General features: G+C 66.2%; 67 protein-coding genes, 1 tRNA gene and 1 pseudogene. 18 read left to right on the forward strand and 51 right to left on the reverse strand.

Going from position 1 to position 48,708, the window contains the following annotated elements; genetic code table 11:
• Positions 1-50: 50 nt before the first annotated feature.
• The 5 genes from DSD19_RS22340 to DSD19_RS11380 all read right to left on the reverse strand — a co-directional run bounded on the left by DSD19_RS22340 (position 51) and on the right by DSD19_RS11380 (position 3,013).
• On the reverse strand, positions 51-266 hold the full coding sequence (locus tag DSD19_RS22340; RefSeq protein ID WP_256359766.1) for a terminase large subunit domain-containing protein: 216 nt from the start codon (positions 264-266) through the stop codon (positions 51-53).
• Positions 267-308: 42 nt separating this feature from the next.
• Positions 309-2,033: a terminase large subunit gene (locus tag DSD19_RS11365; protein ID WP_113669668.1), complete on the reverse strand. Its 1,725-nt coding sequence runs from the start codon at positions 2,031-2,033 to the stop codon at positions 309-311.
• Entirely contained in the window at positions 2,002-2,379 is a 378-nt protein-coding gene (locus DSD19_RS11370; protein ID WP_108028614.1) for a hypothetical protein, read from the reverse strand. Before DSD19_RS11370 ends, DSD19_RS11365 begins: the two co-directional genes overlap by 32 nt.
• Before the next feature lie 95 nt (positions 2,380-2,474).
• The gene (locus tag DSD19_RS11375; RefSeq protein ID WP_113669669.1) at positions 2,475-2,792 is read right to left on the reverse strand and encodes an HNH endonuclease; all 318 of its coding nucleotides are present in this window, start codon (positions 2,790-2,792) and stop codon (positions 2,475-2,477) included.
• A 32-nt stretch (positions 2,793-2,824) separates the two neighbouring features.
• Positions 2,825-3,013 (reverse strand): hypothetical protein, encoded by a 189-nt coding sequence (locus tag DSD19_RS11380; RefSeq protein ID WP_113669670.1) that lies wholly within the window; start codon positions 3,011-3,013, stop codon positions 2,825-2,827.
• 134 nt (positions 3,014-3,147) lie between these two features.
• On the opposite strand from DSD19_RS11380, the gene DSD19_RS11385 reads away from it, so the two are divergent.
• The 7 genes and pseudogenes from DSD19_RS11385 to DSD19_RS11410 all read left to right on the forward strand — a co-directional run bounded on the left by DSD19_RS11385 (position 3,148) and on the right by DSD19_RS11410 (position 8,238).
• Positions 3,148-3,396 (forward strand): type II toxin-antitoxin system RelE/ParE family toxin, encoded by a 249-nt coding sequence (locus DSD19_RS11385; RefSeq protein ID WP_113669692.1) that lies wholly within the window; start codon positions 3,148-3,150, stop codon positions 3,394-3,396.
• A gap of 13 nt (positions 3,397-3,409) precedes the next feature.
• Positions 3,410-3,739, forward strand: a complete 330-nt coding sequence (locus tag DSD19_RS11390; RefSeq protein WP_113669671.1) for a helix-turn-helix transcriptional regulator — start codon at positions 3,410-3,412, stop codon at positions 3,737-3,739.
• Positions 3,740-4,149: 410 nt separating this feature from the next.
• Positions 4,150-6,330, forward strand: a complete 2,181-nt coding sequence (locus DSD19_RS11395) for an ATP-binding protein (protein ID WP_133260409.1) — start codon at positions 4,150-4,152, stop codon at positions 6,328-6,330.
• 105 nt (positions 6,331-6,435) lie between these two features.
• Positions 6,436-6,726, forward strand: a pseudogene (locus DSD19_RS11400) (hypothetical protein); the annotation flags it as partial.
• The gene (locus DSD19_RS21445; protein WP_133260410.1) at positions 6,726-6,968 is read left to right on the forward strand and encodes a hypothetical protein; all 243 of its coding nucleotides are present in this window, start codon (positions 6,726-6,728) and stop codon (positions 6,966-6,968) included. The pseudogene DSD19_RS11400 and the gene DSD19_RS21445, both read left to right, overlap by 1 nt.
• Positions 6,968-7,159 carry a hypothetical protein gene (locus tag DSD19_RS11405; RefSeq protein ID WP_042456697.1) on the forward strand — a complete coding sequence of 64 codons (192 nt, stop codon included), beginning with the start codon at positions 6,968-6,970 and terminating at the stop codon, positions 7,157-7,159. The genes DSD19_RS21445 and DSD19_RS11405 overlap by 1 nt, the downstream gene beginning before the upstream one ends.
• Before the next feature lie 185 nt (positions 7,160-7,344).
• Positions 7,345-8,238 (forward strand): tyrosine-type recombinase/integrase, encoded by an 894-nt coding sequence (locus tag DSD19_RS11410; protein WP_243627912.1) that lies wholly within the window; start codon positions 7,345-7,347, stop codon positions 8,236-8,238.
• 24 nt (positions 8,239-8,262) lie between these two features.
• Here DSD19_RS11410 and DSD19_RS11415 read toward each other — a convergent pair.
• From DSD19_RS11415 to DSD19_RS11430, 4 genes are all read right to left on the reverse strand, one after another.
• Positions 8,263-8,339: transfer RNA gene (locus DSD19_RS11415), tRNA-Arg, on the reverse strand.
• A 92-nt stretch (positions 8,340-8,431) separates the two neighbouring features.
• Positions 8,432-9,847 carry a sensor histidine kinase gene (locus tag DSD19_RS11420; RefSeq protein ID WP_075784708.1) on the reverse strand — a complete coding sequence of 472 codons (1,416 nt, stop codon included), beginning with the start codon at positions 9,845-9,847 and terminating at the stop codon, positions 8,432-8,434.
• Between the two features lie 27 nt (positions 9,848-9,874).
• A complete protein-coding gene (locus DSD19_RS11425; protein ID WP_113669674.1) occupies positions 9,875-11,287 on the reverse strand; it encodes an NAD(P)/FAD-dependent oxidoreductase in 1,413 nt (470 codons plus the stop codon).
• A 4-nt stretch (positions 11,288-11,291) separates the two neighbouring features.
• Positions 11,292-12,023 carry a TVP38/TMEM64 family protein gene (locus DSD19_RS11430; protein WP_113669675.1) on the reverse strand — a complete coding sequence of 244 codons (732 nt, stop codon included), beginning with the start codon at positions 12,021-12,023 and terminating at the stop codon, positions 11,292-11,294.
• Positions 12,024-12,309: 286 nt separating this feature from the next.
• Here DSD19_RS11430 and rpmH point away from each other — a divergent pair, with 286 nt between their 5' ends.
• From rpmH to yihA, 7 genes are all read left to right on the forward strand, one after another.
• Positions 12,310-12,444 carry a 50S ribosomal protein L34 gene (gene rpmH / locus DSD19_RS11435; protein WP_075784705.1) on the forward strand — a complete coding sequence of 45 codons (135 nt, stop codon included), beginning with the start codon at positions 12,310-12,312 and terminating at the stop codon, positions 12,442-12,444.
• A gap of 25 nt (positions 12,445-12,469) precedes the next feature.
• The gene (gene rnpA, locus DSD19_RS11440) at positions 12,470-12,886 is read left to right on the forward strand and encodes a ribonuclease P protein component (RefSeq protein WP_113669676.1); all 417 of its coding nucleotides are present in this window, start codon (positions 12,470-12,472) and stop codon (positions 12,884-12,886) included.
• The gene (yidD, locus tag DSD19_RS11445; protein WP_075784703.1) at positions 12,883-13,131 is read left to right on the forward strand and encodes a membrane protein insertion efficiency factor YidD; all 249 of its coding nucleotides are present in this window, start codon (positions 12,883-12,885) and stop codon (positions 13,129-13,131) included. The genes rnpA and yidD overlap by 4 nt, the downstream gene beginning before the upstream one ends.
• Positions 13,132-13,201: 70 nt before the next feature.
• A complete protein-coding gene (ttcA, locus tag DSD19_RS11450; protein WP_075784702.1) occupies positions 13,202-14,071 on the forward strand; it encodes a tRNA 2-thiocytidine(32) synthetase TtcA in 870 nt (289 codons plus the stop codon).
• 242 nt (positions 14,072-14,313) lie between these two features.
• Positions 14,314-16,164, forward strand: a complete 1,851-nt coding sequence (gene yidC / locus DSD19_RS11455; protein WP_113669677.1) for a membrane protein insertase YidC — start codon at positions 14,314-14,316, stop codon at positions 16,162-16,164.
• A complete protein-coding gene (locus DSD19_RS11460; protein WP_113669678.1) occupies positions 16,161-16,907 on the forward strand; it encodes an MOSC domain-containing protein in 747 nt (248 codons plus the stop codon). The genes yidC and DSD19_RS11460 overlap by 4 nt, the downstream gene beginning before the upstream one ends.
• Positions 16,904-17,557, forward strand: a complete 654-nt coding sequence (yihA, locus tag DSD19_RS11465; protein ID WP_113669679.1) for a ribosome biogenesis GTP-binding protein YihA/YsxC — start codon at positions 16,904-16,906, stop codon at positions 17,555-17,557. The genes DSD19_RS11460 and yihA overlap by 4 nt, the downstream gene beginning before the upstream one ends.
• A gap of 66 nt (positions 17,558-17,623) precedes the next feature.
• On the opposite strand, the gene DSD19_RS11470 is transcribed toward yihA, so the two are convergent.
• Complete coding sequence (locus tag DSD19_RS11470; RefSeq protein ID WP_113669680.1) at positions 17,624-18,355, reverse strand: SDR family oxidoreductase; 732 nt, start codon at positions 18,353-18,355, stop codon at positions 17,624-17,626.
• Positions 18,356-18,470: 115 nt separating this feature from the next.
• Between DSD19_RS11470 and argB the strand changes: the two genes are divergently transcribed.
• Positions 18,471-19,343 carry an acetylglutamate kinase gene (argB, locus tag DSD19_RS11475; protein ID WP_243627915.1) on the forward strand — a complete coding sequence of 291 codons (873 nt, stop codon included), beginning with the start codon at positions 18,471-18,473 and terminating at the stop codon, positions 19,341-19,343.
• Between the two features lie 75 nt (positions 19,344-19,418).
• The gene (locus DSD19_RS11480; protein ID WP_075787481.1) at positions 19,419-19,925 is read left to right on the forward strand and encodes a histidine phosphatase family protein; all 507 of its coding nucleotides are present in this window, start codon (positions 19,419-19,421) and stop codon (positions 19,923-19,925) included.
• Between the two features lie 42 nt (positions 19,926-19,967).
• Here the strand turns inward: DSD19_RS11480 and DSD19_RS11485 are convergent, their stop codons facing one another.
• The 13 genes from DSD19_RS11485 to DSD19_RS11545 all read right to left on the reverse strand — a co-directional run bounded on the left by DSD19_RS11485 (position 19,968) and on the right by DSD19_RS11545 (position 32,303).
• Positions 19,968-20,339 carry a 2Fe-2S iron-sulfur cluster binding domain-containing protein gene (locus DSD19_RS11485; protein ID WP_075784696.1) on the reverse strand — a complete coding sequence of 124 codons (372 nt, stop codon included), beginning with the start codon at positions 20,337-20,339 and terminating at the stop codon, positions 19,968-19,970.
• A gap of 241 nt (positions 20,340-20,580) precedes the next feature.
• Complete coding sequence (locus DSD19_RS11490) at positions 20,581-21,360, reverse strand: amino acid ABC transporter ATP-binding protein (protein ID WP_113669682.1); 780 nt, start codon at positions 21,358-21,360, stop codon at positions 20,581-20,583.
• Positions 21,361-21,372: 12 nt separating this feature from the next.
• Positions 21,373-22,689 carry an amino acid ABC transporter permease gene (locus DSD19_RS11495; protein ID WP_113669683.1) on the reverse strand — a complete coding sequence of 439 codons (1,317 nt, stop codon included), beginning with the start codon at positions 22,687-22,689 and terminating at the stop codon, positions 21,373-21,375.
• A gap of 1 nt (position 22,690) precedes the next feature.
• Positions 22,691-23,947, reverse strand: a complete 1,257-nt coding sequence (locus DSD19_RS11500) for an amino acid ABC transporter permease (protein ID WP_113669684.1) — start codon at positions 23,945-23,947, stop codon at positions 22,691-22,693.
• A 140-nt stretch (positions 23,948-24,087) separates the two neighbouring features.
• A complete protein-coding gene (locus tag DSD19_RS11505) occupies positions 24,088-25,107 on the reverse strand; it encodes an amino acid ABC transporter substrate-binding protein (RefSeq protein ID WP_075784692.1) in 1,020 nt (339 codons plus the stop codon).
• Positions 25,108-25,331: 224 nt separating this feature from the next.
• Positions 25,332-26,048 carry an ATP12 family chaperone protein gene (locus tag DSD19_RS11510; protein WP_075784691.1) on the reverse strand — a complete coding sequence of 239 codons (717 nt, stop codon included), beginning with the start codon at positions 26,046-26,048 and terminating at the stop codon, positions 25,332-25,334.
• Complete coding sequence (locus DSD19_RS11515; protein WP_075784690.1) at positions 26,045-26,716, reverse strand: HAD-IA family hydrolase; 672 nt, start codon at positions 26,714-26,716, stop codon at positions 26,045-26,047. Before DSD19_RS11515 ends, DSD19_RS11510 begins: the two co-directional genes overlap by 4 nt.
• Positions 26,713-27,756, reverse strand: coding sequence for an RluA family pseudouridine synthase (locus DSD19_RS11520; protein WP_113669685.1), 1,044 nt, complete (start codon positions 27,754-27,756; stop codon positions 26,713-26,715). Before DSD19_RS11520 ends, DSD19_RS11515 begins: the two co-directional genes overlap by 4 nt.
• Positions 27,753-28,133: a fluoride efflux transporter CrcB gene (crcB, locus tag DSD19_RS11525; RefSeq protein WP_075784688.1), complete on the reverse strand. Its 381-nt coding sequence runs from the start codon at positions 28,131-28,133 to the stop codon at positions 27,753-27,755. Before crcB ends, DSD19_RS11520 begins: the two co-directional genes overlap by 4 nt.
• A 31-nt stretch (positions 28,134-28,164) precedes the next feature.
• Positions 28,165-29,487, reverse strand: coding sequence for a replication-associated recombination protein A (locus tag DSD19_RS11530; RefSeq protein WP_113669686.1), 1,323 nt, complete (start codon positions 29,485-29,487; stop codon positions 28,165-28,167).
• A 23-nt stretch (positions 29,488-29,510) separates the two neighbouring features.
• A complete protein-coding gene (locus DSD19_RS11535) occupies positions 29,511-30,899 on the reverse strand; it encodes a trypsin-like peptidase domain-containing protein (RefSeq protein ID WP_113669687.1) in 1,389 nt (462 codons plus the stop codon).
• A gap of 147 nt (positions 30,900-31,046) precedes the next feature.
• Complete coding sequence (locus DSD19_RS11540; protein ID WP_075784685.1) at positions 31,047-31,637, reverse strand: acyl-homoserine-lactone synthase; 591 nt, start codon at positions 31,635-31,637, stop codon at positions 31,047-31,049.
• 54 nt (positions 31,638-31,691) lie between these two features.
• Positions 31,692-32,303 carry an autoinducer binding domain-containing protein gene (locus DSD19_RS11545; RefSeq protein ID WP_075784684.1) on the reverse strand — a complete coding sequence of 204 codons (612 nt, stop codon included), beginning with the start codon at positions 32,301-32,303 and terminating at the stop codon, positions 31,692-31,694.
• A gap of 130 nt (positions 32,304-32,433) precedes the next feature.
• On the opposite strand from DSD19_RS11545, the gene DSD19_RS21800 reads away from it, so the two are divergent.
• Positions 32,434-32,601 (forward strand): hypothetical protein, encoded by a 168-nt coding sequence (locus DSD19_RS21800; RefSeq protein ID WP_165828114.1) that lies wholly within the window; start codon positions 32,434-32,436, stop codon positions 32,599-32,601.
• Positions 32,602-32,818: 217 nt separating this feature from the next.
• On the opposite strand, the gene rplQ is transcribed toward DSD19_RS21800, so the two are convergent.
• From rplQ to rpsM, 4 genes are all read right to left on the reverse strand, one after another.
• Positions 32,819-33,238 (reverse strand): 50S ribosomal protein L17, encoded by a 420-nt coding sequence (gene rplQ / locus DSD19_RS11550; RefSeq protein WP_113669688.1) that lies wholly within the window; start codon positions 33,236-33,238, stop codon positions 32,819-32,821.
• A 121-nt stretch (positions 33,239-33,359) separates the two neighbouring features.
• A complete protein-coding gene (locus DSD19_RS11555) occupies positions 33,360-34,376 on the reverse strand; it encodes a DNA-directed RNA polymerase subunit alpha (RefSeq protein ID WP_075784682.1) in 1,017 nt (338 codons plus the stop codon).
• 116 nt (positions 34,377-34,492) lie between these two features.
• Positions 34,493-34,882 carry a 30S ribosomal protein S11 gene (gene rpsK, locus DSD19_RS11560; RefSeq protein WP_075784681.1) on the reverse strand — a complete coding sequence of 130 codons (390 nt, stop codon included), beginning with the start codon at positions 34,880-34,882 and terminating at the stop codon, positions 34,493-34,495.
• A 15-nt stretch (positions 34,883-34,897) separates the two neighbouring features.
• Positions 34,898-35,266 (reverse strand): 30S ribosomal protein S13, encoded by a 369-nt coding sequence (gene rpsM, locus DSD19_RS11565; RefSeq protein WP_075784680.1) that lies wholly within the window; start codon positions 35,264-35,266, stop codon positions 34,898-34,900.
• 396 nt (positions 35,267-35,662) lie between these two features.
• On the opposite strand from rpsM, the gene DSD19_RS11570 reads away from it, so the two are divergent.
• Positions 35,663-36,556 carry a hypothetical protein gene (locus DSD19_RS11570; protein WP_133260411.1) on the forward strand — a complete coding sequence of 298 codons (894 nt, stop codon included), beginning with the start codon at positions 35,663-35,665 and terminating at the stop codon, positions 36,554-36,556.
• A 34-nt stretch (positions 36,557-36,590) separates the two neighbouring features.
• On the opposite strand, the gene DSD19_RS11575 is transcribed toward DSD19_RS11570, so the two are convergent.
• From DSD19_RS11575 to DSD19_RS22765, 24 genes are all read right to left on the reverse strand, one after another.
• A complete protein-coding gene (locus DSD19_RS11575) occupies positions 36,591-37,235 on the reverse strand; it encodes an adenylate kinase (protein WP_113669690.1) in 645 nt (214 codons plus the stop codon).
• Positions 37,232-38,590 carry a preprotein translocase subunit SecY gene (gene secY, locus DSD19_RS11580; RefSeq protein ID WP_075784677.1) on the reverse strand — a complete coding sequence of 453 codons (1,359 nt, stop codon included), beginning with the start codon at positions 38,588-38,590 and terminating at the stop codon, positions 37,232-37,234. Before secY ends, DSD19_RS11575 begins: the two co-directional genes overlap by 4 nt.
• A 118-nt stretch (positions 38,591-38,708) precedes the next feature.
• The gene (rplO, locus tag DSD19_RS11585; protein ID WP_075784676.1) at positions 38,709-39,185 is read right to left on the reverse strand and encodes a 50S ribosomal protein L15; all 477 of its coding nucleotides are present in this window, start codon (positions 39,183-39,185) and stop codon (positions 38,709-38,711) included.
• 254 nt (positions 39,186-39,439) lie between these two features.
• Positions 39,440-39,628 (reverse strand): 50S ribosomal protein L30, encoded by a 189-nt coding sequence (rpmD, locus tag DSD19_RS11590; RefSeq protein ID WP_075784675.1) that lies wholly within the window; start codon positions 39,626-39,628, stop codon positions 39,440-39,442.
• A 12-nt stretch (positions 39,629-39,640) separates the two neighbouring features.
• Positions 39,641-40,204 carry a 30S ribosomal protein S5 gene (gene rpsE / locus DSD19_RS11595; protein WP_075784674.1) on the reverse strand — a complete coding sequence of 188 codons (564 nt, stop codon included), beginning with the start codon at positions 40,202-40,204 and terminating at the stop codon, positions 39,641-39,643.
• Between the two features lie 11 nt (positions 40,205-40,215).
• Positions 40,216-40,575, reverse strand: a complete 360-nt coding sequence (rplR, locus tag DSD19_RS11600) for a 50S ribosomal protein L18 (protein ID WP_075784673.1) — start codon at positions 40,573-40,575, stop codon at positions 40,216-40,218.
• Positions 40,576-40,586: 11 nt separating this feature from the next.
• Entirely contained in the window at positions 40,587-41,120 is a 534-nt protein-coding gene (gene rplF / locus DSD19_RS11605; protein ID WP_113669691.1) for a 50S ribosomal protein L6, read from the reverse strand.
• An 11-nt stretch (positions 41,121-41,131) separates the two neighbouring features.
• A complete protein-coding gene (gene rpsH / locus DSD19_RS11610; RefSeq protein WP_108028827.1) occupies positions 41,132-41,530 on the reverse strand; it encodes a 30S ribosomal protein S8 in 399 nt (132 codons plus the stop codon).
• Between the two features lie 12 nt (positions 41,531-41,542).
• The gene (rpsN, locus tag DSD19_RS11615; RefSeq protein WP_075784671.1) at positions 41,543-41,848 is read right to left on the reverse strand and encodes a 30S ribosomal protein S14; all 306 of its coding nucleotides are present in this window, start codon (positions 41,846-41,848) and stop codon (positions 41,543-41,545) included.
• 21 nt (positions 41,849-41,869) lie between these two features.
• Positions 41,870-42,433 (reverse strand): 50S ribosomal protein L5, encoded by a 564-nt coding sequence (rplE, locus tag DSD19_RS11620; protein ID WP_075784670.1) that lies wholly within the window; start codon positions 42,431-42,433, stop codon positions 41,870-41,872.
• A complete protein-coding gene (rplX, locus tag DSD19_RS11625) occupies positions 42,426-42,740 on the reverse strand; it encodes a 50S ribosomal protein L24 (RefSeq protein ID WP_075784669.1) in 315 nt (104 codons plus the stop codon). Before rplX ends, rplE begins: the two co-directional genes overlap by 8 nt.
• The gene (gene rplN / locus DSD19_RS11630; RefSeq protein WP_005621870.1) at positions 42,740-43,108 is read right to left on the reverse strand and encodes a 50S ribosomal protein L14; all 369 of its coding nucleotides are present in this window, start codon (positions 43,106-43,108) and stop codon (positions 42,740-42,742) included. The genes rplX and rplN overlap by 1 nt, the downstream gene beginning before the upstream one ends.
• Positions 43,109-43,172: 64 nt before the next feature.
• On the reverse strand, positions 43,173-43,406 hold the full coding sequence (rpsQ, locus tag DSD19_RS11635) for a 30S ribosomal protein S17 (protein ID WP_075784668.1): 234 nt from the start codon (positions 43,404-43,406) through the stop codon (positions 43,173-43,175).
• A 14-nt stretch (positions 43,407-43,420) separates the two neighbouring features.
• Positions 43,421-43,621 (reverse strand): 50S ribosomal protein L29, encoded by a 201-nt coding sequence (rpmC, locus tag DSD19_RS11640; protein ID WP_075784667.1) that lies wholly within the window; start codon positions 43,619-43,621, stop codon positions 43,421-43,423.
• A gap of 223 nt (positions 43,622-43,844) precedes the next feature.
• Positions 43,845-44,258 carry a 50S ribosomal protein L16 gene (gene rplP / locus DSD19_RS11645; RefSeq protein ID WP_042456826.1) on the reverse strand — a complete coding sequence of 138 codons (414 nt, stop codon included), beginning with the start codon at positions 44,256-44,258 and terminating at the stop codon, positions 43,845-43,847.
• A 19-nt stretch (positions 44,259-44,277) separates the two neighbouring features.
• Positions 44,278-44,982: a 30S ribosomal protein S3 gene (gene rpsC, locus DSD19_RS11650; protein WP_075784665.1), complete on the reverse strand. Its 705-nt coding sequence runs from the start codon at positions 44,980-44,982 to the stop codon at positions 44,278-44,280.
• On the reverse strand, positions 44,982-45,362 hold the full coding sequence (gene rplV / locus DSD19_RS11655; protein WP_075784664.1) for a 50S ribosomal protein L22: 381 nt from the start codon (positions 45,360-45,362) through the stop codon (positions 44,982-44,984). The genes rpsC and rplV overlap by 1 nt, the downstream gene beginning before the upstream one ends.
• A gap of 5 nt (positions 45,363-45,367) precedes the next feature.
• Entirely contained in the window at positions 45,368-45,646 is a 279-nt protein-coding gene (rpsS, locus tag DSD19_RS11660; RefSeq protein WP_075784663.1) for a 30S ribosomal protein S19, read from the reverse strand.
• Between the two features lie 3 nt (positions 45,647-45,649).
• The gene (rplB, locus tag DSD19_RS11665; RefSeq protein WP_075784662.1) at positions 45,650-46,489 is read right to left on the reverse strand and encodes a 50S ribosomal protein L2; all 840 of its coding nucleotides are present in this window, start codon (positions 46,487-46,489) and stop codon (positions 45,650-45,652) included.
• A 124-nt stretch (positions 46,490-46,613) separates the two neighbouring features.
• The gene (locus DSD19_RS11670) at positions 46,614-46,910 is read right to left on the reverse strand and encodes a 50S ribosomal protein L23 (RefSeq protein ID WP_042456841.1); all 297 of its coding nucleotides are present in this window, start codon (positions 46,908-46,910) and stop codon (positions 46,614-46,616) included.
• Positions 46,907-47,527 carry a 50S ribosomal protein L4 gene (gene rplD / locus DSD19_RS11675; protein ID WP_075784661.1) on the reverse strand — a complete coding sequence of 207 codons (621 nt, stop codon included), beginning with the start codon at positions 47,525-47,527 and terminating at the stop codon, positions 46,907-46,909. The genes DSD19_RS11670 and rplD overlap by 4 nt, the downstream gene beginning before the upstream one ends.
• Positions 47,524-48,249, reverse strand: a complete 726-nt coding sequence (gene rplC, locus DSD19_RS11680; protein WP_075784660.1) for a 50S ribosomal protein L3 — start codon at positions 48,247-48,249, stop codon at positions 47,524-47,526. Before rplC ends, rplD begins: the two co-directional genes overlap by 4 nt.
• A 14-nt stretch (positions 48,250-48,263) precedes the next feature.
• Entirely contained in the window at positions 48,264-48,572 is a 309-nt protein-coding gene (rpsJ, locus tag DSD19_RS11685) for a 30S ribosomal protein S10 (RefSeq protein ID WP_042456850.1), read from the reverse strand.
• 56 nt (positions 48,573-48,628) lie between these two features.
• Positions 48,629-48,708, reverse strand: an 80-nt coding sequence (locus DSD19_RS22765) for a hypothetical protein (protein WP_133260412.1), incomplete at its 5' end; no start/stop codon positions are given.

Here is a 48,708-nt window from a genome sequence, read left to right on the forward strand (position 1 = left end):
AAACGGCTTTTCCTCATTCGTCTGCTCCTTCAGGTCGGGCAGACTCTACGCTACGGCGAGGGAACTTCCGGGGGGCTGAGCGTCCGGATCGTGCCATTGGTGATCGCGGTCGAGATCAGGTGCTTGTTGCCCGTGTCCATGAAGGCCGAGAGCGCGGGCGCGGCCTTGATCATCCGCCGCAGCTCGCGGAACAACAGCCCCGCCTGGTCCCGCGTCGTCGCGGTGCAGAAGCCCTGCGGCGCGGCCTCTGCCCGCGCGCACCTGATTGAAGCGTCCGGCGACGCGCCAGTAGATCCGAATTGCCAGTGTCATGCCGTTTGCTCCGGGTCGAAGAGTTCGAAGACGGTCTCGGCGCCCGCGAGCGCCAGCACCGCCAGGGCCACGAATATGCAAAACGTCGCGATCCGCGCCGACATGGGCTTTCCCGTCGCGGGTCCAGCGGTATTCGAGAGCCCCGGAGGAGAGCCGCCGAACCGTAACCGCCTCAGCGTCTCCAGCTCATCGACGCTGCCCGGCATCCAGAGCGTGATTTCCTCGCCATCCTCGGTCTCGCGCTTCCGCTTGTTCCAGCCCTGCGGATGGTCGAGCATCGGCAGCGTGGCGCCCATGTCCCCGATGATGGCCTCGAAATCCGCGATCAGGAACGCGTCGTAAGCCACGAAATCGAAGTCGAACCGCTCGACATCATCCAGCAGATCCTGCGCCACGAAATCGAGGCGGGTCTTCTTGCCCGGCGTTGCCGTCAGAAAGCCCGCATCGACCCACAGGTCGTAAGGGGCCCCGTCCCGCTCGGCGCGCGCCCGAAGCGTGTCGGCCGGCGTGTAGCCGTGCACGAATGCTGCAAAGAGCGGCTTTCCATCCTCGGCAAACCCGTCCTCGAAGATCAGCGCCTTCGCCGTCAGGTCCGCCTTGGCCGAGAGGTCGAGCCCGGCACAGCAGCGGTGCCCGGCGAAATCGTCGAGGTTCAGGCTGTGGTCTTCGATGGCCTCCCACGCCGCCCGCGAGATCCATGCGGACTCGGCGTCCGTCCACTCGCAGAAGTGCAGGCGGCGGATGCCGTTGGCCTTGGCCGGGATGTCTCGTGCCTGCTTGACCTGGAGCGCCAGATAGGCCGGCGTGATCGTCACTCCCAGCAGCGGGTTGGCCTTGATCCAGCAGCCCGGGTCGGTGAAGGGGTCGTCCCCCTCGTCCAGCGCGCAGACATAGCTGAAGGTCGTGTCGTCCTCGACATCGCCAGCCGCAACGGCGACCGCGTGCTTGCGCTCCTGCCAGCAGATGCTTTTCCGGTCGCTGCCGGAGTTGGTGATCATGATCAGCAACGGCTGGGTCCGGAACTTGAACCCGCGCTCCAGGATCTCGATCACCCCGCCATCCGGGTGCTCGTGAACCTCGTCGCAGAGCGCGAAATGCGGGCGGGGCCCCGAGCCGGTCTTCTTGGTCTCCCGCGACACCGGCCGAAAGAACGATCCGCTCTTCAGGTGGGCCAGGTTGTATTCCCGTCCCGGCCCACCGCTGCGCCGGATGCGCGCGGAAAGCCTCGGCGCCTTGTCGAGCATGTTCACGGCGTCACGGAACAGGATGCTCGCCTGCTCCTTGGTCGCGCCCGCGGCATAGATCTGCGCCCCGGCCTCGCCGTCGGCCACCAGCCCGTAAAGCCCGATGGCCCCGACCATCGGCGACTTGCCGTTGCCCTTGCCCTGCTCGATATAGGCCCGCCGGAACCGGCGGAACCCGTCCGACCGCTTCCATCCGAACAGCGAACCGCAGATGAACTTCTGCGACGGCTCGAGCTCGAACGGGGTTCCGTCGAACTGCCCCTCGCTCAGCCGCAGCACATCGCGGCAGAACCCGTAGAACCGTTCCGCCGCCGCCGTGTCCCATACCAGCCCGCGCGCCGGCCCGTCCTCGAGGTCGCGCAGGTGGCGCCTGCAGGCATCCCGGACATGCGGCCCCGCCACGATCCGCCCGGCCGCCACGTCCAGCGCATAGGCCGTCGCGGGGTCAGTTGAAGTAGGCGTCGGCCGGGTCGTCATCAGGCTCCTCAGGTGCAGCCACCTTGCTTCTGTCTGACGGCGTGCCACCCATAGCAGAGAGGCAGAGACGGAATTGCGCGAGCGCGTTCACGCCCATCGCCGGGTCGGCCATCATCCGGGCGCGCAGGCGTGACGCGGTCTCGGTGATCGCCCGGTCGCTTGCCCCGAGCCACGGCATCTCATCCGCGAACATCCGCCAGGCCTCCTGTTCGATCTCGCCGAGATACGCCGGCGGGTCGCCGAGGCCCTTCACCTTCGGCGCCGCTCGCCCTTTGTGACGCTGCGGGTTCTTCGCGGCAGCGCCCGTTACCGCCGCCACATCGGCCGGCAGCCGCGGGTTTGCCATTGGATTGCCCTCATTCGTGGAACTGTGGATGCGAGAAGACCCCCCCCATGCCGGTTGCCGCCTCCCCAGCCGGGGACTTTCGACACCCCCCGGGCTCACTCCGGCCCGATCAGCCACCCATCCGCACCGAAGCTCGGCCGCAGCCTGCGCCCCCGCGCCTCGGCCGCCTCGCGCTCCGTCTTGGCCTTGTGGCAGTCCGCACAGATCGCCTGCAGGTTCCCCTCGTCATCCGTGCCGCCCTGCGCCTTGGGCACCACGTGATCGCACTCGGTGGCGGGCGTGACGCGCCCCGTGCGCAGGCAGGGCTGGCACAGCCAGCTGTCCCGCTGCATCACCCGCTTGCGCAGCGCCTTCCAGCCCCTGCCGTAGCCCCGCTCCGACGCGCTCGGCCTATCTCTCCACTGGCCTGCCATGGATCAGCCCATATCCCCGGTGACGCGGATCATCAGCCAGCCCGCCGCCGGGACGTTCTCGACCGCGCGCCAATGGTCGGCGCGGTCTTGGTCCCGAGGCTGTAGCTCTCGGCCTCGGCATAGCTCGCGGGCTCCTGCGAGCAGAGGTGCAGCACCGGGCTCGCCGCATCGCGGATCTCCTGCAGGCCCGCGTCCAGGATGTCGGTCGAAAGGGTGGTCATGCGTGGCTCCTGCCAGTTTTTCGGGGGATAGGGCCGTCAATCCGGCTCATCGAGCGTGTCTGCCACGCGGGCCTGCGCGGCCCGGCCGCGTGTTAGCTATTGACTACATGTTAGCTATAGGCTACACATTCCGCATGAAGCCGATCACTTACAGACCCGCCGCCCTGAGGGCTCTGCGCAAGATGCCTCGAACCACGGCGAAACGGATCATCTCCAAGATCGAAGCCTATGCCACCGATCCGGCGAGCCAGGCCAACAACGTGAAGGTTCTCAAGGGGCGGGAAGGTATCCGGCTCCGTGTCGGGGACTGGCGTGTCATCATGGACGACAACGGCGACGTTCTGGACGTTCTCGAAATTGGCTCTCGCGGCAGCATCTACTGAAAGGAGAGACAGCATGAACGATATGGTCAGCATTCCCCGCGAGGAATACGAGCGGCTGCGCGAAGCGGCCGAAGACCTCGAAGACATCCTTGCCTATGACCGGGCCAAGGATCGGGACGAGGAATCCGTTCCCCATGAATTCGTGACCCGCATCATCGACGGCGAGCATCCCGTCCGCGTGTTTCGCGACTGGCGCGGCATGAGCGCGGCCGATCTCTCCAGGACCTCGGGCGTGAACCGCGTCCAGATCCACGAAATCGAGACCGGGAAGAAGAACGGATCTGTGCAGACCCTCAAGAAGATCGCCGAGGCGCTTGGCGTGACGGTGGACGATCTGATCTGAGGCGAGGCCCGAAAACGAAAACAGGGGCTCGCGTTCCCGCAAACCCCTGCCGATGATGCCAATCTGGCACGGGACAGATTCGGCGTCAAGCCGGATGCGAAATACGGCATTCGCCAAGAGCGTGAATGCGCATTTAGTTCAGCGTGTCCGATACTTGTCCCGAAGGATGATTGCAGCGGCCTTCCCAACCATAGATGCCTTCTGCGGGCCTCCACCACATCCGCAAAATTTATTTGAAATTATTTTATCAAATTCGAACTGCACTCGGGTGCAGGCCCAAGTGCCCGCTCACCTTCAAGCGCTTGGATGCGACGGGTCGCGCCAGGAGGAATTTTCGGCCTCGGCCGGGATCTGCGGACTTTTGCCGAGGCGCTGCCGCAGGTAGCGTATCGCCTATGGAGGTATTTCCCATGACGATCCGATTTGTTCCGCCCCAACGCCGCCCAGATTATCTCGGAACCATAAAGACCGCGCTCGCCACTGCGGCGGCCGTGGCGGCGAAAAATCCGTACTCCGCTCTGGCTGGACTCACGGGATTGATCGAAGCCCTCCGCGGCACGAAAACGGCAACGCCCGAAAACCTTGCGTGGTCGTGGTGGATCCAGACAATCACGCTCGCCGCGGCCGAGTTCGTAATAAGCGTTCGCCGGAACCACCTCCTAGACGGAGACAAGGACCGCGCCACCGCCGCCTTCCTTGAAGCGGCTCTGCCTGATGAACCCACCGCCACCTTCGATCACAACGCCCTCTTGCACCCGTCGAGCCATCCGGCATTCGCCGAAGCGCGCCGGGCAGTGTTGCGCTTCACGCTCGATCTGACCGGGCTTGCGGTTTTGCCGGAAGACTGCGGACCGGCCTACTACGAACAGGAGTTCGGCCGCTGCCTTCACCGTGCCTCGGCCTACGTGTTCTCGTTGAATTTCGACGCTCTCAAGCCTATCGAGACGCTGGTCACCGGCCCCGCCGCACTTGAGATGCAAAGGGACATGGCCTGGACCCGGCACTACGACTGGATCACGCGCAAGTTCCGGATGGAGCCGGTCTTTTCGCCTGAAGGCGACGTCGAGACCCCTCTGTGCGAGCTATACCTCCGGCTGCGCTGCTACTGGCACGAGGAACTTTCGCCGGAAAAGGAAGACGAGCCGCCCCGGTTCCGCGCCCATCTCAGAGACCTGCACGAGACGGCGCAGGACTGGCTCGCAGACACGACAGACCGCCACCACCTGCGTCTGGTCGCCGGTGGCCCCGGATCTGGTAAGTCGTCCTTCGCCAAGGCCTTCGCGGCCGAGACCATTGCCGCAGGAACGCACCGGGTTCTGTTTGTCGAGCTCCAGCACATGCGCCTGACCGGCGACCTGGAGGCGGATATCGGAACCTACCTAACGCGCCGAAACACCCCCTCCGGATCAGCGGGCTCGCCGGGCCTCCCCGAAAACGCACTTGACTGGATCAAGGGCGGGGACCAACCGACACTGCTGATCTTCGATGGTCTTGACGAAATGAGCTTCGTCGAAGCGCGGGCCGAAGAGCTGACACGGAGCTTCATCCAGAATGCCAGCCGGATGCTGGGTCGGCTGAACAGCGACGGCACGCCAGTAAGAGCGCTCATCCTCGGCCGGAACCTTGCGATTCAGCGGGGAATGGAGGCGACGGCGCTGCCCAGGCCCCTGTTGTTGAATGTCGCACCGATCCGCGAACTGGCGCTTGAGGACCTGGAATTGCGGTCCGCTGACGCAAGACACATGGCAGACCGGAAGGCGAAGGTCGAGGTCCCGGACCTGGAAGACCTGCCCAAGAACCAGAGGGAAGACTATTGGGCAAGGTGGTGCCGGAGCCAGGACCTGCACGCCCCGCTGCCCGAAGGTGTCACCCATCACGACCTGAATGACCTGAATGTCGAGCCGCTGCTGCTGCATCTGTTCATCCTGTCCGACTATTGCGGCGAGCGATGGCACGAAGCGGCGGAAAACCGGAACCGGGTCTACGAGGACATCCTGCGCAAGATCCAAAAGAGAAACCTGAAGAAGCCGAATGCGAGCGGCGCCCCTGCATACACCGAAGAGCAGTTTTTCCTGCTGATGGAATGCCTCGGATTGGCGGCGTGGCGCGGCGGCGGCCGGGGCAGCGACGAAGCGACATTCGACAAGCTGCGCGAGGTGCACGCCGCACACAGGTTCAGGAAGGGAAAGGCTCCCTTGCCGCAGGATCTCGATAGCGTGGTTCTGCTGACCCATGCGCGGCGGACCGACGGCTTGGATCCAGGATTCGAGTTTATCCACAAGAGCTTCGGCGAATACCTTGCAGGCCGCGGACTGATATCCGAGGCCATGCGACTGCACCGGCGCTTTACGCAAGACGAAGATCCGGTCCCAGAGCGCAGCCTCGTGCAGGACTGTGCCCCGCAGAGCCCGGCGAACGCGGACCAAAGGCGGGCTACCTCGTCGGGCCGGGCGACCAGCAGGTGCAGGACGCGCCCGGCATCGCATTTGAGGCTCTGGGCGCGCGCCCTCGCCATGTCTTCGGGCCGGGTCGGCCAGCCCATCTGTCGGCATCGCGCCCGCAGCGCGACATCGGCCTCGGTGCGCTCGTAGCCCGGCTTTGTCGATCGCCGGATGCGCCCGTCCTTCTCGCGCCTCTCGACCGGCGCCAGCGCCGGCATGCCCGCCAGCTCGGCCTTCTTCGCCAGTTTCACTGGCCGCGCCCGCCTGCCCTCGGACCTGCCGAAACCCCAGATCGTGCAACCGTGGTGGTTCGGCGAGCCGTTCTTCAAGGCCACGGGGCTCTATCTGCGCGGCCTTGCGCCGCTGAGCGCCACCGACCGCCTGACCCCGCCCGCGCCCGGCACCGAGGCGCACAAGCGCTGGAGCGCGGTCCACCGGGCCTCGCCCGGCCCCGACCGCTGGAAGATCCGCAGCCGCACCTTCGAGGGCCTCGCCGCCGCCGCGGCCGACCAATGGGGCGGCGATGCAAGACAGGAGGCAGCCTAATGCCGCAAACCACGCCCGACCGGATCGAGGAAATCGAGAGCCTCGCCCGCCACAATTGCGACGAGCTGGCGGGGCTGACCGCCGAGCTCGCCGAGCTGCAGGCCCGTGTCGCCAAGCTGGAAGCCGGAACGCACGGCGCACCGCTCCGTTCGAACTGCCCGCGATGCAGGGGAACAGGCCAATTGCAGCCGACAGGGTCTTCTGCAGGCTGCGGCGATTTTCGGGAAAGGGAGAAAGAGTGATGGGCGCGCCCCGTTTCACCGAGGCCGAGCTGCGCCGGGCCGTCAACGTGGCGCGCGCCGCCGGGGCCGATATCGAGATCACCCGGGGCACGATCAGGATCCTTGCCGGTCCGTCCCGCCTGCCCGTATCCTTCGAGGAGATCGACGGGGACGAGGCACAATGCGACGCGGCCTTCGGGGGACCACGGTGACCCTCACGAACCTCATGCCGGTCCGGCGCGGCAACCGCACCGATTGGTATTTCCGAAAGAAGGGGCAGAAGCTGATTCGGCTCCCGGACCTGCCGCACGACCATCCCGATTTTCTGGCCGCCTATGCTGCGGCGAGAAAGGCGGCCGAGGCCGCGTCGCGGCCCTTGCGCCTGCCGCCCGGCACCGTGGGGGCGCTGATCGAGGCGACGGTGCGCTCCGACCGGTTCCTGTCGCGCAGCGCCGTCTACCGGGCGACCCTGCGCCGCCATTTCGAGGCCATTCGCCACGAAGGGGGCGAGGCACCGGCCAAGGGCCTCCGGGATCGCCATATCCGCGCCAATGTCGCGACGGCCGAGAGCCCGGTCGACCGGCGCAAGGCCTGGCGGTTCCTCTGCGCGTTCGGCGTGGATGCGGGCCTCCTGGAGACCGACCCGTCGCTCACCGTAACGCTGCCCCGTGCCCCCAAGACAATCGGCCACCCGGCATGGACTGCTGCCGATATCGACGCCTTCCGGACCCGGTGGCCCATCGGCACCAGCAAGCGCGCCGCCTTCGAGCTGCTGCACTGGACCGGATTTCGGATCGGCGATGCGGTGATGATCGGCCCGGGCCATGTGGATCGCGCCGGGGTCCTGATCTACACCCAAAGCAAGGTGAAACAGCCCGCCTTCGTGCCCTGGACCGCCAGACTGCCCGCCTATGCCGAAGGCTATGCCGGGGATCGGGACGCGATGCACGACGCGCTGGCCGCACTCGGTTCACGCCACATGACGTTCCTCGCGACGGCTGCGGGCGCCCCGCGATCCGAAAAGGGCCTCGGCAACATGATCCGCGCCGCAGCGGCGGAAGCTGGCATCGAGAAAAGCGCCCACGGGCTTCGCAAGACCCGCGGCGTTGCCCTCGCCGAAGCAGGCGCGTCGGCGCACCAGATCATGTCCTGGCTGGGCCATCAGACCCTCAAGGAAGCCGAACATTATACCCGACAAGCGAGTCGGCGACGGGCTGTCATGGGGGAAGAACAAGAACAGAACGTTGCAACGCCTGCCGCGCAAGTTGCAACATTTCCGAAAAAGTCGTGAGTTCTCAGTTGGTTATTTTGGAAGTGGCGCGCTGGGGAGGATTCGAACCCCCGACCCCTTGATTCGTAGTCAAGTACTCTATCCAACTGAGCTACCAGCGCGTGGGAGGCTCATGTAACGCCGTTCGGAGAGGGGTGCAAGGGCCAAACCGACCGGAAGAGCGCAGTTTTTTTCGCGGGCGGCCTTCAGGGCGTCAGCCGGGCAGATCGCCCTCGCCCGGCAAGGCCGCCGCGGCCTTCGGCAGACGGATCTCGAAGGCGGTGCCGGAGGCGTCGCTGCGGCGAAGCTCCAGCGCGCCGCCATGGCCGCGAACCAGTTCCATCGCGATCGCAAGGCCCAGGCCGGTGCCGTCCTTGCGGGTGCCGCCGTGGAAGGGCTGGAACAGATGCTCGCGCGCCTTGGGCGGCAGGCCAGGGCCGGTATCGGTGACCTTGATGATCCAGTCTTCCTCGGTCTCTTCGGCGCGGATGCCGATCTCTCCGGGCTTGCCGGAGGCCACGATGGCCTGGCGGGCGTTGCGGACCAGATTGGTCAGCACCCGCAGCAGCTGCTCGACATCGGCGCGCAGCGTCAGACCGGCCGGCACGTCCTCGGAGAAGCTGATGTCATAGTCGCCCGCCGCCAGCCGCTCGCCGTCGACGACCTCGTTGACGATGGGCGCCAGCGCCAGCCGTTCGAGCCGCGGCGGCGGCTCCTGCGCCCGGCCGAAGGCCAGCGTCGCCTCGCACAGATGCACCGCGCGGCTGATCGCGCCGACGATCTTGGGGGCAGCGCGCTTGACCGCCGGATCGTCGCTAAGCTCCATCCGGTCGGCGAAAAGCTGGGCCGTGGTCAGGATGTTGCGCAGATCGTGGCTGATCTTGGCGACGGCCGCGCCCAGCTGCGCCAGCCGATCCTTCTGGCGCAGCGCGCCGGTCAGCTCTTCCTGCAAGGCCCGCAGCGCGGTCTCGGCCTCGTTCAGCTCGCGCACCCGGGCCGAGGGGACGATGATCCGCCGGTTGTCCTCGGGGGCCTCGGCATAGACCAGCATCGCCCGCACCACGCGCCGGATCGGCACCACCAGCAACCGCCGCGCCGCCAGGAACAGCAGCAGCGCCGACAGCACCGAGATCACCGCCGACAGGACCAGGATCCTGAGACCGTAGTCGATCATCGCCTTGCGCAGCTCGGCGGTGCTCATCGTGACCTCGATCAGCAGGCCCGCGCGCTGGACCGGCTGCCCGATCACCCGGATCACCCGGGTCTTGGGGTCGACCAGCCGGATCAGCGCATCGGGGATAAGATCGAACACGCCCGCCTCGCGCAGATCGAAGCTGCGGTAGACCGGTTCGGGAATCGGCGAGGACAGGACCAGTTCGCGCGCCTGGTCGCGGCGCAGCACGATGTTGTAGACGCCCGCATTCTGCAACAGTTCGCGTTCAAGCTCGTCGCCGATCATGCCGTCGCTGGCCAGAAGCGCGAGCGAGGCAATCTGCGACCGTTCCAGCCGCGCCAAAAGGAAATCGACGCGAAACCGGGCGACCGACGGCACGAAAATCAGGACCTCGGCCAGCATGACGAAGACAATCGTCAAAAGCAGGAAGCGTCCCGACAGGGAATTGAGAAACATGTGCCTCGCCCTCGCCCCGGCAGGGCGTCAGGGCAGCAGGCGCTGAATCGCCCTCACCCCCCGCTTGACCCAGGGATTCTCGAACAGTTTTGGGGAAAAATAGGCACCCGCCGCCCGCTTGTTAAGCTCGCCCAGTGTCGGATAGGGCGCAACCATGCCGGCGATGGCGGTCATCCGCTGACCGCTGGCGATGGCAAGAGCCCAGGGAGCGACCAGTTCGCCGGCCTCGGCGCCGACCAGAGTCGCCCCCAGAGGACGGCCGCGATGGACCACGACCTTGACGAATCCCTGCCTGCGGCCGCTGGCCACGGCGCGGTCATTCCCGGCGTAATCGGCCCGCACCACATCGATCGCGGCGCCATGGGCGGCGCGGGCCTCGGCCTCGGTCGGGCCGATCTGCGCCAGTTCGGGGTCGCAATAGGTGACGCGCGGGATGTGGTCGGTCCGGGCCCGGGCGGGCAGCCCGAACAGGATCGGCCGGATCACGACGCCCGCATGATAGCCCGCCAGATGGGTGAACTGACCCTGCCCGGCGGCATCGCCGATGGCATAGATCCGGCGGTTGGTGCTGCGCAGGCCGGAATCGACCCTAACCCCATGGGCATCGGTCTCGACCCCGGCCGCGCGCAGGTTCAGCCTGTCGAGCGCCGGACGGCGACCCGCCGCGACCAGCAGATGGCTGCCCTCGATGGGGCCTGCGTCGGTTTGCGCCGAGATCGCCCCAGCCTGCCCCGTGACGCGCCGCAGTTCGGTGCCTTCGAGGATCTCGGCGCCCTCGGCGCGGAGCCGGTCCAGAACCAGCGCCACGGCCTCGGGATCTTCCCGGCCAAGCGCCCGGCGTCCCTCGATCACCGTCACCGGCACGCCAAGCCGGGCATGGGCCTGGGCCATCTCGATGCCGATCGGCCCGCCGCCCAGAATCAACAGCCGCTCCGGGCGTTCCGTGAGATCGAACAGGGTCTCGTTGGTCAGGAAAGGCACCTCATCGAGCCCCAGGATCGGCGGGATCGAGGGGCGCGAGCCGGTGGCGATGACGAAGCGGCGGGCGCGGATCGTCTCGCCGCCCGCCTCGAGCTCGCGCGGGGACCGGAACCGGGCCCAGCCGCGGATCACGCGCACCCCGAGCCCCTCGAACCGCTCGACGCTGTCATGGGGCGCGATTGCGTCAATTGCGGAACGAACGTGGGCCATCACCGCGGCATGGTCGATCCGGGGCGCGGCCCCGGCGATGCCGCAGCCGCCCGCCCGCATCGCCTGGGCCTGGGCCGCCGCAGCGATCAGGGCCTTGGACGGCACGCAGCCATAGTTCAGGCAGTCGCCACCCATCTTGTGGCCTTCGATCAGCACCACGCGGGCGCCCATCTGCACCGCGCCCGCAGCCAGCGACAGCCCGGCGGACCCCGCCCCGATGATGCAAAGATCGGTCTTCGTCGGTGCCATGGGCCTAGCGCCTCCGCCGCAGGGTCCGGAGCACGATGGGCAGCGCGGCCAGCGCCGCGAGGCCCAGAAGCGGCCCCAGCACCTGCGGTTCGAAGACGATCCCCAGATCGGGCCGCTCGCCCCGGGCGAAGACCTCGCCCAACCCGGCGCCGACCCAGGTATAGACCAGCGCCCCGGGCATGATCCCGAAGAAGGTGGTGAAGGCAAAGCGCCCGGCCGAGACCCCCACCAGCGCGGGCAGCAGGTTCGCCACGAAGAAGGGCACCGCGGGCACCAGCCGGATCAGGAACAGGACCGACAGCTCGTTCTCGCGCAGCCCCTCGCGGAGCGCGGCGACGCGGCCCTCGCTGGCGTCGAGCCGGGCCGCGAGCCTGTCGCCCAGCCCCCAGCGTGCCGCAAGGAAGATCAGCACCGCGCCAAGCGTCGCGGCGGTCACGTTGAAGAGCACGCCCGGAAACACCCCGAACAGGAAGCCGCCCGCCAGTGTCGCCACCGTCGCCCCGGGCAGCGAGAAGGCCACGATGGCGACATAGGCCAGCATGAAGCCAAGCGCCGCCCCGGCGTAATTCGCGTCTCGCAGCGCGATCAGCGCCTCGCGATGGGCCGCCAGCGCCTCGAAATCGAGCTGGTCGCGCAGGGTCAGCGCGCCGACCGCCGCCACTGCGGCAATCGCGATCAGCGGCAGGTGGCGGCCTCGGGCCGGCCGGGTCTGGGGCATCTCGGTCGTCTCTGTCATGATCCTCTGGGCCGCTCTGGCGGCGAATGAAGGGTGGGATGCGTTCTTGGACAAGATGCACGGCCCCTGCCGCCCTGCACAGGCCGTTCACGCCGCATTGATCGTTGGTGACCGGACTCCGGCCCCTTCGGAACCGCTTGCGCGGTGCGGACGCAGCCGATTGCAACATTTCCCGCGCGGGACGAATTGACTTGCCCGCGCCAAGCCCCTAAAGGACGGGCTTCGAACACCATGGGGCCTTCGAATCCGCACGCGGTTTGGGTCCATCTCGACGGAGCGACGCGCGATGAAACGCACCTATCAACCTTCGAACCTGGTCCGCAAGAAGCGTCACGGCTTCCGGGCCCGCATGGCCACCAAAGGCGGCCAGAAGATCCTGAACGCCCGCCGTGCCCGTGGCCGCAAGCGTCTGTGCGCCTGAGACCACGCCTGACGGCGACCAAGACATGACACCGCCGGGGATGGGCGGGGCCTCCGGCATGCCGGAGCGTTCCGAAGCGTCCCCGGCGGTTTCGTCATGCCTGACGGTGCTGTCCAAGCGCGCCGACTTCCTGCTGGCCGCGCGCGCCCGGCGGCAGTCGGCCCCGGCCTTCACGCTGCAGGCGCGGCGCCGGGAGGAGGCGCCCGGGGGCGGCATCCGGATAGGCTTTACCTGCTCCAAGAAGGTCGGCAATGCCGTCGCCCGCAACCGCGCCAAGCGCCGGTTGCGCGAAATCGCCCGGGCCGAGCTGCCGCAGCATGGCCGCCCGGGCTGGGATTACGTGTTGATCGGCCGCCCCGACGCGACCGCGACCCGCCCGTTCGAGGCGCTTCGCGCCGATCTGCGCCGCGCCCTCGACCGGCTGCATGCCGACGCGCCATGAGCCCGCTCGCGCGCCTCTTTGCCCTGCCGATCCGGGCCTACCGGCTGGTGCTGTCGCCCTGGATCGGGTTCAACTGCCGCTATCAGCCGACTTGTTCGGCCTATGCGCTGGAGGCGCTGGAACGGCACGGCGCGCTGCGCGGCGGCGCGCTGGCGCTATGGCGGATCCTGCGCTGCAATCCCTGGGGCGGCTGCGGCTACGACCCGGTGCCGCCAAAACCTGGCGAGCCGCCGCCAGAGGGCTGACGGCGGGCCGCGCCCCGGGGCCGCGCCTTTCCCCTTCCCCGACGGCGGGCGATCTGGCATAGGCTGCGCCATGTTCGACGAGCCCGACGATATCCACCCGCTGTTTTACGGCGCGCCCTCGACCACCGAGTTCAAGAAGCTGCGCAAGCGGATCATTCGCGACACCCGCGAAGCCATCGAACAGTACGGGATGATCGAGCGGGGCGCGCGCTGGCTGGTCTGCCTGTCGGGCGGCAAGGACAGCTTTACACTGCTGGCCGCACTCCACGAGCTGAAATGGCGCGGGCTGCTGCCGGTCGAGCTGCTGGCCTGCAATCTCGACCAGGGCCAGCCGGGCTTTCCGGCGACGGTGCTGCCTGAGTTCCTGACGAAGATGGGCGTGCCGCACCGGATCGAGTATCAGGACACCTATTCCATCGTCATGGACAAGATCCCCGAGGGGCGCACCTATTGCGCGCTATGCTCGCGGCTGCGGCGCGGCAACCTCTACCGGATCGCCCGCGAGGAGGGCTGTTCGGCCGTGGTGCTGGGCCATCACCGCGACGACATTCTCGAGACCTTCCTGCTGAACCTCTTCCATGGCGGGCGGCTGGCGACGATGCCGCCGAAACTTGTGAACGAGGAGGGCGACCTGTTCGTCTACCGCCCGCTCGCCCATGTCGCCGAGGCCGATTGCGCGCGCTTCGCGCAGGCGATGAGCTATCCGGTGATCCCCTGCAATCTGTGCGGCAGCCAGGACGGGCTGCAGCGGATGCAGGTCAAGGCGATGCTCGACCAGTGGGAGGCGAACCATCCCGGGCGCCGCCAGAAGATGTTCCGCGCGCTGATGCATGTGCGGCCCTCACATCTGCTTGACCCGGCACTGTTCGATTTCGCGGCGCTGGCGCGTCCGGCGGCCGGGACGCCCGGCGCCTTGCCCGGGGAGGCGCCGGACCCCTGACGGCCCGCCCCTTGCCTGGGTTGCGTATCGGGTATTTTATCCAAGAAGAAGAACGCGCTGCCTTCTTCCCGGTCCGGATACCCCCAGAGGATGCCCGCACCGGGCGATCCGCCGGGACGAGGCAGGGCGCAGGCCCGCGCCGTCCCGGCCCAGCCCCTGTGCGTCGGCAAAACGACTTGACCTCCCCGGCCTCAATCTGTTGAAGCACCCACACCTTTAAAAGGACGGGGTGGCGGTCTGCCATGGACGATCAGAACAAGAATCTCATTCTCGCAACGGCGCTCAGCTTTCTGGTGATCCTCGGGTGGTTCCTGCTGTTCCCGCCCGAACAGCAGACCCCGAGCGAGGAACCGGCCGTCGCGACGACGACCGCGACCGACAATGGCACGACGCCGGACGTCGCCGCCGCTCCGCCCGCGACCCCGGGCACCGGCGCGGCCGCCACGCCCGAGACCGCCGCGCCCTCGCTGGCCTCGGAGGCCCCCCGGCTTTCGATCGAGACGCCGCGCCTGACCGGGTCGATCTCGCTGCTGGGCGGGCGCATCGACCGGCTGTCGCTGAAAGGCTATCACGAGACGCTCGATCCGGACTCGCCGCTGGTGTCGCTGCTGGAGCCGGTCGGGACCGAACGGCCCTATTACGCGCTTTACGGCTGGGCGCCCGCGGGCGATCTGGGCTATGAGGACGTGCCCGGCGCCAACACGCTCTGGACGCTTGACGGCAGCGGCACGCTGACCGTCGAAAGCCCCGTCTCGATGCATTGGGACAATGGCAAGGGCCTGACCTTCCACCGCACCATCAGCATCGACGAGAACTACATGTTCACCGTCGCGCAAAGCGTCGAGAACGCCACCGGCGGCGCGGTGCGCCTGGCCCCCTATGGCATCGTCGCGCGTCATGGCCAGCCCGAGGGCAGCCGGTTCTACATCCTGCACGAGGGTGTCGTCCGGCAGACCGACGAGGAACTGGAAGAGATCAAGTACAAGAAGATGCCCGACATGGATTATGTCGAGCGCGAAGGGGCCAATGCCGAGGTCACCGGCGTTCAGGAGAACGGCTGGATCGGTTTCACCGACAAGTACTGGATGACCACGCTGATCCCGGAACCCGGTCAGCCCTTCACCTCGGTCGCGAAATACGTCTCGGGCCCCGACATCTATCAGGTCGAGGCGCGGCTGCCGGTCGTGACCGTCGCGGCCGGTGCGACCGAGGGCACCTCGACCATGCTGTTCGCGGGCGCCAAGGAATGGGAGACGATCCACCATTACCAGACCGATGACGGCATCTTCCGCTTCATCGACTCGATCGACTGGGGCTGGTTCTTCTTCTTCACCAAGCCGATCTTCCGTGTGCTGCACTGGCTGAACGGCGCGATGTCGGGTCTGGGCGTGCCGGGGTCGATGGGCTGGTCGATCATCCTGCTGACCGTCATCATCAAGGCCGTCGTGCTGCCGCTGGCCTACAAGTCCTACAGCTCGATGGCGAAGATGAAGGAACTTCAGCCCAAGATGGAAGAGCTGAAGGAGCGCTGCGGCGACGACCGCCAGAAGCTGCAGCAAGAGATGATGGCGCTCTACAAGAAAGAGCAGGTCAACCCCGCCGCGGGCTGTCTGCCGCTCTTCGTGCAGATCCCGATCTTCTTCTCGCTCTACAAGGTGATCTTCGTCACCATCGAGCTGCGCCACGCGCCCTGGATCGGCTGGATCCACGACCTGTCGGCGCCCGATCCGTCCTCGATCCTGAACCTGTTCGGCCTGCTGCCCTATGCGCCGCCGGAGCCGGGCTCGTTCCTTGCGATCCTGTCGCTGGGTGTGCTGCCGATCCTGCTGGGGATCTCGATGTGGCTGCAGCAGAAGCTGAACCCGACGCCCACGGATCCGACGCAGGCCATGGTCTTTGCCTGGCTGCCCTGGGTGTTCATGTTCATGCTGGGCAACTTCGCCAGCGGGCTGGTGCTGTACTGGATCTGCAACAACACGATCACCTTCATCCAGCAATATGCGATCATGCGCATCCACGGGTATCACCCCGACGTGCTGGGCAATATCCGGTCGAGCTTCCGCAAGAAGAAGCCGGAACCGGAGCACAAATGACGGCACGGCTGGCCCGGATCTATCGCCACCCGATCAAGGGCCACGGCGCCGAGGCGCTGGAGGCGGTGGATCTTCAGGCCGGCCGGACCCTGCCCTGGGACCGCACCTGGGCCGTGGCGCATGAGGCGTCGCGGGCAGACGGAACCGGCTGGGCGCCCTGCGCGAATTTCTCGCGCGGGGCGAAGGCGCCGCAGCTGATGGCCATCGGCGCGCGGCTGGACGAGGCGGCCGGGCACGTCACCCTGACCCATCCCGCCCGGCCCGATCTGACCTTTTCTCCCGACCACGAGGGCGCGGCCCTGATCGACTGGGTCCGCCCGCTGATGCCCGGGGACCGCGCCGCCTCGGCCCGGATCGTCCGGGCGCCGGGGCGCGGCATGACCGACAGCGCCTTTCCCTCGATCAGCCTCCTGGGGCTCGCCTCGCTCGAAGCGCTGTCGGAAAAGGTTGGCCAGAGCCTGTCGCCGCTGCGCTTTCGCGGGAATTTCTGGATCGAGGGGCTTGCCCCCTTTGCCGAGTTCGACTGGGTCGGACAGAAGGTGCGGCTGGGCCGGGCGGTGATCGAGGTGCGCGAGCGCATCACCCGCTGTCTGGCGACCGCCGCCAACCCCGAAACCGGCGAACGCGACGCCGACACGCTGGGCGCGCTGCAGACCGGCTGGGGGCACAAGCAATTCGGCGTCTATGCCGAGGTGATCGAGGGCGGCCGCGTGGCCCTTGGCGACGCTGTGGAGGCGCTATGACACCCCTTCCCTTCCCCCTGACGCCCGAGCCCGATGCCGAGGCCGCCGAACGCGGGCGCAAGCTTTTCGCGGGGCCCGTCGAGTTCCTGAAGGGCGTCGTTGCGATGGACGGGCTGCCGCCCGCCGACCGGCCCGAGCTGTGCTTTGCCGGGCGGTCCAATGTCGGCAAGTCGAGCCTCATCAACGCGCTGACCGGGCGCAAGGGGCTGGCGCGGGCCTCGAACACGCCGGGGCGGACGCAGGAGATCAACTACTTCACCCTGGGCGACAGCCATTACCTGGTCGACCTGCCGGGCTATGGCTATGCCGAAGCGCCGGTGAAGATCGTCGAGAAATGGCAACGCCTGCTGAAGTCCTATCTGGCCGGACGGCAGACGCTGCGCCGCGCCTTCGTGCTGATCGACGCGCGGCACGGGGTGAAGGCGGTCGACGACGAGATCATGAAGCTGCTCGACGGCGCCGCGGTGACCTTCCAGACGGTGCTGACCAAGGCCGACAAGGTGAAGGCCGCCGAGCGCGACAAGGTTCTGACCCAGGTCCGGGCCGCGCTGGCGCGCCACCCGGCCGCCTTCCCCGAGATCGTGCTGACCTCATCCGAAAAGGGCGACGGGATCGCGACCCTGCGCGCGATCATCGAGGGCATCGCCTAGGGTCCCGGCCGGTTTCATGGCCCATCCTGTTTATGCCCGTCTTGTCATGCCCGCCTTGCGGCCGGCTCAGACGTGCTGGCCGGCATTCACCTCGATCTCGGTCCCGGTGACGTAGCTGGCCTCTTCCGAACAGAGGAAATGGATGACACTCGCCACTTCCTCGGGCTGACCCAGACGGCGCAGCGGCAGGCCCTCGACGATCTTCTCGGTGCCGGGGCTGAGGATCGAGGTTTCGACCTCGCCGGGCGCGATGGCGTTCACCCGGACGCCCAGGGGACCGAAATCATGCGCCATCTCGCGGGTCAGCGCCGCCAGAGCGGCCTTGGACGTCGCATAGGCCGCGCCTGCGAAAGGATGCACGCGGCTGCCCGCGATCGAGGTCACGTTGACGATGGCCCCCTTTGCGGCGGCCAGTTCGTCCTGCAGACCGCGCGCCAGCACGATCGAGGCGAAGAAGTTCACGTTGAAGACCTGCCCCCAGGTCCGCATGTCGGTGTCCAGCGTGTTCAGCCGCCCGCCCTCTTCGGTCTTGGGCGAGATCCCGGCATTGTTGACCAGCGCGTGCAGCTTGCCATCGGCCAGCTTGCCGCGCACCACCTCGATGGCGCGCTTGGTCATGGCGGGCTCGGCCAGATCGATCTGGATATGGTTCTCGGACCCGCCGGGCCAGGGACAGCGCGGGTCGAAGGGATGCCGCGAACAGGTCAGGACCCGCCAGCCTTCGGCCGAAAAGCGCTTGACCGTCGCATGCCCGATGCCCCGGCTCGCCCCGGTCAGCAACATTACCCTCTGTTCCATCGCACCCTTCCCGTTCTGCGGAGTGCTGAACGTAAGCCCGGTGCGCCAAAAGACAATCGCCCTTGGCCTGCGGACGCGCAGGCGCTAACAGAAGTTCAGCAGACGGACCCGCAGGATGAGAAAACAGACGGCCATGAATCGCGACTGGATCGCCACCGCCCGGACCCTGTCCGAGGCGCTGCCCTATCTTCAGCGCTATACCGGCGCCATCGTCGTCATCAAGTTCGGCGGTCACGCCATGGGCGACGACGCCGAGATGGAAAGCTTTGCCCGCGACGTGGTGCTGATGCGCCAGGTTGGCGTGAACCCGGTGGTGGTGCATGGCGGCGGGCCGATGATCAACGAGATGCTGGCCAAGCTCGGTGTCGTGTCCGAATTCGTCAAGGGCAAGCGGGTGACCGATGCCGCCACCGTCGAGGTGGTCGAGATGGTGCTGTCGGGCCGCGTCAACAAGCGGATCGTGCAGGCGATCAACGACCAGGGCGGCAAGGCGGTCGGACTGTCGGGCAAGGATGCGGGGCTGATCGTCTGCGACCAGACCGACCCGGCCCTGGGCTTCGTCGGCACGCCGTCCGAGGTCAATCCGCTGGTGCTGCGCCAGTTGTTCGAGGCCGGGATGATCCCGGTCGTGGCGCCGCTGGGCGCGGGGCGCGAGGGCGAGACCTTCAACATCAACGGCGACACTGCGGCCGGCGCCATCGCCGCCGCGCTGAAGGCCGACCGGCTGCTGCTGTTGACCGATGTGGCCGGGGTCAAGAACGCGGCGGGCGATGTGGTGACCGAACTGACCCCCGATCATATCCGCGAGATGACCGCCTCGGGCGTGATTGCGGGCGGGATGATCCCCAAGACCGAAACCGCATTGACGGCCATCGAGGGCGGTGTGCGCGCGGTGGTGATCCTCGACGGGCGCGCGCCCAATGCCTGCCTGCTGGAGCTTTTCACCGATCACGGGGCGGGGTCGCTGATCCGCGCGCCGCGTCCCTGACGCCGAACGCGCTGGCCGGGAGAGCAGAGCTGTGACAGGATGCGCCCGACCCGCGACAAGCAAAGCGGCCTGCCGATGAGTTTGCGCCTGATCCTCGTCCGACACGCGAAATCGAGTTGGGACGACCCGAGCGAGGACGATCACGACCGCCCGCTCAACCCGCGTGGCCGCGAGGCGGCGCCGAAGGTCGGCCAATGGCTGGCCGAGCGCGGGCATGTGCCCGCCGAAGTGGTCAGCTCGACCGCCCGCCGCACACTGGAAACCTGGGACCGGATGGCGCCGGTGCTGGGCGAATCGACGGTGATGCGGCGCGATCCCGGGCTTTACCACGCCCCTGCCGAACGGATGCTGGAGGCCCTGAACAATTGCGCGGCCTCGCCGGTGCTGATGCTGGGCCACAATCCCGGCATCGCCGATTTCGCGGCGCGGCTGCTGGACGGCCCGCCCGACGCACAGCGCTTTGCCAGCTTTCCCACCTGCGCCACGCTGGTCGCCGATTTCGACGCCGCCGACTGGACCGAGATCGAGTTCGGCACCGGGCGGATGATCGACTTCATCACCCCCAAGCAGCTTATGCCCTGACCCGCGGGCGCGGCCGGTCGCGCCCGCGGGCCGGTCTTCGGCCTAGTCGGCGCCGCCGGGCGTTCCGCTGAAGGTCACGGTCACATCCTCGTCGCGGGCGATGAACTGGCAGGCCAGGCGATAGCGCGGCGGCATGTCCCGCACTTCGGCATCCTCGATTTCCTCCTGGGTCAGCTTGCCCAGATCCTTCAGCTTCTGCTTTTCCTTGTCGGTCAGCATGATCGCCTTCTTCTGGTCGGGGTTGTCATAGGTGACCTCGATCAGGCACGAGCCGCAATTTCCGTCCCGGCAGTCGAAGGGGATCGGAATCCGGTTGTCCTCGGCCAGAGCCAGGATGGTCTTGGTATCTCCCGCCACGCCGTAAACGGCCTTGTCCTTGTGCATCAAGGGGGAGGAGAAGGTGATGATCGCCATGTCGCTAGATCCCTTGGCTGGGGCCGCCCGCACCCGAAGGCCCGGACGGCTGATGGTTGGTTCGAACCGTGTGCGCGTCTCCACCCTTGGGGAAGCAGCATTCATGCCAGCGCGTGACCCGGCTTTCGCGGCACTCGCCGCGCCAAAGTGGGGGAAATCCGACATCGCCCCCGCCAAAGACGACAAGGGCGCCCGGGCAGGCCCGGGCGCCAGTCGCGGAAAAATCGCAATCGACGGGCTATCAGTGCCCGAGGATCTGGCTGAGGAACAGTTTGGTCCGGTCGGAGCGCGGGTTGTTGAAGAAGGCCTCGGGTTCGTTCTGTTCGACCACCTGGCCCTGATCCATGAAGATCACCCGGTTCGCCACCTGCCGGGCAAAGCCCATCTCGTGGGTGACGCAGATCATCGTCATTCCCTCTTCGGCCAGCTGGATCATGGTGTCGAGCACCTCCTTGATCATCTCGGGATCGAGCGCCGAGGTCGGTTCGTCGAAGAGCATGATGTTGGGCCGCATGCAAAGCGAGCGCGCGATGGCGACCCGCTGTTGCTGGCCGCCCGACAGCTGACCGGGATACTTGTTCGCCTGTTCCGGGATCTTGACCTTCTCGAGGTAGTACATGGCGGTTTCCACCGCTTCCTTCCTCGGCACCTTCCGGACCCAGATCGGGGCAAGGGTGCAGTTTTCCAGGATCGTCAGATGCGGGAACAGGTTGAAGTGCTGGAACACCATCCCGACCTCGGACCGGACCTGATCGATATGCTTGAGGTCATTGGTCAATTCGATCCCGTCGACGATGATCTTGCCCGACTGGTGTTCCTCCAGCCGGTTGATGCAGCGGATCAGGGTCGACTTGCCCGACCCCGAGGGGCCGCAAACGACGATCCGTTCGCCCTTGTTGATGGTCAGGTTGATGTCGCGCAGGACGTGGAACGCCCCGTACCACTTGTTCATGCCGAGGATCTGGATCGCGACCTCGTCCGAAACGGTCAGCCTGGACCGGTCGATGGCAGTGTCAGACATGGATGGACCTCCTCAGCGGTGCTCGGTCCGGAGCTTGCGCTCCAGATACATCGAGTAGCGGGACATGGAAAAACAGAAGACGAAGAACATCAGCGCGATGAAGCCGTAAAGCTCCCAGACGATGCCGTTCCAGTTGACGTCGGCCCGGATCGAGTTCGAGAAGCCGACCGGGTCGAGCAGCCCGATGATCGACACCAGCGTGGTGTCCTTGAAGACGCCGATGAAGGTCGAGACGATCCCGGGGATCGAGATCTTCAGCGCCTGCGGCATGACGACCAGCCGCTGCGCCTTCCAGTAGTCGAGCCCCAGCGCGTCGGCCGCCTCGTACTGGCCCTTGGGCAGCGCCGCCAGCCCGCCGCGGATCACTTCGGCCATATAGGCCGAGGCAAACAGCGTTACCATGATGATGACCCGGAGGATGATGTCGAAATTGGTCCCCGGCGGCATGAAGTAGTTCAGCAGCAGCGACGCCACGAACAGCAGGGTGATCAGCGGCACGCCGCGGATCAGCTCGATGAAGCCCACGCAGATCGCGCGCAGGATGAAGAGGTCGGACTGCCGCCCCAGCGCCAGCAGGACGCCGATGGGCAGCGACAGGGCGATGGCGGTCAGCCCGATGGTGATCGACAGCATGAAGCCGCCGAAGTTGCGGCTGCTCACGGGCTCGATCCCGAGCGGCCCGATCTGGTGCAGCAGGGTCGCGAAGGGCCCCGCCAGCAGAAGCCACCACAGGACCGGCAGCAGTCCCGCCACAACCGCCCCGAGGAGGCCGCCCGCAAGCGGCGCGACGATGCGCTGGGCCGCATAGCCCAGAACGAAGCCCAGCGCGACCGAGACCGGCAGCCAGACGGTGCCGCCCCACAGAAGCCAGGGCACGACGAACGGCGCCGCCAATGACAGGTACAGCATCTTGCGCGGCAGGCCGATGAACAGGACCGGCGCCATCCCCGCCAGCGCCAGGGCGAAGCCAAGGATCGGCCTCCAGTACAGCTCGGACGGGTAGAAGCCGAAGATCAGCTGCAGCCAGCGTTCGCGGATCACTGCCCAGCAGGCGCCGCTGGCCTCGGGACCGTAGGCGGCCTTGATCTGGTCGCGGCATTCGGCCAGCGACCCGGCCGACCAGCTGGACTGGAAGATCCAGGGCAGGATCGCCGCCAGCACGTAGCCGATCAGGGCCAGCGACAGCACCGTCAGGATGGCGTTCAGCCAGGACGAAAAGAGGTTCTGCCGCAGCCAGCCGAGCGCGCCCACCGAGGTCGCCGGCGGCGGTTCCTGGGGCAGCATCGCGTCGCGGACGAAGGCGGCGCTATGGGCATGGGTTCCGCTCATCCTACCGCTCCACCAGCCTGACCCGGGTATTGTACCAGTTCATCCCCATCGAGATCGCCAGCGAGATCGCAAGATAGACCAGCATCAGCATCAGCACGCATTCAAGCTCGCGCCCGGTCTGGTTCATGGTGATGCCGCCCAGCGTACCGGTGATGTCCATGTAGCCGACCGCGATCGCCAGGGACGAGTTCTTGGTCAGGTTCAGGTATTGCGAGATCAGCGGCGGGATGATGACCCTGAGCGCCTGCGGCAGGATCACCAGCGACATGATCCGGTTCGGCCGGAGCCCCAGCGCCGCCGCGGCCTCGGACTGACCCTTCGAGATGGCCAGGATGCCGCCCCGGACGATTTCGGCGATGAAGGCGGCCGTGTAGAAGCTGAGCGCCAGCCAGAGCGCGATCAGCGAGTTCCGCATGTAGACCCCGCCGCGGAAGTTGAAGCCCTTGAGTTCCGGATAGCCGAGGTGAAAGCCCAGTGCGACCAGCATAACCAGCACCGGCACGGCGACCACGCCGAGGCGCAGATACCAGGTGGTGGGCCTCAGCCCGGTGGCGTTCTGGACCCGATCCGCCCGCGCCCGGATCTTTGCGGAAACGAAGAGCCCCGCCCCAAGCACCGCGAGAATGGCGATCAGGTCCAGACTGATATTGAAAGCGCCGAAGACCGGCAGATCGCCGAGGCTGCGCGAAAACAGCGGCTCGGGGATGTAGACGCCGCGATTGGTCAGCGCCACGCTGTCGCCCAGAAGCATCGAGGCGGTGGCGTCCTCGCCCCGGAAGGCGTTGGGAGGCGGCAGGCTTTCGATCAGGATCGCCATGAAGAACACGATCCACAGCAGCACCGGCACGTTGCGGAACATCTCGACATAGACGGTCATCAGCCGCGCCACGAGCCAGTTGCGCGACAGCCGCAGCACGCCGATCACAACGCCAAGCACCGTGGCCAGTGCGCAGCCAAGGACCGCCACCAGCAGCGTGTTGAGAAGCCCGACGAAGGCGGCCCTGAGATGGCTGTCGCGGTTGGTATACTCGATCAGGGTCTGGTTGATGTCGTATTGCGCCGCCCCCGTCAGAAAGCCGAAGTCGATGGGCTTGCCCATATTGGCGAGGTTCTGCACGGTGTTGCTGACGATCCAGGCCACCAGCAGCATGAAGGCGATCAGTGCGACCACCTGGATGGTGAGCGATCGGTAGCGGGTATCGAAGATCAACATGCGCAGACGGAACGTCTCGCGCGGTACGTCCGGATAGCTGGTCATGCGGGCGCTCCCTGTGGCTCCCTCCCGGCAAAAGGATATCCTGCGCGGACCGTTGCGGCCGCGTCCCTCCGGGGTTTTCTTGTTCTTGGTCCAGATAGGCGAAGGGCGCGGTCTGGTGCCGCGCCCTTCGAAGTCTGGTCTTACCGGAACGGCGGCGCGTACATCAGCCCGCCATCGGTCCACTGCGCGTTCAGCCCGCGCGCCAGGCCGATGGGGGTGTTCTGACCGATGTATTTCTCGAACAGCTCGCCGTAGTTGCCGCCCGCCTTGATCGCCTTCACCGCCCAGTCGGCCGGCAGGCCCAGCATTTCGCCAAGGGTGCCCTCGGTGCCGAGCAGACGGTTGATTTCCGGGTTGGTGGTCGGCGCCGCCGCCAGTTCGTCGATATTGGCCGAGGTCACGCCGTATTCCTCGGCGGCGATCAGCGCGTTCAGCGTCCAGCGGACGATGTCGGCCCATTCGTCGTCGCCATGGCGCACCAGCGGACCCAGCGGCTCTTTCGAGATGATCTCGGGCAGGACCACATGCGCGGTCGGGTCCTCGAAGGTGGCGCGCGTCGCGGCCAGCCCCGAGGCGTCGGTGGTGTAGACGTCGCAGGCGCCGGCCAGATATTGCTGCTGCGCCTGTTCGTTGGTCTCGATCGGCACCGGCTCGTAGGTGATGTTGTTCACGCGGAAGAAGTCCGCGAGGTTCAGCTCGGTCGTGGTGCCGGTCTGGATGCAGACGGTGGCGCCGTCGAGTTCCTTGGCCGAGCTGACGCCCAGCGCCTTCGGCACCATGAAGCCCTGACCGTCATAATAGTTCACGCCGACAAAGGTGAACTTGAGGTCGACATCGCGCGAGAAGGTCCAGGTGGTGTTGCGCACCAGCATGTCGATCTCGCCTGAGGCCAGGGCGGTAAAGCGGGTCTTGCCGGTGGTGGGCACGAATTCGACGGCCGAGGAATCCCCCAGCACGGCGGCGGCCACCGCGCGGCACACCGCCACGTCGAAGCCCTGCCAGTCGCCGTTGGCATCCGGCGCGGCGAACCCGACAAGGCCCGTGTTGGTGCCGCAGTTCAGCTTGCCGCGCGCCTTGACGTCGTCGAGGGTCGCCGCTCCCGCCGCACCCGCGGCGCAGGCGGCTACGGTCAGCGCGCCAAGAATAACGGATTTCTTCATGTTTACCTCTTCCTGAATATCCGTCCGTTCAGACGGCTTATATTTCCCCCCCGGCGGGCAGGGGCGTGGCTATGAGAGATCCCAGCCCCTCAGCGCCTCAAGTTTGGGCAAAATACCGCCATCAGGTCAAGGGCACAGGGGGTCCCCCCGCTTTCCCCGGCGGGCAGGGCTGCGACCATTGCGGCTTGCACAGTATTTAGGCAGCCGGGATCACCCCGGCGGCATCAGCGCGATGCCCGGGACAGATCGAGGAAATGCCGGGCCTGCAGGAAGTCGCGCCGCCGGGCGGCCGCGACCTCGGCGGCCTCGGCATCGCTGCCCCATTGCTCTTCCTGCCAGGTCTCGTCGATCCGTGACAGATCCCACAACCGTTCGGGGGTCTCGACCGCCTCGGCGGCGGCCAGCCCGATCACCAGCGACCCCGAGAGCCCGACCAGATCGTGCAGCGCGGTCAGCTCGAACGGGTCGAAACCGGCGACGCGGGCCCGGAGCCGTGCCAGGCTCTCGGCGGGCTGACGCATCGGAATCACCCCCGCCGTGGGGGTCAGCGGCGCGCCCAGCGCCTCGGCCGCCCAGGCCAGCAAGGGGTCCCATGCCGCCGCCTGACGGTGGGCCAGCGCGGGCGGATTCTCGGCGCGGTGACACAGAAGATCGCTTTCGCCATAGGCGGCGATCAGCTCGGCCACCTCTGCCCGCTGCACACGCACCTTGTCGATGGCGGCATTGGCGGCCCGGGTGACCGGCATGCTCAGCGGCGCAACCTGATCGTCCTGCGCGTCCCATTCAAGCGCGATGGCCTCGGCCATGGCGCGGGTCGGCACCACCAGCGGCATCTTGGCCGGGGTCTTGACCGGACGCCCGTCCAGCAGCACCGCAAAGCCGCCTTCGGCCGCGTCGATGCCCGCCTGGGTCCAGAACCGTTTGAGCGCCCATTCGGTCATGCCGTCTCTCCCACCAGCGCCAGCACCGCCGCGGGCAGGTCGGCAAAGCGCTCGACCACCGCGTCCGCCGCCCCCAGACGGTCGGCCGGGTGATAGCCCCAGGCCACGGCCAGGGTGCGAACACCGGCCGCGCGGCCCATTTCCATGTCGAATTCGGTGTCGCCGATCATCACCGCCCGGTCGGGCGCGACCCCGGTCTCGGCCAGCGCGGCCAGCACCATCGAGGGATGCGGCTTCGAGGGGTGGTCGTCCGACACCTGCCGGGTGGCGAACTGTCCGGCCAGCCCATGCGCCTTTAGGATCGCGTCGAGCCCGCGCCGGGACTTGCCGGTGGCAATGCCCAGCTCCAGCCCCTCGACACCGGCCAGCAGGGCCAGCGCCTCGCGCGCGCCCGGGAAAAGCGGCGAGGCCGCCTGCCCGACCCTGAGCGCGAAGAACTGCTGCCGGTAGGCCTCGACCATGCGGTCGAGCCGCTCGGCGGACGCATCGGGGGCCAGCGCCGCCAGCGCCAGCGGCAGCGACAGGCCGACGACGCCAAGCACCTCGTGCGGCGGGGGCAGCGGCAGGCCCTCGGCGGCAAAGGCCGCCGCCATCGCGCCGGCGATATGGGCCTGACTGTCGACAAGGGTGCCGTCGACATCGAAAAGGGCAAGGCGGCGCGCGGTCATTCCAGATCCTCGAACGGGTCGGTCGGCACGTCGGCCTCGGACCAGCCGAGCATGTCCCAGGTGCGCTTCATATGCGGCGGCAGCGGTGCGGTCAGTTTCAGATGCGCCCCGGTCACAGGATGGGTCAGCGACAGGTGGCGGGCATGCAGATGCAGCTTGCGGCTGATCTCGCCGCCCAGCTGCGCGCCCCAGCCCTCGCCCAGGTTTTCCTGCCCCGAGCCGCCATATTTGCCGTCGCCGACGATAGGATGCCCGATCTCGGCCATATGCGCGCGCAACTGATGGGTGCGCCCCGTCACCGGCACAAGCGCGCACCAGCTGGCCCGCGTCCCCAGCGCCGACAGCACCGCGTAATCCGAGGTGGCGCGCTTGGCGCCCTCGGTCTGGTCGACCTTGGCGGGATGGATGCACAGCATCTTTTCGCCCTCGCCGCCCGAGCCGTGCCCCGGCGCCTTGACCAGCCCGAAGCGGATCGTGCCCATCCGCGGATGCGGCACGCCCGCCACCACGGCCCAGTAGATCTTGCGGGTCTCGCGGGCGCGGAAGGCGGCGGTCAGGTCCTTGGCGATGGCGCGGGTCCGCGCGAGGATCAGCACGCCCGAGGTGTCGCGGTCGAGCCGGTGCACGAGGCGCGGGTTCTCGTCATAGCCGAAGCGCAGCGCCTCGCCCATGCCGTCGACATGGCGCGCCTGCCCGCTGCCGCCTTGCACCGGCAGGCCCGGCGGCTTGTTCAGCGCGATGATATGGGCGTCGCGGAAGATCACGCAGCTGCGGATCATCTCGGCATCGGCGTCCGAGACCTTGGGCTTGGGCGCGGCCTCGACCTCGCCCGGATCGGGCAGCGGCGGCACCCGCACCTTCTGGCCCGCCTCGAGCCGGGTGGCGGGCTTGACCCGGCCGCCATCGACCCGGATCTCGCCCTTGCGGCAGAGCTTTTCGATGCGCCCCTGCGAAACATGGGGAAACTGCCGCCGGAACCAGCGGTCGAGCCGCTGGTCGCCATCGCCGGGGGCCACGGTCAGGGTCTGCACACCGCTCATGCCAGAACACTCCGCATCAGCCAGAAGGCCAGCGCGATGGCCCCCAGCGACAAGATCAGCGACCCGGCCACATAGGCCATCGCCAGTTCGGCCTGGCCGCGTTCGTAAAGCGTCAGCGCATCCAGCGAGAAGGACGAGAAGGTGGTGAACCCGCCCAGCAGGCCGATCTGGAAGAAGGGCGCGTAGGGCGTGCCGCCCTTTTTGGCCAGAACCACGATCAGCACCCCCATCAGGAACGAGCCAAGGATATTGACGAAGATCGTGCCCCAGGGAAAGCCGCGCCCCAGAAGCGAGGTCATCGCCACGCCGGACAGATAGCGGCCAACGGAGCCGATTGCGCCCCCGAGGGCGACTTGCAGGAGTGTCGCGCCAGTCATGGGCTTCCCATCGCGCCGCCGCGCGGGCTTGTCAACTGTCCTGCCGCCGGTCGCGCAGCTTTGAGAAATAGTCCAGCCGCCGTTTCAGCTCGCGTTCGAAACCGCGTTCGACGGGCGTGTAGTAGACGCCGCGCCGCATGCTTTCGGGAAAGTAGTTCTGGCCCGAAAAGCCATCCTCGGCATCGTGGTCGTACTGATAGCCCGCACCATAGCCCTGGTCCTTCATCAGCCGGGTCGGCGCGTTCAGGATATGCTTGGGCGGAGGTTCCGAGCCCGTCTTCTGCGCCGCCTGACGCGCCGCCTTGTAGGCGCTGTAGCCCGCGTTCGATTTCGGCGCGAGCGCGAGATAGATCACCGCCTGCGCCAGCGCCAGTTCGCCCTCGGGCGAGCCGAGCCGTTCATAGACCGACCAGGCATCCAGGCAGATCGTCTGGGCCTGCGGATCGGCAAGGCCGATATCCTCGATGCTCATGCGGGTGATGCGGCGGGCCAGAAAGCGCGGGTCTTCGCCGCCCTCCAGCATCCGGGTCAGCCAGTAAAGCGCGGCATCGGGGTCCGATCCGCGCACCGATTTGTGCAGCGCGGAAATCAGGTTGTAATGGCCGTCGCCGCTTTTGTCGTATTGCGCAGCCCGCTTCTGCAACCGCCGCGCCAGATCGGCGGGCGCGAGAGGCCCCGTCACCTTCCACGCCATGACCTGCTCGATCAGGTTCAGAAGCGCGCGCCCGTCGCCGTCGGCCATGGCGATCAGCTCGTCCCGGGCCGCGCCGGTCAGGGGCAGCGGGCGGCCAAGCTCGTGCTCGGCGCGCTGCGCCAGCAGCTCCAGATGCGCGGGGTCGAGCCGTTCCAGCACAAGCACCTGCGCCCGGGACAGCAGCGCCGCGTTCAGCTCGAAGCTTGGGTTTTCGGTCGTGGCCCCCACCAGAAGGATCGTTCCATCCTCCATATGCGGCAGAAACCCGTCCTGCTGGGCCTTGTTGAAACGGTGGATCTCGTCGACGAACAGAAGCGTCCCCTGCCCGTTCTCATGTCGCAGCCGCGCCGCCTCGAACACCTTCTTCAGATCGGCCACGCCCGAGAAGATCGCGCTGATCTGCACGAAGGACAGGTCGGTTTCGTCCGCCAGCAGCCGGGCGATGGTGGTCTTGCCGACGCCGGGCGGCCCCCAGAAGATCAGCGACGACAACGTGCCCGAGGCCAGCATCACCCCCAGCGGCGCCTCGGGCCCCAACACATGGTCCTGCCCGATTACCTCGGCCAGCCGTCGCGGCCGCAGCCGGTCGGCCAGCGGGCGCGGCCCGGCGCCGGTCCGGCCGGGCGCGGTCTTGGGGGTCTGGTCGAAAAGGTCAGCCATCGGCGGAGCCTACGCCGAACCCGTCAGACACGGAAGCGCAAGACGCTGCGCCGCCCGCCCCGAAGATATTCGACATACCAGCTGCGCCCGCCCTCGCGCGCGGCCCGCGCCACATCCGCGGTGGTGGCGACGGGGCGGTCGTTGATCTGCAGCAGGATGTCGCCGGGCGCCAGCCCGACGCGGCCGCCGACCGAGCCGGGATCGGTGACCAGAACGCCCGCAAGCCCCGAGGGCAGGCCGTTTTCCTGCAGCACGGCGGGATTGAGGTTCACGACCGACAGCCCCGCCAGCACCCCTTGCCCGCGCACCGTCAGCGGGTCGCGCGGCGGCGTCTCGGGCGGGGCGATCAGATCGACGCGGGCGGTGCGGGGCCGCCCATCGCCCTGATGCAGATAGCTGACCTCGATCTGGCGCCCCACGCCCTCGGCCGAGAGGCGGAACAGCATCTCTTGCGGGGTGTTGACCGGATCGCCGCCCAGCGTCAGCACCACATCGCCGACGCCCAGCCCTGCCGCGCGGAACGGGCTTTCGGGATGCAGCTCGCTCAGCACGACGCCGCGCGGCGTGTCCATCCCCAGCGCCTCGGCCAGGCCCGCATCGACCGGCTGGCCGGAAAGCCCCGCCCAGGGCCGCTGGAACCGGCGCGCGCCGGTCTGGGCCTGCTCGATGAAGCGCGAGACCAGATTGGCGGGAATCGCGAAGCCGATGCCGTTCGACCCGCCCGAACGCGACAGGATCGCGGTATTGATGCCGACGAGCCGCCCGGCCATGTCGACCAGCGCGCCCCCGGAATTGCCCGGGTTGATCGCCGCATCGGTCTGGATGAAATAGCCGCGCCCGCCGCCGATCGAGAGCCCCGAGCGCGCCAGCCCCGAGACGATGCCCGAACTGACGGTCTGACCGATCCCGAAGGGGTTGCCGATGGCCAGCACCAGATCGCCGACCTGGATCTCGTCGGAATCGCGCAAGGGCAGCGAGGGCAGGTCGCGGGCGCCGGTCAGTTGCAGGACCGCCAGATCGGCCTCTTCATCGGCCAGCAGCACCTGCGCGTCGAATTCGCGGCGGTCGGCCAGAACGACCCGGATCTGATCTGCGCGGCCCACGACATGGTAGTTCGACACGACCATCCCGTCGGGCGACACGATCACCCCCGATCCCAGCGCGTTCTCGACCCGGGGCTGGGCGCGGCCGAAATTGCGGAAGAGATCGGAAAAGAAGGGATCGGCCGCGAAGGGCGTCGGCACGTCGGCGACCGTGCGGCTGGTGAAGACGTTGACCACCGCCGGGGCGGCCTCGCGCACCACCGGGGCAAAGCTCAACTGGATCTCGGCGCGGCTGCCGGGCGCGCGGGTCTCGGCCCACAGGGGCGCGGCGGTCAGGGCAAGACAGAGACAGGTGACAAATCGGGTCATCGGACGGCTCCGGATCGGCGGCATGGCCGATCATATGCGGCCCCACGCGCATAAGTTCAACGGCCGCCGGGACCGGGACAGGACCCGGGTCGGGCCGGGGCGCCCCTTGCGGATGCGCGCCCCGGCCCCCTCACCGGTCCGGAGGGTCTAGTGAAGGTTGGCGGCGAAGTTCATCGAGATCACCTGGTTCCGGATCCCGTCGATTTCCATCACCGGCCCCATCGCGGTCATGTCGATGCCCACGCGCTTGTTCCAGAGCGGCCAGTTGGCATTCAGAAGCGCCAGGCACTGGGTCGCGCCGAGGCTTCGGGCGGCGCGGGCCAGCTCCTGCACCAGGTTGAAGTAGATCGGCCGGCGCAGATGCAGCGGCACCTTCTGGGTCACGAAGCAGCGCGAGCTTTCCCAGACGGTTTCGCCGACCGGAGCCTCGTCGTGAAGAAGATGCGACGGGATCGTGTCCAGAAGCCCCTTCTGCGCATCGCGGATCATGTAGGAATAGATCCCGCAGCGCGCCGTGGTGGGGGTCAGCCGGTTGCCGGCCAGAACCTGGCCCAGATCGTCATGCACGACGACCCAGCGGCTGGCGGGGGTGTCGTACTGGTCGTATTCCATGCCCATGGCCTCGGGCAGGTCCCACTTGTTGCGTTCGATGAACAGATCGCGCCGTGCGCGAAGCATGTTCGCAAAAAGCTCGCCATGGTTGTGGAGATTTTCAAAGGAGAGAGTCGTGGTCTGCATAGGTGCCTCCTGCAGGGTGGTGGTGGGTAAGAACCGTGCGGAGGGCGACTGCGTTCAAAGCAGTCTGTAGTCTTTTGCGCGCTGAATCGCTTCGGCCGTCGTGCGTGCCATCAGCCTCTGTCGCGCAGAGGACAGTCTGGCCTTGAGTGCACTTTCGGAGATTCCCAGCTTGCAGGCCGCAGCTGCATGGCGATCGCCATCCGCAATGCATTTCAGCGCATCGATCTGAGCCTTGGTAAGCTCTTGCGGTGGCTCGGTCATGTCGTGGAGACGACGCACGAGGGCTTCGATCTGGGCGATCTCGCTATCCTCGAATTCCCGATCTGCTCTTGCCACACTCGCAATGGTTCTGGAGGTTATCGGCCCCCAGGAGATCGTAACGCCGTACTTGAGACCGAACCGCGCGGCATCGACGAAAATGCCGAACGGGTCGGGAATGTTGTCATTGCTCCACCGTGTCGCGCCGGTGGTTGAGAAGCCCCAGGCGACCGACGGGTCGCGCAGGAGGTAGCCATGTTCGGTATAACGCGCCAGCCACTCTGGCGCATACGTCTGGAATGCGAGCAACGGGGATGTAAAGCGGATATGCAAGCCGATATTGTATCCCTGAGGCGCAAGCGCATCGAGGGTCCGCAGTTCCCGATCGAACACCGACTTTTCGAACATGGCTTTTTAGACAAGTTGCCTCGATGCCAGTCAACCGTAAATTGGCGTCGGTTACGTGTAGTTTTTTTTGAGTCTGTCGGAGCAATCAGTGCGGGCAATGCATCCTGGTTTGTTCAATCGTGTCATGCGCTTGCCGACACCCGTTCGGACCGAGATCCTGGAATATGCGGGCTCGGCACAGGTGGAGGATGCCCAGCTTCGATCCCTGCTCGATGACGCGGTTGCGCGCATCGAGAATGCTGGCCCGACGGCGCAAGAGCGCCCGGGCGAACCCAAGGGCCGCCGTAACGCGGCCTGAGATCATGGCGCCTGGGGGGGCGTGGGTCCAAGGGAACGAAAACGAAGGGGCCCTGCCGAAAGGCTGGGCCCCGTGTTTTTCCAGGGTTTTCCGGCTTTCCCGAAGAAGTCCCGGTCGCTTTTCCGATGCTTCACTTCCGGTGCGTCGTTTCCGATGCGCCGGTGTCGGCCCGCCTGGGCCCGCGCGAGGCGGGCCGACCCGGCGGGCCGGGAAGGGCTCAGTCTTCGGCCGTCTCTTCGGCTTCCAGCCGGGCGCGGTCCGCAAAGCCCTTGGCGTCGAGATCGCGGTCCACGAATTCGACTATGGCCATCGGGGCCATGTCGCCATAGCGGAAACCAGCTTTCAGCACGCGGACATAGCCGCCATTGCGTTCGGCATAGCGCGGGCCGAGCACCTCGAAGAGTTTCGCCACATGGGCGTCCTGCTTGAGACGGGCCGCGGCCTGACGGCGGGCATGCAGGTCGCCGCGCTTGCCAAGCGTGATCAGCTTGTCGGCAATCCGCTTGAGTTCCTTGGCCTTGGGCAGCGTCGTCTTGATCTGCTCGTGCTCGATCAGCGAGCCGGCCATGTTGGCGAACAGCGCCTTGCGGTGTTCGTGGGTCCGGTTGAGGCGGCGATAGCCGCGGGCGTGACGCATTTCAAACTCCTATGTTTTTGCTTTGTCTGGCGGTCCTGCGTTTGGGGCCGCTCTCCTTGGGGCGGAATTGCCCGGGTCTTGCACGCCGGGCGAACCTGCCGCCCGGCGCGAATGAGGCGCCTCAGAACTGGTCCTCGAATTTCTTCGCCAGTTCCTCGATGTTTTCCGGCGGCCATTCCTCGACATCCATGCCAAGGTGCAGGCCCATGCCGGACAGCACTTCCTTGATCTCGTTCAGCGACTTGCGGCCGAAGTTCGGGGTCCGCAGCATCTCGGCCTCGGTCTTCTGAATGAGGTCGCCGATATAGACGATATTGTCGTTCTTCAGACAGTTCGCCGAGCGGACCGACAGTTCCAGTTCATCCACCTTCTTCAGCAGAAGCGGGTTGAACTCGAGCCCGTCATCGTCCGACTCGCGGCTGGCCGATTCCGGCTCGTCGAAGTTGACGAAGATCGACAGCTGGTCCTGCAGGATGCGCGCGGCGAAAGCCACGGCGTCGTCCGGCGTGACCGACCCGTCGGTCTCGATCTTCAGGGTCAGCTTGTCATAGTCCAGAACCTGGCCCTCGCGGGTCGGCTGGACGTCGTAGGCGACCTTCTTGACCGGCGAATAGATCGCATCGATCGGGATCAAACCGATCGGCGCGTCTTCGGGCCGGTTCTTGTCGGCAGCGACATAGCCCTTGCCGGTGTTCACGGTCAGTTCCATGAACAGGTCGGCCCCGTCATCGAGGTGGCAGACCACGTGGTCGCGGTTCAGGACCTCGATCCCGGCGCTTTCCGAGATATCGCCGGCGGTGACGACGCCCGGCCCCTTGGCCGAGATCGACAGCCGTTTCGGCCCCTCGACATCCATCCGCAGAGCGACGCCCTTGAGGTTCAGCACGATGTCGGTGACATCCTCGCGGACCCCGGCCACCGACGAGAACTCATGCAGCACGTTGTCAATCTGGACGGAGGTGATGGCCGCCCCCTGCAGCGAGCTCATCAGCACCCGCCGCAGCGCGTTGCCAAGCGTCAGCCCGAAGCCGCGTTCCAGCGGCTCGGCCACGACCGTCGCCTGACGCGCCGGATCGTTACCCGGCTTGATCTCGAGCTGGGTCGGCTTGATGAGTTCCTGCCAGTTCTTGTGGATCATGCGTGTCTCCTCAATTCCTGCCCGCAGCCCATGTCCAGAAGCAGCAGACGCCCGAGGTCAATTAAGACAGGCGCGGGCCACGCGGAAGCCGCGCAGCCCGAGCGAAAGGTACGGAATCAGACCCGGCGGCGTTTCGGCGGACGGCAGCCGTTATGCGCGATCGGGGTCACGTCGCGAATCGACGTGATGTTGAAGCCGATGGCAGCCAGCGCGCGCAGCGCGCTTTCACGGCCCGAACCGGGGCCCTGCACTTCGACTTCGAGCGTCTTGACGCCATGTTCCTGAGCCTTGCGGCCAGCATCCTCGGCAGCCATCTGGGCGGCATAGGGGGTCGACTTGCGCGAGCCCTTGAAGCCCATGGTCCCGGCCGACGACCAGGCGATGGCGTTGCCCTGAACGTCCGAGATCAGGATCTTGGTGTTGTTGAAGGACGAATTCACATGCGCCACACCGGCGGCGATGTTCTTGCGTTCCTTGCGGCGGACCCGGGTTTTATCGCGTGCCATATCTCGAGCCCTCCCTTATTTCTTCTTGCCGGCGATGGGTTTCGCCGGCCCCTTGCGGGTACGGGCGTTGGTGTGCGTCCGCTGACCGCGAACCGGCAGGTTGCGGCGGTGACGCAGGCCGCGATAGCAGCCGAGGTCCATCAGGCGCTTGATGTTCATCTGAACTTCGCGGCGCAGGTCGCCCTCGACGGTCAGGTTGGCGTCGATATGTTCGCGGATCGACAGCACCTCGGCGTCCGACAGCTCGTTGACCCGGCGGGTCTTGTCGATGCCGACGGCCTCGCAGATCGCGTCGGCCGTGGTCGGACCGATGCCATGGATGTAGGTCAGGGCGATCGGCACCCGTTTCCCGGTGGGGATGTTGACGCCAGCAATACGTGCCACGCGCAATATTCCTTTCGTTGCGGTTCCGTCGCTCCAGAACCTTTTTTCACAACTATGGCCCGAAAGCCTGTCGCCTCCGGGCCGCCTTGATCGGACCGCCGCTTCGGGTCAGCTTCACCCGCCTGCGGCAATTGGTCGATTCTCTATCGAGACGCCGTGCGTAGGGCGATTCTGCGGACCCGTCAAGGGCATTCATAAGCTGTCAAGATCCATTTCGCGGATTTGCCGCCCTTTCGCCGCATCGCGCCCCGGCCACCATCGCGATGGACCGACGGCCGCCGCAGCGCTATCCTTTCGGTTGTATCCCTCGCCCGCGGGCCGCGGCAGCAGCGTTCGCATGTCCTGCCAGAAAGGAGGATCCGCGTGAAGTCTTCTGACACACGGTCCCGTCCGCGCGTGCCCGCCAGGACCGCCGCCACCGCACCGCGCCACGCCCCCTCGCCCGTGTCGGCGACCGCCCCGCTCGACACCCTCAGGGGCCTTGCCGAGACCAGCGCCCCTGTCCAGCGGTTGCGCGCCCTCGGCCCGGCCCTGCAGCGCGAGGTCGACACCTCGTCGAGCCCCTTCCTGCCCACCTACGGCCCGAACGAGACGCCGGCCTGGAAGAAGGAAACCGGCATCCCGAAATGGGCGCTGGACGAGCTTGGCGGCAACGAGGCGGTGACGCTGATCTGCAGCCTGAAGGACGGCATCATCGGCAGTGTCTATTTCCCCGAGGGCGGGCGCATCCGGACGACCCATGGCAGCGGACCGGAAAAGGAGCAGACCCCCGAGCGGGTGACACAGCAGTTCAACATGGACATGAGCAAGGCCCGCAAGATCTTCAAGGACGGCTCGCCCAAGCTCCTGGCCAGTCTTTACGACAAAACCGACGCGACCAAGACCGAGGAAGAGCGCAAGAAGGAGGCCGCCAAGGCCTGGGACCGCGCCTTCAAGAGCTGGCTGTCGAACCAGCTGGTCAAGACCCCCAAGGAAAAGCTGCCCGACTGGATCGAGCCCGTCACCGGCCCCGACAGCGCCTTCGACCCCACGACCGGGGCACCGCCCAAGGACAGGAAGCTGTTCGAGGTGTTCACCACGCTCGAAGGCGTCGTCACCGGCTGGCACCCGTCGCGCGGGCTGGCCGCCAAGTTCCAGACCAGCAAGAAGGTGGTGAACGTGCTCAACGCCGCCATCGAGCAGATCAAGGGCATCAAGGATCCGGGCGAACGGAACAAGGCGTTCTATGCCTACATCGAGCCCCGCATCCCCGAATTCGCCGCCCAGATCAGAAAGCCCGATCAGGTGTGACGGCCCGCCGCCATGCCGGGGCGGACCGTCCGGATCAGGCGTCCAGAATGGCCTTGATCGCGCCCGAGACCTCGTCGATCTCCGCCAGGCCGTCGACCCCGGTCAGGTCGCCCTTGGCATAGTAATAGCCGATCAGCGGCGAGGTCTTCTTGTAGTATTCCATCAGCCGCTGCCGCAGGCTGGTCTCGTTGTCGTCGGCCCGGCGCTTGAATTCGGTGCCGCCGCATTTGGTGCATTTGCCGTCGGCCGGGATCGGCCTGGTCAGGTCGTTGTAGACCTCGCCGCAGCTGCCGCAGGTCGACCGCGCGGTGATCCGGGCGACTAGCGCCTCGTCATCGACCCGCATCTCGATCACCGCATCGAGCTTTTGCCCCATCCGGTCCAGCAGCGCGCCAAGCGCATCGGCCTGGGCCAGCGTCCGCGGAAAGCCGTCGAAGATGAACCCGCCCCCGGCGCCCGACTCGAGCTTTTCGGCGATCAGGCCGATCACGATCTCGTCGGTCACCAGTTCGCCGCGGTCCATGACCTCGGCCACCTTCCGTCCCATCTCGGTGCCCGAGCTGCGCGCCTCGCGCAGCATGTCACCGGTGGAAAGCTGGGTCATGCCCCGTTCCTCCACGAGCCGGCGGGCTTGCGTACCCTTACCGGCTCCGGGGGGGCCCAGTAGGATGATGTTCATCTGCGAGCTGTCCCTTTTCTTGCGCCTTTGCGCTTGCGCCTGAGTTGCGATTTCTCGATCAGCCCCTCGTACTGATGCGCCAGCAGGTGGGACTGGATCTGTTGGATCGTGTCCATCGTCACCGAGACCACGATCAGGACGGACGTACCGCCGAAGTAGAACGGAATGGCCAGCTGCGAGCGCAGGATCTCGGGCAGGAGGCACACGAGCGCCAGATAGGCCGAGCCCAGAACCAGAACCCGGGTCACGACATAGTCCAGATAGTCCTGGGTTCGCTTGCCGGGCCGAATGCCGGGGATGAAGCCGTTCTGGTTCTTGAGGTTGTCGGCCACGTCCTCGGTCTTGAAGGCAACGTTGAACGTGTAGAAGTAGGTGAAGAACACGATCATGGCCGAGAAGAACAGCAGGTACAGCGGCTGACCGGGCCCGAAATAGGCCAGGATCACCGACATCACCGGACCGGTCTGGGCGCCCGAGAAGGTCGAGATGGTCGTGGGCAACAGCAGCAGCGACGAGGCGAAGATCGCCGGGATGACGCCCGCCGGGTTGACCTTGACCGGCAGGTGGCTCGACCCGCCGTCATACATCTTCATGCCGACCTGACGGCGCGGATACTGGATATGGATCTTGCGCAGCGCGCGTTCCATGAAGACCACGAAGGCGATCACCAGGACGACCATCACCAGAACGCCGATGATCACGCCCGGATGGATCGCGCCGGACCGCCCCTGGCTGAGGAACTGCGCCAGCGCCGCCGGAGCCTGGGCGATGATGCCGACGAAGATGATCAGCGAGATGCCATTGCCGACGCCCCGCGCGGTGATCTGTTCGCCCAGCCACATCAGGAACATGGTGCCGCCAACGATGGTGATGACCGTCGAGGCCCGGAAGAACCAGCCCGGATCGGTCGCCAGATTGCCCGCCTCGAGGCTGACCGCCAGACCGTAGGCCTGGAAGGCCGCCAGCAACACCGTGCCGTAGCGGGTATACTGGTTGATCTTCTTGCGGCCCTGTTCGCCCTCTTTCTTGAGCGCCTCGAGCTGCGGGACCATCGCCGCCAGAAGCTGGACGATGATCGAGGCCGAGATATACGGCATGATCCCCAGAGCGAAGATCCCCATCCGTCCCAGCGCGCCGCCGGTGAACATCGACAGGATGCCGCCGAGCCCGGTCGAGGCGCGCTCCATGAAGTCGCGAAGCGCCGCCCCGTCGATGCCGGGAACGGGGATGTAGGTGCCAAGCCGGTAGACGATCAGAAGCCCCAGGGTGAACAGGATCCTCTGGCGAAGCTCGGTGGCCTTGCCGAAGGCCCCCCAGCTCATGTTCGCCGCCATTTGCTCTGCTGCTGATGCCATGCTGAGCCTCTTTCAAGGACAGCGCCGCCGGACCGTCTTCCGGCTCCGGCGGCGCATTGGAAAACTAGGGCAGATTTAAGCGGCGAGGACGCCGCCCACAATCCCTTAATTCGAAGCCTTACGCGGCCTCGGCCGCAACGGTCGCGACCTTGAGCGACCCGCCGGCCTTCTCGACCGCCTCGATGGCGGCTTTCGACGCGCCGGTGACTTCGATCGAAAGCTTCGAAGTCACCTCGCCTTTCGCCAGCACGCGGACGCCATCGAGCTTGCGGCGCACCAGACCCGAGGCGATCAGCGCATCTTCGGTGATCGCGGCCGAGCCATCGAGCTTGCCGGCGTCGACGAATTTCTGGATCAGGCCCAGGTTCACCACCGCATAGGCCTTGCGGTTCGGCTTGTTGAAGCCGCGCTTGGGCAGACGTTGGTAGAGCGGCATCTGACCGCCCTCATACCCGTTGATCGCCACGCCCGAGCGGGATTTCTGACCCTTGATACCGCGACCGGCGGTCTTGCCCTTGCCGGAGCCCGGGCCGCGGCCGACCCGTTTGGCTTTCTTGGCGGCGCCGTCGTTGTCGCGCAGTTCATGCAGTTTCATGTCGCTTCTCCTTTGCCGGACGCGCCCCCGAAGCGAATTGGGCGGCCACGGCGTTTCTTGATTGGTTTCGTGCAGCCCTGCGGGGCCACCGGGGGCGTATAGACGCAGAGCCGCCGCGAAGCAAGGGATTCGCGGGCGCCCGCTTCCGGCGCCCCGCCCTGCCCCGCGCTGCCCTGCCCGCGCCGGGGCGTCCCCGCGAAACGGAAAAGGCGCCCCGGATGTCCGGAGCGCCTTTCAGATCTGCGAACGGGCGATCAGCCGCGTTCTTCGATGATCTCGACCAGGTGCGGGATCTTGGCGACCATGCCGCGGATCGCGGGGGTGTCTTCCAGTTCCCGGGTCTTGTGCATCTTGTTCAGCCCCAGACCGATCAGGGTCCGGCGCTGGATGTCGGGGCGGCGGATCGGCGAGCCGATCTGCTTGACGACGATGGTCTTGGCCATGCTCGGATCTCCTTACGCTTCGGCCGCTTCGGCAACCGGCGCATCGTCCTTCTTGAGGATTTCAGCGACCTTCTTGCCACGGCGTTGCGCAACCTGACGCGGCGAGCTTTCGCGGGCAAGCCCGTCCAGCGTCGCGCGGATCATGTTGTAGGGGTTTTGCGAACCGATCGACTTGGCGACCACGTCCTGGACGCCCAGCATCTCGAACACGGCGCGCATCGGACCGCCGGCGATGATCCCGGTCCCTTGCGGGGCGGTGCGCATCACGACGCGGCCCGCGCCATGGCGGCCCTCGATGTCATGGTGCAGGGTGCGGCCTTCGCGCAGCGGGACGCGCATCAGGCTGCGTTTGGCCTGCTCGGTCGCCTTGCGGATCGCCTCCGGCACTTCCTTGGCCTTGCCCTTGCCGAAGCCGACGCGGCCTTTCTGGTCGCCCACCACCACGAGAGCGGCAAAGCCGAAGCGCTTGCCCCCCTTCACGGTCTTGGACACGCGGTTGATCGCCACGAGACGATCGGCGAATTCCGGGGTTTCCTCGCGATCGCGACGGTCCCGGCGGTTCTCACGTTCTGCCATATCTCGTCTCCTTAGAACTTCAGGCCGCCTTCACGCGCGGCGTCGGCCAAGGCCTTGACGCTGCCGTGAAAGAGGAAGCCGCCGCGGTCGAAGTAGCATTCCTCGACGCCGGCTTTCTTGGCGCGCTCGGCAATCGCCGACCCCACCTTGGCAGCCGCCTCGACGTTGTTCTTGCCGATGACGCCCAGCTCTTTCTCGAGCGAGGACGCCGCGGCCAGGGTCACGCCCTGAACGTCGTCGATCAGCTGTACGCTGATGTTCTTGTTGCTGCGATGAACCGACAGGCGAAGCCGCCCGGCATTCATCTTGCGAAGCTTGTTCCGAACGCGCAGGCGGCGTTTCAGGAACAGGTGTCTTTTGCTGTTTGCCATCTGTCGCGCCCTTACTTCTTCTTGCCTTCCTTGCGGAAGATGAACTCGCCCTTGTAGCGGATGCCCTTGCCCTTGTAGGGCTCGGGGCCGCGCCACTCGCGGATGTTCGCGGCGACCTGGCCGACCTGTTGCTGGTCGATGCCTTCCACCACGATCTCGGTCGGTTTCGGGGCGGTCACGGTGATGCCCTGCGGAACCTCGAAGTTGACTTCGTGCGAGTAGCCGAGGTTCAGCTTGAGCACGTTGCCCTGCATCGCGGCCCGGTAGCCGACGCCCTGGATCTCAAGCTCGCGCTTGAAGCCCTCGGTCACGCCCTTGACGAGGTTCTGAACCATCGTCCGGGACATGCCCCATTGCTGACGGGCGCGCTTGGACGTGCCGCGCGGGGTGACGCTGACGGCGTTTTCCTCGACCGCGATGGTGACATCGTCGGTCGCGGTAAAGCTGCGGGTGCCCTTGGGCCCCTTCACTTCGACGGTCTGGCCGGAGACGGATGCCGAAACACCCGACGGCAGCTCGACCGGTTTCTTACCAATACGAGACATTGCCTTCCTCCTTAGAACACCGTGCAGAGCACTTCGCCGCCGACATTCGCCGACCGCGCAGCCGCATCCGACATCACGCCCTTCGACGTCGACACGATCGAGACACCCAGACCCTGGCGCACCGAGGGCAGGTCCTTCACGCTCATGTAGACGCGCCGGCCGGGGGTCGAGACGCGCTTGACTTCGCGAATGACCGGCTGGCCTTCATAGTATTTCAGGCTGACTTCCAGCTCGGGCAGGCCGGTCTTGCCGGTCGTCGCCTCGTAGCCGCGGATGTAGCCTTCGTCTTTCAGCACGTCCAGCACCCAGGCACGAAGCTTGGAGGCGGGCGTACGCACCGTCGATTTGCCACGCATCTGCGCGTTGCGGATGCGGGTCAGCATATCGCCGAGAGGATCGTTCACAGACATCTCTTCCCCTCCTTACCAGCTCGACTTCACCATGCCGGGGATCTGGCCCATCGAGCCCAGATCGCGCAGCATGATCCGCGAGATTTTCAACTTGCGGTAATAGGCGTGCGGACGCCCGGTGAGCTGGCAGCGGTTGTGCAGCCGGGTAGCCGAGGAATTGCGCGGCAGCTTGGCGAGCTTGAGGCGCGCCTTGAACCGCTCTTCCATCGGAAGATCCTCGTTGGTCGCGATTTCTTTCAGCTTGGCGCGTTTGGCGGCGTATTTCTCCACCAGGCGCTGGCGCTTGAGTTCGCGCTCGACCATAGATTTCTTAGCCATGTGGTGTTCTCCCTCCCGCGATCAGCTGTTGAACGGCATGTTGAAATGCTTCAACAGCGCCTTCGCTTCCGCGTCGGTGCTCGCGGTGGTGGCAATGACGATATCCATGCCCCAGACCTCGTCGACCTTGTCGTACTCGATCTCGGGGAACACGATGTGCTCTTTCAGGCCCATCGCGTAGTTGCCGCGGCCATCGAAGGACTTGCCGGAGACACCCCGGAAGTCGCGAACGCGGGGCATCGCGATGGTGATGAGGCGGTCGAGGAATTCGTACATCCGGTCGCCGCGCAGCGTGACCTTGGTCCCAAGCGGCATGTCCTCACGGACCCGGAAGCCGGCGATCGATTTCTTGGCCTTGGTGATGACCGCTTTCTGACCGGCGATCCGGCTGAGGTCTTCCTGGGCGGATTTCGACTTCTTGGAATCGCGCACCGCTTCGGCGCCGCAGCCGATGTTCAGCACGATCTTGTCGAGCCGCGGGATCATCATGTCGTTCTTGTAGGCGAACTCTTCCTTCAGAGCGCCCCGGATGGTTTCCCGGTAGAGCGCCTTGAGGCGCGGGGTGTAGGTGGCAGCATCAAGCATCGATCACTTCCCCCGATTTCTTGGCAAAACGAACCTTCTTGCCGTCTTCCACGCGGAAGCCGACGCGGGTCGGGCCGCCCTCTTTGGGGTCGACCATGGCGAGGTTCGACAGGTCGATCGGCATGGCTTTCGGCATGCGGCCGCCCTGGCTCGTCTGGGTCTGGCGCTGGTGGCGGACCGCCATGTTCAGGCCCTCGACCACGGCCTTGCCGGCCTTGGGGTCGACCGACAGGATGGTGCCTTCACGACCCTTGTCCTTGCCGGCGAGCAGGACGACCTTGTCGCCCTTCTTAAGCTTGGCAGCCATCAGAGCACCTCCGGAGCCAGCGAGATGATCTTCATGAAGTTCTTCGCGCGCAGCTCGCGCACGACGGGCCCGAAGATCCGGGTGCCGACAGGTTCGTTGTTGTTGTTGAGGATCACGGCGGCGTTGCGATCGAAGCGGATCGCGGTGCCGTCCTCGCGGCGGACTTCCTTGGCCGTGCGCACGACGACAGCCTTGCGGACATCGCCTTTCTTGACGCGGCCGCGCGGAATGGCTTCCTTGACGGAAACGACGATGATGTCGCCGACAGAAGCGTATTTCCGCTTGGACCCACCGAGGACCTTGATGCACTGCACCCGGCGTGCGCCGGAGTTGTCAGCGACATCCAGATTGGTCTGCATCTGGATCATTTGGTTTCTCCCGACCTTTGGGAACTGGTCCCAGGGTTTCGCTCAAACCGGAAGGCGGTACAGGTCAGACCTGCGCCACCACCTCCCAGCGTTTCGTCTTCGACTTCGGCGCGCATTCCTGAATGCGGACCGTGTCGCCCACCTTGAAGGTGTTGTTCTCGTCGTGAGCCCGGTATTTCTTGGACTTACGGATGGTCTTTTTCAGCACGGGGTGCGTGAAGCGGCGTTCGACCAGGACGGTGACGGTCTGATCGTTCAGATCGCTGGTCACGGTGCCTTGCAGGATACGTTTGGGCATCTGTCAGGCTCCCCTTATTCCGACGCCTTGGCGGCTTTTTCGTTCAGCACCGTCTTCACGCGGGCGACGTCGCGGCGGACTTCGCGGATGCGGGCGGTGTTCTCGAGCGCGCTCGTGGCCTGCTGAAAGCGCAGGTTGAAGGCCTCTTTCTTCAGGCTCGCCAGCGCATCGCGCAGCTGGTCGGGCGTCTTGTCTCGCAGTTCCTGGGCGTTCATCGCCTTTTTGGTCCTTTCAACATCAACGGAGGGCCCCAAGCCTCTCGCGAGGGTCACCCTGATTCCGATGGAGGTTCGCGGATGAGAGGCCCGCATAAGCCCCTAACCCGAATAAAGCAAGCCCCGATCGCATCCGCCCGTCCGGGCCGCGCCTCGGGAACCACCGGAAAGGAAAGGCCCCCGCCTTGGCGCGGGGGCCCCTCGTGATTTCAGGCGACCGGAATTACCAGTCTTCGCGTTCGACGATCCGGGTCTTGATCGGCAGCTTCATGGCCGCAAGACGCAGCGCCTCGCGGGCGATGGCCTCGTTGACACCGTCGATCTCGAACATGATCCGGCCCGGCTTGATCTTCGCGGCCCAGAAATCGACGGAGCCCTTCCCTTTACCCATCCGGACCTCGGTCGGTTTCGACGAGACGGGGGTGTCGGGGAAGATCCGGATCCAGACCCGGCCCTGACGTTTCATGTGGCGGGTCAGGGCGCGGCGGGCAGCCTCGATCTGACGCGCGGTCACTCGCTCGGGCTCGGTCGCCTTCAGGCCGAAATGGCCGAAGTTGAGCTCGAATCCGCCTTTAGCCTGGCCGTGAATCCGGCCCTTGTGCATCTTGCGGAATTTCGTGCGCTTGGGTTGCAGCATCTCTGTTCTCCTTCAGGGCTCAGCGGCGCGGACGGGACGGGCCGCTCCCGCCCTCCTGGAGCTCTGCCTGACGACGGTCGCGGGCACTGGGATCGTGCTCCATGATCTCGCCTTTGAAGATCCAGACCTTGATGCCGATGATGCCGTAGGGCGTCGTGGCTTCGGCGGTGGCATAGTCGATGTCGGCGCGCAGCGTGTGCAGCGGCACCCGGCCTTCGCGATACCATTCCGTCCGGGCGATCTCGGCACCGCCGAGGCGGCCCGACACGTTGACCCGGATACCCAGCGCACCCATGCGCATGGCGTTCTGCACCGACCGTTTCATCGCGCGGCGGAAGCTGACCCGGCGTTCCAGCTGCTGGGCGATCGATTCCGCCACCAGCTGACCGTCAAGCTCGGGCTTGCGGACCTCGACGATGTTCAGGTGCAGCTCGCTCTTGGTCATGTTGGCAAGCTTCTTGCGCAGCGTCTCGATATCCGCGCCTTTCTTGCCGATGATCACGCCCGGACGCGCCGTGTGGATCGTCACCCGGCATTTCTTGTGCGGACGCTCGATGATGATGCGGCTGACGCCGGCCTGCTTGCACTCGTCCTTGATGAACTCGCGCATCTTGACGTCTTCCAGAAGAAGATCGCCGTAATCCTTGGTGTCGGCGTACCAGCGGCTGTCCCAGGTCCGGTTGACCTGGAGGCGCATGCCGATCGGATTGACCTTGTGACCCATTAGGCTTGCTCCTCGACCTGGCGGACCTTGATGGTGAGTTCCGAGAACGGCTTGATGATCTTGCCGAACCGGCCACGGGCGCGCGGCTGCCCGCGCTTCAGCGTCAGGTTCTTGCCCACATAGGCCTCGGCCACGATCAGTTCGTCGACGTCGAGGTTGTGGTTGTTCTCGGCGTTGGCGATCGCGGACTGAAGGCATTTCTTCACGTCTTCGGCGATCCGCTTCTTCGAGAAGGTCAGATCGGCGAGCGCACGGTCGACCTTCTTGCCGCGGATCATCGCAGCGACCAGGTTCAGCTTCTGCGGAGAGGTGCGAAGCATGCGCGTCTTGGCCATCGCTTCATTCTCGGCCACGCGGCGGGGGTTCTTTGCCTTGCCCATGACGCTTACCTCTTCTTCGCTTTCTTGTCGGCCGCGTGACCGTAATAGGTCCGGGTCGGCGAATATTCACCGAACTTCTGGCCGATCATCTCTTCGGTCACCAGCACGGGAATATGCTTGTGGCCGTTGTAGACGCCAAAGGTGAGCCCCACGAACTGGGGCAGGATGGTCGAGCGGCGCGACCAGATCTTGATGATCTCGTTGCGGCTCGACTCGCGGGCTTTCTCGGCCTTCTTGAGGACATAAGAGTCGACGAAGGGGCCTTTCCAGACAGAACGAGACATGGCTTAGCGACCCTTCTTGCGCGCGTGACGGGACCGGAGGATGTACTTGTCGGTCGCCTTGTTGCGGCGCGTCTTGGCGCCTTTGGTCGGCTTGCCCCAGGGGGTCACCGGGTGGCGGCCGCCCGAAGTCCGGCCTTCACCGCCGCCATGGGGGTGGTCGATCGGGTTCATCACGACGCCGCGGACCGACGGGCGTTTGCCCAGATGGCGGTTGCGGCCGGCTTTACCGAGGTTCTGGTTCGAGTTGTCGGGGTTCGACACCGCGCCAACGGTCGCCATGCATTCCTGTCGGACCAGGCGCAGCTCGCCCGACGACAGCCGGATCTGCGCATAACCGCCGTCACGGCCGACGAACTGGGCATAGGTGCCCGCGGCGCGCGCGATCTGGCCGCCCTTGCCGGGCTTCAGTTCGACGTTGTGAACGATCGTGCCGATCGGCATGCCGGTGAACGGCATCGCGTTGCCGGGCTTCACGTCGGCCTTCTTCGAGGCGACGACCTTGTCGCCGACGCCCAGGCGCTGCGGCGCCAGGATGTAGGCCTGTTCGCCATCCTCGTAGCGGATCAGGGCGATGAAGGCGGTCCGGTTCGGGTCGTATTCGATCCGTTCAACGGTGCCGACCACATCGAACTTGGTCCGCTTGAAATCAACGATGCGGTAGAGGCGTTTCGCCCCGCCGCCCCGGCGGCGTGCCGTGATCCGCCCGGCATTGTTCCGGCCGCCCGATTTGGTCAGGCCCTCGGTGAGGGTCTTGACCGGGCGCCCTTTCCAAAGCTCGGAACGGTCGATCAGAACCAGCCCACGCTGGCCCGGCGTCGTCGGCTTGTACGACTTGAGTGCCATGCTTTCTGTCTTCCGTCAGCTTCGGACCTGATTGGTCCGGTTGTCGTCAGGGGTCCGAAAACCCCGCCTTGGTCGAAAAAATCCGGCCCCGGTCGAGCCGGGGCCGAAGATTCGCGGCGTTCTATCAGAGACCGGTGGTCACGTCGATAGTGTTGCCCTCTTCGAGGGTCACATAGGCCTTCTTGACGTTCTTGCGGCGGCCGAGAATGCCCTTGAACCGCTTGACCTTGCCCTTGGTGATGGTGGTGTTGACCGCCTTCACCTTGACGCCGAAGAGGTTCTCCACCGCTTCCTTGATCTCGGGCTTGTTCGCGTCCATCGCCACCTCGAAGACCACGGCATTGGCCTCGGAGGCCATCGTCGCTTTCTCGGTGATGATCGGCTTGCGGATCACGTCGTAATGTTCGGGCTTCACGCTCATTTCAGTCGAGCCTCCAGGGCTTCGACACCCGCCTTGGTGAGCACGAGGGTGTCACGGCGAAGGATGTCATAGACGTTGGCGCCCATCGACGGCAGCACATCGAGACCCTCGATGTTGCGGGCCGCCATGGCGAAGTTCTCGTTCACCTCGGCACCGTCGATGATCAGCACGCGCTTCCAGCCCAGGTTCTTGACCGATTTGGCCAGTTCCGAGGTCTTGGGCGCGGCCATCTCGGCCGATTCCAGAACGATCAGTTCGCCCGCCTTCAGCTTGGCGCTGAGCGCGTGCTTGAGGCCCAGCTTGCGGAATTTCTTCGGCAAGTCGTGGGCATGGCTGCGCGGGGTCGGGCCCTTGTAGACACCACCCTTGCGGAAGATCGGCGCGTTCCGGTCACCGTGACGCGCGCCGCCGGTGCCTTTCTGGCGATAGATCTTCTTGGTCGAGTAGCTGGTCTCGGACCGGGTCTTGACCTTGTGGGTGCCGGCCTGCGCGCGGGCGCGCTGCCAGCGCACCACGCGGTGCAGGATGTCGGTGCGCGGCTCGAGGCCGAAGATCTCGTCGCCGAGATCGACGGTGCCGGCCTTGGCGCCGTCCAGTTTGATCACGTCGAGTTTCATTCTTCGCCTCCTTCGGCGGTCGCTTCGGCAGCGGGCGCCTCGGCCGTGGCCGACTTCAGAGCCGCCGGCAGGACCAGGTTGTCCGGGGTCGGTTTCTTGACCGCGTCCTTGATGGTCACCCAGCCGCCCTTGGCGCCGGGGACGGCACCCTTGATCATGATCAGGCCACGATCGGCGTCGGTCTTCACCACCTGCAGGTTCTGCGTGGTGACGCGGGCCGAGCCCAGGTGACCGGCCATCTTCTTGCCCTTGAACACGCGGCCCGGGTCCTGACATTGACCGGTCGAGCCGTGCGAGCGGTGGCTGACCGACACGCCGTGCGAGGCGCGCAGGCCGCCGAAATTGTGCCGCTTCATGACACCGGCAAAGCCTTTACCGATCGACGTGCCGCTGACATCGACGAACTGGCCTTCGAAATAGTGGTCGGCGGTGATTTCCTCACCGACGCCGATCAGGTTCTCGGGGGCCACGCGGAATTCCGCGAGCTTCCGCTTGGGCGCCACGCTGGCCTTGGCGAAGTGGCCGCGCATCGGGGCCGACACGCGCTTGGCCTTGGCCGAGCCCGCGCCCAGCTGGACCGCGGTGTAGCCGTCGGTTTCGACAGTCCGCTGGGCCACGACCTGGCAGCCGTCAAGCTGCAGGACCGTCACCGGCACCTGACGGCCGTCGTCCATGAACAGCCGGGTCATGCCCAGCTTCTTTGCGATAACTCCAGAGCGCATCTCGGGTGCCCTCCTCAAACCTTGATTTCGACGTCGACACCGGCAGCCAGGTCGAGCTTCATCAGCGCGTCCACGGTCTGGGGGGTCGGGTCGATAATGTCGAGAAGCCGCTTGTGCGTGCGGATTTCCCATTGATCGCGGGACTTCTTGTCGATGTGGGGACCACGAAGAACCGTGAATTTCTCGATCTTGTTCGGCAGCGGAATAGGCCCGCGCACCTGGGCGCCGGTCCGCTTGGCGGTATTCACGATCTCCTGCGTGCTGGCATCCAGAACGCGGTAGTCGAAGGCCTTCAGCCGAATGCGGATATTCTGACTTTGCATGTTTTTGTGCCCTCAGGCTGAAGGGCGGGTCCGACGGACCCGCCCGGGCCTTTTCGTTACTTGATGATCTTGGAGACGACGCCGGCGCCGACGGTGCGGCCGCCTTCGCGGATGGCGAAGCGGAGCTTCTCTTCCA

Source organism: Rhodovulum sp. BSW8 (assembly GCF_003314725.1).
GTDB classification, from domain to species: Bacteria; Pseudomonadota; Alphaproteobacteria; order Rhodobacterales; family Rhodobacteraceae; genus Rhodovulum; species Rhodovulum visakhapatnamense.

Bases quoted from the DNA above. Each gene is read 5' to 3' on its own strand.
- DSD19_RS11535 (WP_113669687.1), bottom strand. From the start codon at position 30,899: ATGACCCGATTTGTCACCTGTCTCTGTCTTGCCCTGACCGCCGCGCCC.
- DSD19_RS21445 (WP_133260410.1), top strand. From the start codon at position 6,726: ATGCCGCAAACCACGCCCGACCGGATCGAGGAAATCGAGAGCCTCGCC.
- rpsN (WP_075784671.1), bottom strand. From the start codon at position 41,848: ATGGCTAAGAAATCTATGGTCGAGCGCGAACTCAAGCGCCAGCGCCTG.
- DSD19_RS11520 (WP_113669685.1), bottom strand. From the start codon at position 27,756: ATGAGCGGTGTGCAGACCCTGACCGTGGCCCCCGGCGATGGCGACCAG.
- DSD19_RS11365 (WP_113669668.1), bottom strand. From the start codon at position 2,033: ATGACGACCCGGCCGACGCCTACTTCAACTGACCCCGCGACGGCCTAT.
- rplC (WP_075784660.1), bottom strand. From the start codon at position 48,249: ATGCGCTCTGGAGTTATCGCAAAGAAGCTGGGCATGACCCGGCTGTTC.
- DSD19_RS11575 (WP_113669690.1), bottom strand. From the start codon at position 37,235: ATGAACATCATCCTACTGGGCCCCCCCGGAGCCGGTAAGGGTACGCAA.
- DSD19_RS11500 (WP_113669684.1), bottom strand. From the start codon at position 23,947: ATGACCAGCTATCCGGACGTACCGCGCGAGACGTTCCGTCTGCGCATG.
- yidC (WP_113669677.1), top strand. From the start codon at position 14,314: ATGGACGATCAGAACAAGAATCTCATTCTCGCAACGGCGCTCAGCTTT.
- rpsE (WP_075784674.1), bottom strand. From the start codon at position 40,204: ATGGCAGAACGTGAGAACCGCCGGGACCGTCGCGATCGCGAGGAAACC.
- rpmC (WP_075784667.1), bottom strand. From the start codon at position 43,621: ATGAACGCCCAGGAACTGCGAGACAAGACGCCCGACCAGCTGCGCGAT.
- DSD19_RS11485 (WP_075784696.1), bottom strand. From the start codon at position 20,339: ATGGCGATCATCACCTTCTCCTCCCCCTTGATGCACAAGGACAAGGCC.
- crcB (WP_075784688.1), bottom strand. From the start codon at position 28,133: ATGACTGGCGCGACACTCCTGCAAGTCGCCCTCGGGGGCGCAATCGGC.
- DSD19_RS11370 (WP_108028614.1), bottom strand. From the start codon at position 2,379: ATGGCAAACCCGCGGCTGCCGGCCGATGTGGCGGCGGTAACGGGCGCT.
- DSD19_RS11395 (WP_133260409.1), top strand. From the start codon at position 4,150: ATGACGATCCGATTTGTTCCGCCCCAACGCCGCCCAGATTATCTCGGA.
- DSD19_RS11480 (WP_075787481.1), top strand. From the start codon at position 19,419: ATGAGTTTGCGCCTGATCCTCGTCCGACACGCGAAATCGAGTTGGGAC.
- rplV (WP_075784664.1), bottom strand. From the start codon at position 45,362: ATGGGCAAGGCAAAGAACCCCCGCCGCGTGGCCGAGAATGAAGCGATG.
- DSD19_RS11385 (WP_113669692.1), top strand. From the start codon at position 3,148: ATGAAGCCGATCACTTACAGACCCGCCGCCCTGAGGGCTCTGCGCAAG.
- rpmD (WP_075784675.1), bottom strand. From the start codon at position 39,628: ATGGCCAAGACCATCGTCGTCAAGCAGATCGGCTCGCCGATCCGCCGC.
- yihA (WP_113669679.1), top strand. From the start codon at position 16,904: ATGACACCCCTTCCCTTCCCCCTGACGCCCGAGCCCGATGCCGAGGCC.
- rpsQ (WP_075784668.1), bottom strand. From the start codon at position 43,406: ATGCCCAAACGTATCCTGCAAGGCACCGTGACCAGCGATCTGAACGAT.
- yidD (WP_075784703.1), top strand. From the start codon at position 12,883: ATGAGCCCGCTCGCGCGCCTCTTTGCCCTGCCGATCCGGGCCTACCGG.
- rpsH (WP_108028827.1), bottom strand. From the start codon at position 41,530: ATGTCTGTGAACGATCCTCTCGGCGATATGCTGACCCGCATCCGCAAC.
- DSD19_RS11555 (WP_075784682.1), bottom strand. From the start codon at position 34,376: ATGATCCACAAGAACTGGCAGGAACTCATCAAGCCGACCCAGCTCGAG.
- DSD19_RS11530 (WP_113669686.1), bottom strand. From the start codon at position 29,487: ATGGCTGACCTTTTCGACCAGACCCCCAAGACCGCGCCCGGCCGGACC.
- rpsS (WP_075784663.1), bottom strand. From the start codon at position 45,646: ATGTCTCGTTCTGTCTGGAAAGGCCCCTTCGTCGACTCTTATGTCCTC.
- secY (WP_075784677.1), bottom strand. From the start codon at position 38,590: ATGGCATCAGCAGCAGAGCAAATGGCGGCGAACATGAGCTGGGGGGCC.
- rplE (WP_075784670.1), bottom strand. From the start codon at position 42,433: ATGCTTGATGCTGCCACCTACACCCCGCGCCTCAAGGCGCTCTACCGG.
- DSD19_RS11515 (WP_075784690.1), bottom strand. From the start codon at position 26,716: ATGACCGCGCGCCGCCTTGCCCTTTTCGATGTCGACGGCACCCTTGTC.
- DSD19_RS11505 (WP_075784692.1), bottom strand. From the start codon at position 25,107: ATGAAGAAATCCGTTATTCTTGGCGCGCTGACCGTAGCCGCCTGCGCC.
- rpsJ (WP_042456850.1), bottom strand. From the start codon at position 48,572: ATGCAAAGTCAGAATATCCGCATTCGGCTGAAGGCCTTCGACTACCGC.
- DSD19_RS11510 (WP_075784691.1), bottom strand. From the start codon at position 26,048: ATGACCGAATGGGCGCTCAAACGGTTCTGGACCCAGGCGGGCATCGAC.
- DSD19_RS11380 (WP_113669670.1), bottom strand. From the start codon at position 3,013: ATGACCACCCTTTCGACCGACATCCTGGACGCGGGCCTGCAGGAGATC.
- DSD19_RS11495 (WP_113669683.1), bottom strand. From the start codon at position 22,689: ATGAGCGGAACCCATGCCCATAGCGCCGCCTTCGTCCGCGACGCGATG.
- DSD19_RS11545 (WP_075784684.1), bottom strand. From the start codon at position 32,303: ATGTTCGAAAAGTCGGTGTTCGATCGGGAACTGCGGACCCTCGATGCG.
- rplX (WP_075784669.1), bottom strand. From the start codon at position 42,740: ATGGCTGCCAAGCTTAAGAAGGGCGACAAGGTCGTCCTGCTCGCCGGC.
- ttcA (WP_075784702.1), top strand. From the start codon at position 13,202: ATGTTCGACGAGCCCGACGATATCCACCCGCTGTTTTACGGCGCGCCC.
- rpsC (WP_075784665.1), bottom strand. From the start codon at position 44,982: ATGGGTCACAAGGTCAATCCGATCGGCATGCGCCTCCAGGTCAACCGG.
- argB (WP_243627915.1), top strand. From the start codon at position 18,471: ATGAGAAAACAGACGGCCATGAATCGCGACTGGATCGCCACCGCCCGG.
- rplR (WP_075784673.1), bottom strand. From the start codon at position 40,575: ATGGCAAACAGCAAAAGACACCTGTTCCTGAAACGCCGCCTGCGCGTT.
- DSD19_RS11430 (WP_113669675.1), bottom strand. From the start codon at position 12,023: ATGACAGAGACGACCGAGATGCCCCAGACCCGGCCGGCCCGAGGCCGC.
- rplQ (WP_113669688.1), bottom strand. From the start codon at position 33,238: ATGCGTCACGCCCGCGGCTATCGCCGCCTCAACCGGACCCACGAACAC.
- DSD19_RS11405 (WP_042456697.1), top strand. From the start codon at position 6,968: ATGGGCGCGCCCCGTTTCACCGAGGCCGAGCTGCGCCGGGCCGTCAAC.
- DSD19_RS11540 (WP_075784685.1), bottom strand. From the start codon at position 31,637: ATGCAGACCACGACTCTCTCCTTTGAAAATCTCCACAACCATGGCGAG.
- DSD19_RS11670 (WP_042456841.1), bottom strand. From the start codon at position 46,910: ATGAGCGTGAAGCCCGAACATTACGACGTGATCCGCAAGCCGATCATC.
- DSD19_RS11390 (WP_113669671.1), top strand. From the start codon at position 3,410: ATGAACGATATGGTCAGCATTCCCCGCGAGGAATACGAGCGGCTGCGC.
- DSD19_RS11490 (WP_113669682.1), bottom strand. From the start codon at position 21,360: ATGTCTGACACTGCCATCGACCGGTCCAGGCTGACCGTTTCGGACGAG.
- rplN (WP_005621870.1), bottom strand. From the start codon at position 43,108: ATGATCCAGATGCAGACCAATCTGGATGTCGCTGACAACTCCGGCGCA.
- rplF (WP_113669691.1), bottom strand. From the start codon at position 41,120: ATGTCTCGTATTGGTAAGAAACCGGTCGAGCTGCCGTCGGGTGTTTCG.
- DSD19_RS11420 (WP_075784708.1), bottom strand. From the start codon at position 9,847: ATGTTTCTCAATTCCCTGTCGGGACGCTTCCTGCTTTTGACGATTGTC.
- rplP (WP_042456826.1), bottom strand. From the start codon at position 44,258: ATGCTGCAACCCAAGCGCACGAAATTCCGCAAGATGCACAAGGGCCGG.
- rplD (WP_075784661.1), bottom strand. From the start codon at position 47,527: ATGAAACTCGACGTGATCAAACTGGACGGCGCCAAGGCCGGCACCGTC.
- rnpA (WP_113669676.1), top strand. From the start codon at position 12,470: ATGACACCGCCGGGGATGGGCGGGGCCTCCGGCATGCCGGAGCGTTCC.
- DSD19_RS11460 (WP_113669678.1), top strand. From the start codon at position 16,161: ATGACGGCACGGCTGGCCCGGATCTATCGCCACCCGATCAAGGGCCAC.
- rplB (WP_075784662.1), bottom strand. From the start codon at position 46,489: ATGGCACTCAAGTCGTACAAGCCGACGACGCCGGGCCAGCGTGGGCTG.
- rpmH (WP_075784705.1), top strand. From the start codon at position 12,310: ATGAAACGCACCTATCAACCTTCGAACCTGGTCCGCAAGAAGCGTCAC.
- DSD19_RS11375 (WP_113669669.1), bottom strand. From the start codon at position 2,792: ATGGCAGGCCAGTGGAGAGATAGGCCGAGCGCGTCGGAGCGGGGCTAC.
- rpsK (WP_075784681.1), bottom strand. From the start codon at position 34,882: ATGGCACGCGATAAAACCCGGGTCCGCCGCAAGGAACGCAAGAACATC.
- rplO (WP_075784676.1), bottom strand. From the start codon at position 39,185: ATGAAACTGCATGAACTGCGCGACAACGACGGCGCCGCCAAGAAAGCC.
- DSD19_RS11470 (WP_113669680.1), bottom strand. From the start codon at position 18,355: ATGGAACAGAGGGTAATGTTGCTGACCGGGGCGAGCCGGGGCATCGGG.
- DSD19_RS11425 (WP_113669674.1), bottom strand. From the start codon at position 11,287: ATGGCACCGACGAAGACCGATCTTTGCATCATCGGGGCGGGGTCCGCC.